Annotated in this window: 52 protein-coding genes and 5 pseudogenes (2 of these 57 only partly in view); 26 read left to right on the forward strand and 31 right to left on the reverse strand. The window is 30.2% G+C overall.

The genetic code is table 11. From position 1 onward, the window contains the following. Both PG912_RS07850 and PG912_RS07855 read left to right on the forward strand, forming a co-directional pair. On the forward strand, window positions 1–360 hold the 3' portion of the coding sequence (locus PG912_RS07850; RefSeq protein ID WP_275687091.1) for an ABC transporter permease. The gene continues 1,044 nt to the left of window position 1, outside the view; only the last 360 of its 1,404 coding nucleotides appear in the window; the start codon falls outside the window, past its left edge; its stop codon occupies window positions 358–360. A 3-nt stretch (window positions 361–363) separates the two neighbouring features. After that, window positions 364–1,791 carry a DUF3526 domain-containing protein gene (locus PG912_RS07855; protein ID WP_275687092.1) on the forward strand — a complete coding sequence of 476 codons (1,428 nt, stop codon included), beginning with the start codon at window positions 364–366 and terminating at the stop codon, window positions 1,789–1,791. Window positions 1,792–1,857: 66 nt separating this feature from the next. Here PG912_RS07855 and PG912_RS07860 read toward each other — a convergent pair whose 3' ends face one another. Continuing rightward, window positions 1,858–2,238: a Fur family transcriptional regulator gene (locus PG912_RS07860; protein WP_275687093.1), complete on the reverse strand. Its 381-nt coding sequence runs from the start codon at window positions 2,236–2,238 to the stop codon at window positions 1,858–1,860. A 377-nt stretch (window positions 2,239–2,615) separates the two neighbouring features. Between PG912_RS07860 and PG912_RS13680 the strand changes: the two are divergent. From PG912_RS13680 to PG912_RS07930, 13 genes and pseudogenes are all read left to right on the forward strand, one after another. Further along, window positions 2,616–3,019 (forward strand): annotated as a pseudogene (locus PG912_RS13680) (MerC domain-containing protein). Further along, window positions 3,012–3,665: a GTP cyclohydrolase I FolE gene (folE, locus tag PG912_RS07875; protein ID WP_275687096.1), complete on the forward strand. Its 654-nt coding sequence runs from the start codon at window positions 3,012–3,014 to the stop codon at window positions 3,663–3,665. Before PG912_RS13680 ends, folE begins: the two are co-directional and overlap by 8 nt. A gap of 291 nt (window positions 3,666–3,956) precedes the next feature. Continuing rightward, window positions 3,957–5,021 carry a 3-phosphoserine/phosphohydroxythreonine transaminase gene (serC, locus tag PG912_RS07880; protein ID WP_275687097.1) on the forward strand — a complete coding sequence of 355 codons (1,065 nt, stop codon included), beginning with the start codon at window positions 3,957–3,959 and terminating at the stop codon, window positions 5,019–5,021. A 90-nt stretch (window positions 5,022–5,111) separates the two neighbouring features. Next, a complete protein-coding gene (locus PG912_RS07885; RefSeq protein ID WP_275687098.1) occupies window positions 5,112–6,065 on the forward strand; it encodes an NAD(P)-dependent oxidoreductase in 954 nt (317 codons plus the stop codon). Between the two features lie 15 nt (window positions 6,066–6,080). Then, window positions 6,081–7,319: a DUF1015 domain-containing protein gene (locus tag PG912_RS07890; protein WP_275687099.1), complete on the forward strand. Its 1,239-nt coding sequence runs from the start codon at window positions 6,081–6,083 to the stop codon at window positions 7,317–7,319. Between the two features lie 4 nt (window positions 7,320–7,323). Next, window positions 7,324–7,989, forward strand: coding sequence for a YggS family pyridoxal phosphate-dependent enzyme (locus PG912_RS07895; RefSeq protein ID WP_275687100.1), 666 nt, complete (start codon window positions 7,324–7,326; stop codon window positions 7,987–7,989). 31 nt (window positions 7,990–8,020) lie between these two features. Continuing rightward, window positions 8,021–9,118, forward strand: coding sequence for an exonuclease domain-containing protein (locus tag PG912_RS07900; protein WP_275687101.1), 1,098 nt, complete (start codon window positions 8,021–8,023; stop codon window positions 9,116–9,118). A 29-nt stretch (window positions 9,119–9,147) separates the two neighbouring features. Further along, window positions 9,148–9,975, forward strand: a complete 828-nt coding sequence (locus PG912_RS07905; protein WP_275687102.1) for an ion transporter — start codon at window positions 9,148–9,150, stop codon at window positions 9,973–9,975. Further along, window positions 9,951–10,895: a tRNA (adenosine(37)-N6)-dimethylallyltransferase MiaA gene (gene miaA / locus PG912_RS07910; protein WP_275687103.1), complete on the forward strand. Its 945-nt coding sequence runs from the start codon at window positions 9,951–9,953 to the stop codon at window positions 10,893–10,895. Before PG912_RS07905 ends, miaA begins: the two co-directional genes overlap by 25 nt. Before the next feature lie 61 nt (window positions 10,896–10,956). After that, a complete protein-coding gene (locus PG912_RS07915; protein ID WP_275687104.1) occupies window positions 10,957–11,460 on the forward strand; it encodes an OmpH family outer membrane protein in 504 nt (167 codons plus the stop codon). 19 nt (window positions 11,461–11,479) lie between these two features. Beyond that, the gene (locus PG912_RS07920; protein WP_275687105.1) at window positions 11,480–11,650 is read left to right on the forward strand and encodes a hypothetical protein; all 171 of its coding nucleotides are present in this window, start codon (window positions 11,480–11,482) and stop codon (window positions 11,648–11,650) included. Next, window positions 11,643–12,464 carry a DUF1853 family protein gene (locus PG912_RS07925; protein WP_275687106.1) on the forward strand — a complete coding sequence of 274 codons (822 nt, stop codon included), beginning with the start codon at window positions 11,643–11,645 and terminating at the stop codon, window positions 12,462–12,464. The genes PG912_RS07920 and PG912_RS07925 overlap by 8 nt, the downstream gene beginning before the upstream one ends. A 22-nt stretch (window positions 12,465–12,486) precedes the next feature. Beyond that, on the forward strand, window positions 12,487–12,891 hold the full coding sequence (locus tag PG912_RS07930; RefSeq protein WP_275687107.1) for a hypothetical protein: 405 nt from the start codon (window positions 12,487–12,489) through the stop codon (window positions 12,889–12,891). Window position 12,892: 1 nt separating this feature from the next. Here the strand turns inward: PG912_RS07930 and PG912_RS07935 are convergent, their stop codons facing one another. Next, window positions 12,893–13,807, reverse strand: a complete 915-nt coding sequence (locus tag PG912_RS07935; RefSeq protein WP_275687108.1) for an EamA family transporter — start codon at window positions 13,805–13,807, stop codon at window positions 12,893–12,895. Window positions 13,808–14,414: 607 nt separating this feature from the next. After that, complete coding sequence (locus PG912_RS07940) at window positions 14,415–15,566, reverse strand: class I SAM-dependent methyltransferase (protein ID WP_275687109.1); 1,152 nt, start codon at window positions 15,564–15,566, stop codon at window positions 14,415–14,417. Window positions 15,567–15,824: 258 nt separating this feature from the next. Between PG912_RS07940 and PG912_RS07945 the strand changes: the two genes are divergently transcribed. Beyond that, window positions 15,825–18,311: a T9SS type A sorting domain-containing protein gene (locus tag PG912_RS07945; protein ID WP_275687110.1), complete on the forward strand. Its 2,487-nt coding sequence runs from the start codon at window positions 15,825–15,827 to the stop codon at window positions 18,309–18,311. 267 nt (window positions 18,312–18,578) lie between these two features. On the opposite strand, the gene hisIE is transcribed toward PG912_RS07945, so the two are convergent. The 14 genes and pseudogenes from hisIE to PG912_RS08015 all read right to left on the reverse strand — a co-directional run bounded on the left by hisIE (window position 18,579) and on the right by PG912_RS08015 (window position 34,440). Further along, window positions 18,579–19,163, reverse strand: coding sequence for a bifunctional phosphoribosyl-AMP cyclohydrolase/phosphoribosyl-ATP diphosphatase HisIE (hisIE, locus tag PG912_RS07950; protein ID WP_275687111.1), 585 nt, complete (start codon window positions 19,161–19,163; stop codon window positions 18,579–18,581). Then, a complete protein-coding gene (gene hisF / locus PG912_RS07955; RefSeq protein ID WP_275687112.1) occupies window positions 19,160–19,912 on the reverse strand; it encodes an imidazole glycerol phosphate synthase subunit HisF in 753 nt (250 codons plus the stop codon). Before hisF ends, hisIE begins: the two co-directional genes overlap by 4 nt. 79 nt (window positions 19,913–19,991) lie before the next feature. Then, complete coding sequence (hisA, locus tag PG912_RS07960) at window positions 19,992–20,711, reverse strand: 1-(5-phosphoribosyl)-5-[(5-phosphoribosylamino)methylideneamino]imidazole-4-carboxamide isomerase (protein ID WP_275687113.1); 720 nt, start codon at window positions 20,709–20,711, stop codon at window positions 19,992–19,994. 10 nt (window positions 20,712–20,721) lie between these two features. Beyond that, window positions 20,722–21,303: an imidazole glycerol phosphate synthase subunit HisH gene (gene hisH, locus PG912_RS07965; protein ID WP_275687114.1), complete on the reverse strand. Its 582-nt coding sequence runs from the start codon at window positions 21,301–21,303 to the stop codon at window positions 20,722–20,724. A 154-nt stretch (window positions 21,304–21,457) separates the two neighbouring features. Beyond that, window positions 21,458–22,591 (reverse strand): bifunctional histidinol-phosphatase/imidazoleglycerol-phosphate dehydratase HisB, encoded by a 1,134-nt coding sequence (gene hisB / locus PG912_RS07970; RefSeq protein ID WP_275687115.1) that lies wholly within the window; start codon window positions 22,589–22,591, stop codon window positions 21,458–21,460. 120 nt (window positions 22,592–22,711) lie between these two features. Next, the gene (gene hisC / locus PG912_RS07975) at window positions 22,712–23,740 is read right to left on the reverse strand and encodes a histidinol-phosphate transaminase (protein WP_275687116.1); all 1,029 of its coding nucleotides are present in this window, start codon (window positions 23,738–23,740) and stop codon (window positions 22,712–22,714) included. Then, entirely contained in the window at window positions 23,733–25,019 is a 1,287-nt protein-coding gene (gene hisD / locus PG912_RS07980) for a histidinol dehydrogenase (protein ID WP_275687117.1), read from the reverse strand. The genes hisC and hisD overlap by 8 nt, the downstream gene beginning before the upstream one ends. 12 nt (window positions 25,020–25,031) lie before the next feature. After that, window positions 25,032–25,889: an ATP phosphoribosyltransferase gene (gene hisG / locus PG912_RS07985; RefSeq protein WP_275687118.1), complete on the reverse strand. Its 858-nt coding sequence runs from the start codon at window positions 25,887–25,889 to the stop codon at window positions 25,032–25,034. A gap of 255 nt (window positions 25,890–26,144) precedes the next feature. After that, complete coding sequence (locus tag PG912_RS07990; RefSeq protein ID WP_275687119.1) at window positions 26,145–27,617, reverse strand: tetratricopeptide repeat protein; 1,473 nt, start codon at window positions 27,615–27,617, stop codon at window positions 26,145–26,147. Window positions 27,618–28,842: 1,225 nt separating this feature from the next. Further along, window positions 28,843–30,231, reverse strand: coding sequence for a pyridoxal phosphate-dependent decarboxylase family protein (locus PG912_RS07995; protein ID WP_275687120.1), 1,389 nt, complete (start codon window positions 30,229–30,231; stop codon window positions 28,843–28,845). A 62-nt stretch (window positions 30,232–30,293) separates the two neighbouring features. Then, entirely contained in the window at window positions 30,294–30,797 is a 504-nt protein-coding gene (locus PG912_RS08000; RefSeq protein WP_333780703.1) for a cysteine dioxygenase, read from the reverse strand. Between the two features lie 338 nt (window positions 30,798–31,135). After that, window positions 31,136–32,907 (reverse strand): annotated as a pseudogene (typA, locus tag PG912_RS08005) (translational GTPase TypA). A 67-nt stretch (window positions 32,908–32,974) separates the two neighbouring features. Beyond that, complete coding sequence (locus PG912_RS08010) at window positions 32,975–33,277, reverse strand: LETM1 domain-containing protein (protein ID WP_275687121.1); 303 nt, start codon at window positions 33,275–33,277, stop codon at window positions 32,975–32,977. Beyond that, window positions 33,277–34,440, reverse strand: a complete 1,164-nt coding sequence (locus PG912_RS08015) for a proline dehydrogenase family protein (RefSeq protein WP_275689028.1) — start codon at window positions 34,438–34,440, stop codon at window positions 33,277–33,279. Before PG912_RS08015 ends, PG912_RS08010 begins: the two co-directional genes overlap by 1 nt. A gap of 103 nt (window positions 34,441–34,543) precedes the next feature. On the opposite strand from PG912_RS08015, the gene aroB reads away from it, so the two are divergent. Further along, window positions 34,544–35,602 (forward strand): 3-dehydroquinate synthase, encoded by a 1,059-nt coding sequence (aroB, locus tag PG912_RS08020; RefSeq protein ID WP_275687122.1) that lies wholly within the window; start codon window positions 34,544–34,546, stop codon window positions 35,600–35,602. 33 nt (window positions 35,603–35,635) lie between these two features. Here aroB and bshA read toward each other — a convergent pair whose 3' ends face one another. From bshA to dnaB, 5 genes are all read right to left on the reverse strand, one after another. After that, window positions 35,636–36,760, reverse strand: coding sequence for an N-acetyl-alpha-D-glucosaminyl L-malate synthase BshA (gene bshA, locus PG912_RS08025; RefSeq protein WP_275687123.1), 1,125 nt, complete (start codon window positions 36,758–36,760; stop codon window positions 35,636–35,638). 128 nt (window positions 36,761–36,888) lie between these two features. Continuing rightward, a complete protein-coding gene (locus tag PG912_RS08030; protein ID WP_260584887.1) occupies window positions 36,889–37,734 on the reverse strand; it encodes a transketolase in 846 nt (281 codons plus the stop codon). A gap of 61 nt (window positions 37,735–37,795) precedes the next feature. Beyond that, complete coding sequence (locus PG912_RS08035; protein WP_275689029.1) at window positions 37,796–38,980, reverse strand: asparagine synthetase B; 1,185 nt, start codon at window positions 38,978–38,980, stop codon at window positions 37,796–37,798. A 126-nt stretch (window positions 38,981–39,106) separates the two neighbouring features. Continuing rightward, a complete protein-coding gene (locus PG912_RS08040) occupies window positions 39,107–40,000 on the reverse strand; it encodes a restriction endonuclease (protein ID WP_275687124.1) in 894 nt (297 codons plus the stop codon). A gap of 89 nt (window positions 40,001–40,089) precedes the next feature. Next, the gene (dnaB, locus tag PG912_RS08045; protein ID WP_275687125.1) at window positions 40,090–41,616 is read right to left on the reverse strand and encodes a replicative DNA helicase; all 1,527 of its coding nucleotides are present in this window, start codon (window positions 41,614–41,616) and stop codon (window positions 40,090–40,092) included. Between the two features lie 128 nt (window positions 41,617–41,744). On the opposite strand from dnaB, the gene PG912_RS08050 reads away from it, so the two are divergent. From PG912_RS08050 to PG912_RS08075, 6 genes are all read left to right on the forward strand, one after another. Then, the gene (locus tag PG912_RS08050; protein WP_275687126.1) at window positions 41,745–42,815 is read left to right on the forward strand and encodes a DUF3810 domain-containing protein; all 1,071 of its coding nucleotides are present in this window, start codon (window positions 41,745–41,747) and stop codon (window positions 42,813–42,815) included. Between the two features lie 6 nt (window positions 42,816–42,821). Next, window positions 42,822–43,376, forward strand: a complete 555-nt coding sequence (locus PG912_RS08055; protein WP_275687127.1) for a hypothetical protein — start codon at window positions 42,822–42,824, stop codon at window positions 43,374–43,376. Between the two features lie 29 nt (window positions 43,377–43,405). Further along, a complete protein-coding gene (gene pepT, locus PG912_RS08060) occupies window positions 43,406–44,644 on the forward strand; it encodes a peptidase T (RefSeq protein ID WP_275687128.1) in 1,239 nt (412 codons plus the stop codon). Window positions 44,645–44,973: 329 nt separating this feature from the next. Further along, window positions 44,974–45,549: a Crp/Fnr family transcriptional regulator gene (locus tag PG912_RS08065; protein WP_275687129.1), complete on the forward strand. Its 576-nt coding sequence runs from the start codon at window positions 44,974–44,976 to the stop codon at window positions 45,547–45,549. 67 nt (window positions 45,550–45,616) lie between these two features. Beyond that, window positions 45,617–46,729 (forward strand): SMP-30/gluconolactonase/LRE family protein, encoded by a 1,113-nt coding sequence (locus PG912_RS08070; protein ID WP_275687130.1) that lies wholly within the window; start codon window positions 45,617–45,619, stop codon window positions 46,727–46,729. 214 nt (window positions 46,730–46,943) lie between these two features. Next, window positions 46,944–47,483, forward strand: coding sequence for a hypothetical protein (locus tag PG912_RS08075; RefSeq protein ID WP_275687131.1), 540 nt, complete (start codon window positions 46,944–46,946; stop codon window positions 47,481–47,483). Between the two features lie 49 nt (window positions 47,484–47,532). On the opposite strand, the gene PG912_RS08080 is transcribed toward PG912_RS08075, so the two are convergent. Next, a complete protein-coding gene (locus PG912_RS08080) occupies window positions 47,533–48,711 on the reverse strand; it encodes a THUMP domain-containing class I SAM-dependent RNA methyltransferase (protein ID WP_260584895.1) in 1,179 nt (392 codons plus the stop codon). A gap of 112 nt (window positions 48,712–48,823) precedes the next feature. Between PG912_RS08080 and PG912_RS08085 the strand changes: the two genes are divergently transcribed. Together PG912_RS08085 and PG912_RS08090 are read left to right on the forward strand one after the other, a co-directional pair. Then, on the forward strand, window positions 48,824–49,549 hold the full coding sequence (locus PG912_RS08085) for a class I SAM-dependent methyltransferase (protein ID WP_260584896.1): 726 nt from the start codon (window positions 48,824–48,826) through the stop codon (window positions 49,547–49,549). Next, entirely contained in the window at window positions 49,546–50,223 is a 678-nt protein-coding gene (locus tag PG912_RS08090) for a ZIP family metal transporter (protein ID WP_260584897.1), read from the forward strand. Before PG912_RS08085 ends, PG912_RS08090 begins: the two co-directional genes overlap by 4 nt. A gap of 126 nt (window positions 50,224–50,349) precedes the next feature. On the opposite strand, the pseudogene PG912_RS08095 reads toward PG912_RS08090, so the two are convergent. The 3 genes and pseudogenes from PG912_RS08095 to PG912_RS08105 all read right to left on the reverse strand — a co-directional run bounded on the left by PG912_RS08095 (window position 50,350) and on the right by PG912_RS08105 (window position 52,902). Continuing rightward, window positions 50,350–50,718, reverse strand: a pseudogene (locus tag PG912_RS08095) (cupin domain-containing protein). Between the two features lie 49 nt (window positions 50,719–50,767). Continuing rightward, the gene (locus PG912_RS08100; RefSeq protein ID WP_260584899.1) at window positions 50,768–51,328 is read right to left on the reverse strand and encodes a hypothetical protein; all 561 of its coding nucleotides are present in this window, start codon (window positions 51,326–51,328) and stop codon (window positions 50,768–50,770) included. A gap of 50 nt (window positions 51,329–51,378) precedes the next feature. Beyond that, the gene (locus PG912_RS08105; protein WP_275687132.1) at window positions 51,379–52,902 is read right to left on the reverse strand and encodes a helicase HerA-like domain-containing protein; all 1,524 of its coding nucleotides are present in this window, start codon (window positions 52,900–52,902) and stop codon (window positions 51,379–51,381) included. A gap of 88 nt (window positions 52,903–52,990) precedes the next feature. Between PG912_RS08105 and PG912_RS08110 the strand changes: the two are divergent. After that, window positions 52,991–53,623, forward strand: a pseudogene (locus PG912_RS08110) (7-carboxy-7-deazaguanine synthase QueE). Between the two features lie 201 nt (window positions 53,624–53,824). Here the strand turns inward: PG912_RS08110 and PG912_RS08115 are convergent. From PG912_RS08115 to tgt, 5 genes and pseudogenes are all read right to left on the reverse strand, one after another. Continuing rightward, window positions 53,825–54,776 (reverse strand): annotated as a pseudogene (locus PG912_RS08115) (acetyl-CoA carboxylase carboxyltransferase subunit alpha). 90 nt (window positions 54,777–54,866) lie between these two features. Next, window positions 54,867–55,766: a DMT family transporter gene (locus PG912_RS08120; RefSeq protein ID WP_260584903.1), complete on the reverse strand. Its 900-nt coding sequence runs from the start codon at window positions 55,764–55,766 to the stop codon at window positions 54,867–54,869. Further along, entirely contained in the window at window positions 55,753–56,379 is a 627-nt protein-coding gene (locus PG912_RS08125) for an LptF/LptG family permease (RefSeq protein WP_275687133.1), read from the reverse strand. The genes PG912_RS08120 and PG912_RS08125 overlap by 14 nt, the downstream gene beginning before the upstream one ends. Continuing rightward, complete coding sequence (locus tag PG912_RS08130) at window positions 56,370–56,837, reverse strand: LptF/LptG family permease (protein WP_275687134.1); 468 nt, start codon at window positions 56,835–56,837, stop codon at window positions 56,370–56,372. Before PG912_RS08130 ends, PG912_RS08125 begins: the two co-directional genes overlap by 10 nt. A gap of 12 nt (window positions 56,838–56,849) precedes the next feature. Next, window positions 56,850–57,671, reverse strand: partial view of a tRNA guanosine(34) transglycosylase Tgt gene (gene tgt / locus PG912_RS08135; protein WP_275687135.1) — the 3' portion only. It continues 309 nt past the right edge of the window; only the last 822 of its 1,131 coding nucleotides appear in the window; its start codon lies beyond the right edge, outside the window — the gene reads right to left on this strand; the stop codon is at window positions 56,850–56,852.

Here is a 57,671-nt window from a genome sequence, read left to right on the forward strand (position 1 = left end):
CAAAATCAAGATAATACTTATAAAAAATTATCATTTTTATCGCCTTTTATTTCTGTTCGATTTTTATCTATGGATGTAGCAAATACTGGCAGTAATTTACATTGGAAATTTACCAAACAAGCCGAAAATTACCGCATAAAAAAACAAGAATTTTTAAATTATGATATTAAGGATAATACCAAATATGGCGAACGTGGTTATAAAATGAATGCAGAAAGATTTAAACAACTTCCTAAATTTAATTTTACTCCGCCTACTCTTTTTCAAATATTGAAAGAAAACACACAAAACATTATATTTCTAATGCTTTGGTTTTTACTTCCGTTTTTAGGTTTAATCATTTCATCAAAAAGAATATAAGTTATGTTTCAAAACAATTTATCATACGAAATCAAATTATTAGTTCGCAGTAACTGGTTACTACTTCTAGTAATATGTACAGTTTCTCTATTTGTCTTTGCTACTATCAATGGAAAAAACAACGTTAATAAAAGATTGAACGATATTGCTAAAATGCAAGAAAGTTTACATAAAAAAGACAGTGCAGTAATAGCAACGCTTCAAAAGATTGAAAAAGGTGAAAAGACCGATATTCCAAATTGGCGATTACCTTCTAAACCAATCAATATAGGGTATAGGAATCCGCGTTTAGCAATTATGCAACCCGAAAAATTATCGTTTTTAGCAACTGGACAAAGTGATATGTACACTCATTTTAAAAGTCCGACAGTTTATGGAAATAACTTCGCGTTAGATTATTCAGAGATGGTAAATCCTGTTCAGCTCTTATTCGGAAGTTTCGATTTATCATTTGTTATTATATACATATTACCTTTATTAATTATTGCTTTTACCTTTAATGTTTTATCAAAAGAAAAAGAATTTGGTACCATTAAATTGTTAGGAGCACAACCTATGTCAATAGCTAAATGGTTACTGCAAAAAATGACAATTCGTTTTATAATTTTCACATTAATTACACATCTTAGTTTATTAGTTATAATTGCTATTTTTTCTTCGGATGCATTTAACAACGCAAAAAACTTGGTAAGTATATTTTTATTGATTTCTGGCTATTCTTTATTTTGGTTTGTAATTGCTACTGTTGTTAATATTAAAATTAATGATTCTTCTAAAAATGCCTTTACTTTAATTGCTGCTTGGTTATTAATTGTTTTAATTTTACCCGCAACAATTAATCAAATAGGTAACTCATTATACCCTACTCCTTCTCGTTTAAAAATGGTAAATGAAATACGATTAATCAAAAAGGAAAACGAAGAAAAACAAAATGAAATAATGGATGCTTATTTACGTGACCATCCAGAATTAGCCCAAGAAAACGGTAAACAAAACTTCGGCTTTTGGCATAAGTATTTTGCTTCAGAAAAAATAATGGAAGAAAAAACAAAACCTTTATTAGAACAATACGATTTGCAGTTAAAAAAACAGCAAGAACTAATTACAATATTTAAATTATTGTCTCCTGCAATTATTATGCAACAATCATTAAATAATATAGCTGGAACATCAGAAAAGCATTATAATGATTACAAAAAACAAGTATTTGAATTTTCTGATGAGTGGAGAAACTATATAATTCCGATGTTATTTAAAAATCAGGAATTTAAAATTATAAACTATAATGAAATGCCAAAATTCACTTACCAAAATAGAATTGAAAATAATATTTTGGTAAGTATTGTTCAAGTAATACTAATAAGTTTATTATTGTTCTTTCTGTTTTTAGGAATAAGAATAAAAGATACATCATTTAAAAACTTATTTTAAAATGATATAATGTCAATTCAAGTGATTTTTAAAAATGAAAAATTTCTTGAATTGACATTACCTTTATTAAGCAAGACAGTTTTCGCATTTACCTTGCAATAAAACTTGTGAGCTAATAATTTGTTTATTGCTAATATTCGGAATCATTATATTTATCTCTAAACAATCAACTTTTCCGCAATCAACACATTGAAAATGTGGATGAACATCTGCATGTTTTGTTTTTGAACAACCATTACATTTAGCATACCATTTAATACCTGTTACTCCCAAAAAAGAATGTAAAACGCCATCTTCTTCTAACTTATCTAAAACACGATATATGGTTGTTTTATTAATTTTTTCACTCAAACGCTTTATTAAATCTACTGTAGAAATTGCGTCTGATTTTTCTTTAAATTCATTTAATAATAAATCTATCGACTTTGTTTTTCTAATAATTCCCATAAATTTTAGTTAAGTTCTAATTGCAAATCTCCAGAAATTAAATGAATGTGGCAACATTAATTCTAATAACTAACTACATAAAACACCCATAACTTTTAAAAGCCTAAAGCAACAGGAATTTTATTTTGGTTAATAATAGTAACACTACTTATTCTATATTAAAGAGCACAAACCACATTTTCATATTCCGATTTTACACTTTCTTTATCATCTTAAGAAAAAAAGATAAATATCAAAATTAAAAATAGTCTTTTAAAAACTGTATATGAATTGATAATTTTTCTATAGAAAATAAAAATACAAATTAATACAACTTTGTTGTAATAACGGTAATTTTATTTATTTTTGCAACTAAGTTACATTAACAACTATTACTAATGAAATTAATATTACAAAGACCAGATACATTTGGCGCAATTGCAAGTATACTATGTATTATACATTGTGTAGCAACACCTTTTTTGTTTGTGGTTCATAGCTGTGCTTTAAGTGGTTGTGAAAGTGCATCAATTTGGTGGAAAAACTTAGATTATTTTTTTTAACAATTTCGTTTATGGCAATATACCATTCAACTAAAACGACTTCTAAAAACTTTATGAAAATTGCTCTTTGGGTAAATTGGACGGTTTTATTAGCTGTAATAATAAACGAAAAAACACAATGGATTTCTTTACCCGAAACTATTACTTATGTGATTGCTTTTACATTGGCAGTATTACATATTTATAATCTAAATTTTTGTCAATGTAAAACAAATAAATGCTGTGTTAAAAATGGATAAAAAACAAATTGAAACTATAGGAAACAATCATATAGCAAGTAGTATAAAAACACCTATGATACCTTCAGCTTTTGATAAAACCGATGAAGAAAAAATCACGAATATTCAGCATCATTTCAAAAAAATAATGGAAGAACTTGGTTTAGATTTATCTGATGATAGTCTGTCGGGTACTCCATATCGTTTTGCTAAAATGTATGTTAAAGAATTGTTTTATGGTTTAAATCCTAAAAACAAACCAAAATTAACAGTTTTTGATAATAAATATGGTTATAAAAAAATGTTGATTGAGCAAAATATAACTATAGATTCAACTTGCGAACATCATTTCTTGCCAATTACTGGGCATGCACATATTGCATATATTCCTAAAAGTAAAGTTATTGGTCTTTCAAAAATAAACAGATTGGTTGATTATTTTGCACATCGTCCGCAAGTTCAAGAAAGATTGTCCTTACAAATATTAAAAGAATTACAAAATACTTTAGATACTCAAGATGTAATTATAATGTTAGTTGCCAAACATCTGTGTGTATCTTCAAGAGGAATAAAAGATAAAGAAAGCTTTACAACTACTATAGAATATGGAGGTTGTTTTGAAAAGGATGCAAAACGAAATGAATTTTTAAAATTAATTAACAACTAAATTTCTATAGAATACATCAAAAAAACAAATTTTAAAACTCTATAAAAATAAAAAATCAGAGTAGTAAAAATTCTTTCTTGTGATAACCAAATTCTTATTGATACTTTAAAAGACTTCTATTTTTAAAATATTTTTTGTTTTGCATTTATCTTTTTATGTTTTAATATTATCAATACAATATAGGTCGTTGCAATAGTTAATCACAACTTGATAATATATAGGATAACGCATTAAAATTATAGTTAAAAATTGCATCTTTGTAATGCAAAAATCTACTATAATTAACAATAAATGAAAAAGCATAATTTTAGCGCAGGACCTTGTATTTTACCTGAAGAAGTGCTTCAAAAAGCATCCGAAGCAGTTATCAATTTTAATGATGATAATTTATCGTTGTTAGAAATTTCGCATCGTAGTAAACCTTTTGTTGCTGTTATTGAAAACGCACGAAGTTTAGCTTTAGAATTATTAGGCTTAGAAAATAAAGGTTACAAAGCGCTCTTTTTGCAAGGCGGAGCAAGCAATCAGTTTTTAATGACTGCTTATAATTTACTAAACAAAAAAGCCGCGTATTTAAATACCGGAACTTGGAGTAGCAAAGCGATTAAAGAAGCAAAATTATTTGGCGAATTGGTTGAGGTAGCTTCATCCGAAGATAAAAACTTCTATTATATTCCTAAAGGATATGAAATCCCTGCGGATGTAGATTATTTTCATTGCACGAGTAACAATACAATTTACGGGTCGCAAATGAAAAGTTTTCCAGAAACTGATGTTCCATTAATTTGTGATATGAGTTCTGATATTTTTTCTCGTCAATTAGATTTTTCTAAGTTTGATTTAATCTATGCTGGCGCTCAAAAAAATATGGGTCCTGCCGGAACAACCTTAGTAATTGTAAAAGAAGATATTTTAGGGAAAGTAACACGTCAAATTCCATCAATGTTAAACTATCAAACATTTATTGATAAAGATAGCATGTTTAATACGCCTCCTGTTTTTGCGGTGTATACATCAATGTTAACTTTAGAATGGTTGAAAGATTTAGGCGGAATTGAGTTTATAGAAAAAGTAAACAACCAAAAATCAGCACTTTTATATAATGAAATAGATAGAAACCCTTTATTTAAAGGAGCTGTTGTTAAAGAAGATAGAAGCCATATGAACGCTACCTTTTCTTTAACAAATAATAATTTAAAAGAAACATTTAACGCCATGTGGAAAGAAGCCAATATTAATGGTTTAGACGGCCACAGAAGCGTTGGAGGTTACAGAGCAAGCATGTACAACGCATTGCCATTATATAGTGTACAAGCATTGGTAGATGTAATGCAAGAATTAGAACGAAAAGCATAATACAAACGTCATTCCGAACAAAGTGAAGGAATCTATTTATAAAGATTGCCACATCATTTTATTCCTCTCAATGACATTATAAAAGTAAGAATGAAAATATTAGCAAACGACGGAATCTCAGAAAGTGGAAAAGCTACTTTAGAAAATGCAGGATTTGAAGTAATAGTTACCAAAGTTGCCCAAGAGCAATTAGATAATTTTATAAATGATGAAGAAATTAATGTCATCATTATTAAAAACACTACAGAAATACATACTGAACTTATAGATAATTGTCCGACCTTAAAGTTAATTGCAAATGCAAGCACAAATAACGATAACATAGATGTTATTTATGCCGAAGAAGCTGGTTTACAAGTTGTAAATATTTCTGATGCTAGTGCCAATGCTGTTGCCGAATTAGTTTTTGCGCATTTATTAGGAATGACTCGTTATTTACACCAAGCCAACAGAGAAATGCCTTTAGAGGGCGATGTAAGTTTTAATGCTTTAAAATCTCAATTTTCTAACGGAACCGAATTACGTGGTAAAACCCTTGGTATTATTGGTATGAGTGCAGCCGGACAACAAGTAGCTAAATTAGCTTTAGGACTTGGAATGAAAGTAGTTGGTTTTGATGTTAACTTTAATAATACGATAACAATTCCGGTGGAGTTTTTTAACGGTGAAATTATTGATATTAAAGTTGATATGTTAAGTTCTGATGAGTTATTAAAAGAAGCACATTTTATCAGTTTACATTTATCAGCACAAGAAAACCACCTAATTGGAGTTAAAGAATTTGAAAAAATGAAAGACGGTGTTGGTTTTATTAATGTTGCTCAAGGTGGATTGGTAGATGAGGTTGCCTTAATTAACGCTATAGAAAGTGGTAAAGTAAAATATGCTGGTTTAGATACTTTCGAAAATCAACCAAATCCAGAGATTCAATTATTAATGAATCCAGAACTTTCTTTAACTCCTAATATTGCCTCTTACACTATAGAAGCACAGCATAAAATAGGTACAGAGTTGGCTGATAAAATTATTAATTCTTTACACTAAAAACTAAAATTATTAATGGCAATTGTAAAACCATTTAAAGCAGTACGAGCAACTCGAGATAAGGTTGCCATGGTATCTTCTAAATCATATGAAGTTTATCCTCCAGAAATGTTAAATGCTAAGTTAGCTTTTAATCCATTTACATTTTTACATGTAATAAACCCTGGATATAAATATCATAAACAAGATATTACTGGTGATCAACGCTTTAAATTGGTGCACAATCGTTATTTAGAATTTAAAGAAGATGGTATTTTTACAAAAGATAAGAATTCTGGTTTTTATATTTATCAAAAAATAACATCAACCAATTCTTTTTGCGGTATTATAGCTGCAACTTCTGTAGAAGATTACCACAACAATATCATTAAAAAACACGAAGGCACTTTAAGAGAAAGAGAATTATTATTCGAAAACTACTTAAAAAACACTGGATTTAATGCAGAACCTGTGCTTTTAACGTATCCCGATAATGATACGATTAATAGTATTATTGAAAAATATCGTAAAAACAGAGCTGAATACGAATTTTCTACAACAGATAAAGATTCACATTTATTATGGATTATAGATAATGAAAAAGATGTAGCACAAATTTCTAATGCTTTTTCACAAGTAAATACTTTATATATTGCCGATGGTCATCATCGTTCTACTTCTGCTTGCTTACTTGCAAAAAACTTGGCAAAAGAAAATCCGGAACATACTGGTAACGAAAAATATAATTTCTTCATGAGCTACTTGTTGCCAGAAAGCCAACTAAGTATTTATGAATTTAATCGATTTATAAAAGATTTAAACGGCCTAGCTGTTGATGAGTTTTTAATTGAATTGGATACCTTTTTTAGAATAGAAAACAGAGGTCAGGAATTATACAAGCCCAAAGAAAAGCATCAATTTAGTATGTACTTAAATGGAGAGTTTTACGCATTGCACTTACGAAAATCAGTCTATAAATTTACGGATGCTTTAAGTAAATTAGATGCTCAAATTTTATATCAAACCATTTTAAATCCGATATTAGGAATTAAAGATATCAGAAATGCATCAAAGATAATGTATTCCCAAGATAAATCAGATAGTTTAGAGTTGAAAACAAAAGTTGACAATGGCGATTTTAAAGTTTCTTTTGGAATGTTACCAACTACAATAAACGAGTTAAAACAAATTGTAGATGCGGATATGTTAATGCCTCCGAAAACAACTTATATAGAACCTAAACTAAGAAGTGCTTTAACTATTTATGAATTTTGATATGATGACAGGAATTAAAGAAAATCTTCAGAAAGTAAAAGCGACTATTCCCGAAAATGTAACCTTAGTTGCTGTTTCTAAAACCAAACCTATTGCAGACCTTAAGGAAGCATACAATGCTGGTCAGCGAATTTTTGGTGAAAACAAAATTCAGGAAATGGTTACAAAGTTTGATGCTTTACCAAAAGACATTAAATGGCATATGATAGGGCATTTACAACGAAACAAAGTAAAATACATGGCGCATTTTGTTGATTTAATTCACGGTGTAGATAGTTTTAAAACCTTGAAAGAAATTAACAAACAAGCTAAAAAACACGATCGTGTAATTAACTGCCTACTTCAAGCTCGTATTGCAAAAGAAGATACCAAGTTTGGCTTATCTTTTTTAGATATTGATGAAATTATTTCATCAGAAGAATTTTCAGAATTACAAAACATAAAAATTGTTGGTTTTATGGGAATGGCTACCTTTACTAACAATCAAAAACAGTTACAAGAAGAGTTTACTTCGTTAGCTGCTTTCTTTAAAAAAAATCAGGAAAAAGACCCTAAACTCACTACATTATCAATGGGAATGAGTGGTGATTATCCGTTAGCAATAGCAAACGGCAGTAATATGGTGCGAATTGGTAGCGCTATTTTTGGAGTTCGAAATTATATTGTTTAAATTTACATTAATCAGCTAAAAAGAAAAAGAATTGTACGCAATTTTAGATATTGAAACAACAGGAGGAAAATTTAATGAAGAAGGAATTACAGAAATTGCAATTCATAAATTTGATGGTCATCAAGTAGTTGATCAATTTATTAGCTTAGTAAATCCTGAAAAGGAAATTCAAGAATTTGTTGTTAAACTAACAGGTATTAACAATAAAATGCTTCGAAATGCACCTAAATTTCATGAAGTTGCAAAACGTATTATTGAAATTACAAAGGATTGTATTATCATTGCGCATAACGCTAGTTTCGATTACCGAATTTTACGAACCGAATACAATCGCTTAGGATACGATTACAAAAGAAATACACTTTGTACGGTAGCACTTAGTAAAAAATTAATTCCCGAATCTCCTTCTCACAGTTTAGGGAAATTATGCCGCTTTATAGGAATCCCTATGTCTGACAGGCATAGAGCAAATGGAGATGCTTTGGCAACGATACAATTATTTAAATTATTGCTAGAAAAAGATGTGGATAAAAACATTATTCAACAATCAATAAAATATATTGATAATAGGCAAGAAAAACAGCGTTTTTTAAAAATATTAGATAAAACACCAGAAAAACAAGGACTGTTTTATGTACATAGTGAACAAGGTAACATCATATTTATTGGTAGAGGTAAAAATTTAAAACAAGAAGTTAATAAGCTTTTATTAAAAGATACACCTAAAGCTAAAAAAATAATAAAAAGGATTCATGACATTACCTATGAAGAAACCGGAAATCCTCTTTTTACACGTCTAAAATATCATTTAGAGCTCACAAAGTTAAAGCCTAAATTTAATGTTATTCGCAAACGAAAAGTTGCTAATAAAGATTTTAATCATGATAATTTATTAATTATCGATAAAGGAAGAACACCTGAAGAGCATGCTGTTATTTTAATTGAAAACAATATCGTTTTAGGCTATACATATACAAATTTTGCTTTTCAAGAAAATCAATTAACTATTTTAAAATCGATGTTAACTCCTATTGAAAACACTGACCTAGCTAAAATAATTATTAAGAATTACTTGTTAAAAAATAAAGTAGGAAAAATAGTTCGATTACAAGTTGAAAATAATTTATAACATTTTTTAATCACCAAAAATCTTTCTTTTTGAAGAACGAACAAAAAAACTGGAAAGAAAAATTACATGAAGTAATTTACGAGGCAGATACACCAACCGGAAAAGTATTTGACATTGTATTATTGATTTCTATTTTAGCAAGTATACTATTAGTAATGCTAGAAAGTGTTGAAAGTATTGACGCTAATTATCATACTTCTTTAAATATTGCTGAATGGGTTATTACAATTCTATTTACTATCGAATATTTTGCGAGAATCATATCCATAAAAAAACCTTTTAAATACATTTTTAGTTTTTATGGTATTATAGATTTCTTATCAACAATTCCTAAATATCTATTATTATTTTTCGGAAGCTTTCATTCTTTAATCGCTTTTAGAGCCTTGCGTTTAATGCGTATTTTTAGAATCTTAAAATTAGCTCGTTTTATTGGTGAATCTAATAATTTTACAAGAGCCTTAAAAGCTAGTAGAATTAAAATTGCTGTTTTTATATCTTTCGTTGTTATACTTTGCGTAATATTAGGAACCATCATGTATCTTATAGAAGGAAACGCTAATAGTGGTTTTACAAGTATACCAAGAAGCGTATATTGGGCTATCGTAACGCTTACAACAGTTGGTTATGGTGATATTGCACCTGTTACTGCTTTTGGACAATTAATAGCTTCTTTTATTATGATTTTGGGTTATGGTATTATCGCCATTCCAACAGGAATTGTTTCGTCGGAGATGACAAAAACAAATAGCAATACCTTACATACCAACACACAAGCTTGTCCGAGTTGTACTGCCGAATTTCACAGAGATGAAGCAGAATTTTGTTATGAATGCGGACATCAATTAAATCCATAAAATTGAGTAATTCAACAACCAAAAACACATTAATTACCATTGTAGGCGCTACCGCAATAGGTAAAACAGCGCTAAGCATTAAGCTCGCAAAATATTTTAATTCTGATATTATATCTTGTGATTCTCGTCAATTTTTTAAAGAAATGACCATTGGAACTGCGGTGCCTGATTTTGATGAATTGGCAGCAGCTACACATCATTTTATTCAAAATAAAAGTATTTTCGAAGAGTATTCTGTTGGTCAGTTTGAGAAAGATACTTTAAATAAATTAGATGATTTATTTGCTAAAAATCCAATTCAAATAATGGTTGGTGGAAGCGGTTTATATGTTGATGCTGTTTTAAAAGGATTGGATTATTTTCCAGAAGTTGATCCATCAATAAGAATAAATCTTACCAAAGAATTAGAAGAAAACGGAATTGAACCTCTTCAAAATAAATTGAAAGCACTAGATATTGAAACTTATAATTCGATAGCTATTGATAATCCGCATCGTGTTATGCGTGCTTTAGAAATTTGTATCGGTACAGGCAAAACATATACTTCTTTTAAAAACAAACCAAAAGCTCCTCGTAATTTTAAATCCATAAAAATTGGATTGACTGCCGATAGAGAAATTATGTATGATCGAATTAATCGTCGTGTTAGTATTATGATGGATAATGGTTTATTAGACGAAGCTAAAAACCTATATCCTAATAAAAATCTTAATGCATTAAAAACTGTTGGGTATCGTGAACTTTTCGAATATTTAGATGGCAATTTTACCAAAGGGTTTGCTATTGAAGAAATTAAAAAGAACACACGTCGCTTTGCAAAACGACAAGGAACTTGGTTTAGAAAAGATAAAGAAATCGTTTGGTTTGATTATCAATCTGGACTAGAAACAATTGTAACAGCTATTAAAAATCAATTTTAACAGATTTTAAACCACTTAGCTCGTTCACTTTTTTATATTTGTCAAAAAAAATCAAAAAAACATGAAGTCAAAAATTATATTTTTAGCAGTAATTCTTTTATCAACGGTATCTTTTTCTCAAACTAAATTAGGCACCGTAAATAGCGAATTAATTATAGGTAAAATGCCTCAAATGAAAGCTGTATTAGAAAGAATTGATAATTATAGTAAAAAATTAGATTCTTCTTTTAGTATACAGGTTACAGATTACAAAAGCAAGGTTGATTCTTTTAAGGCTGAAGAAAAAATAATGACTGCTGATGATAAAAAATCTAGAATTACTGAACTTCAAAAAATGGAACAAGAAATGGGTAAATTTCGTAAAAACGGAACTACAATGATGCAGTTACGTCGTGATGAATTTATGCGTCCATTATATAAAAAACTAAGAGAAGTTATTAGCGAAGTTGCTAAAGCAAACGGCTATACTCAAATTTTAACTACTGATGGAAATGAATTTGGTTATGTTGATGAAAATTTTGATATCACTCAATTAGTTATGGATAAATTAGGTATCAAAGAATAATTAGCTAGCTTTAAATAATATGAATAAAAAAGAAATCACAGGGCTAGTATTAATATTTATTGGAATGATAATGCAATTGATACTAAAAAACGAAATCATTGATTTTATTTCAGGACTTTTAATTGGTATTGGAATAGGCTTTCTTTTTGCTAGCAAAATTAAAAACAATCCTATTTCTTTTAATGGATAAAAACTCGAAAGACTTACAATTACAATACGAAGGATTTTTACAAACACCTTTTCTATGGCATGGAAAAGGTGTTTTTGGTTTTCAGCAATTTGAGAAAAACACTAGTAAAACTACTATTTTTAACGCAGTAATTATTCAAAACTTACGTTTAGGGAAATTAGTAGAACGCTTTGTTTCTTATGAATTACAACAAGATCCATCAATTAAAATTATTGTAGAAAATATTCAAATTCAACAAGAAAAATTAACTTTAGGCGAGTTAGATTGTATTTTATATAAAAATGAAAAACCAATACATGTAGAAATTGTTTACAAATTTTATTTATACGACAATACTGTAGGAAATACCGAAATTGAACATTGGATAGGACCAAACAGAAAAGATTCTTTAGTACAAAAACTAACCAAGCTTAAAGAAAAACAGTTACCGCTTCTCTACTCTAAACAATGTGCTACTTATCTAAATGAACTAAATTTAATTACTGAAAAAATTGATCAACAACTCTATTTTAAAGCTCAACTATTTGTTCCGTTAAAAGAATATGGCAACAAGTTTCCTCTAATTAATAATGCCTGTATTATTGGGTTTTATGCGACGTTAAAAGAACTCGAACAATATAAAAAATGTAAATTTCACATTCCGAATAAACACGATTGGCTAGTAACACCACATACCAATATTAACTGGCTAAATTTTAATCTCTATACTGAAAAAGCTAACTTTTTTCTAGAAGAAAAAAGAGCACCTTTATGCTGGATAAAACATCCGAATGGTAAAATCATGAAGTTTTTTATTGTTTGGTGGGATTTTTGATATCAACTAGAAAAATAAAATTATGAGAATAATAAGAAGCGTATCATTTGCCCTTTCACTACTTTTTATTTTCGCATTTTCTTCATGTACTGAAGATGAAATTAAAAGCGCATCGTGTTTAGAATTCGATAAAATCTCACAAGGTTACAATATCTTAGAAACAGCTGTTTTTACAACTAAAATTATCGAATTCGAAATTTATAATACCTGTCCTTATAAAATAAAAGTTACCGATATAAAAATCCGAGGGAAAAACCCTAGTGAATTTACAATTCAGGGAATTGCAGAAGGCACCTATCTAACAGATGATAAACTAAAATTCAATATTCTTTTCTCCCCTAAAAGTTTAGGAAAAAAAGAAGCTGGCTTAACAATTTTTCATGAGTTTGGCTCTATTGTAATGCATTTATCAGGAACAGGAATTTAATTTACGATCCCTTTCTTGCAACCGTTTTTACCGATCTTTTTCTTGAAGTTATAAAATAAACACCGGTTAGTAAAATTACAGATGCTATTACCGATTGTTCTGTAAGTTGTTCATCTAACAAACTCCAGCCTAAAAACAAGGCTATTATCGGGTTTACATAAGCTGATGTTGCTACTTTTTCTGGCGACACCGATTTTAAAAGATAATTAAATGCTGTAAACGCAACAATACCTCCAAAAATAATCAAGAACAACATTGCTCCTTGTGTTTTAGAAGCCCAATTTAACGGCGAAACCCAAGTCTCTTTAAAAATTAAACTTGATGTTGCTAATATAAATCCTGCTATTAACATTTGATATCCCGTAGCAACCAAGTAATTTTTAGGTAAATCAGCTTTCGATACAAAAACACTTCCGTAACTCCAACTTAACACACAGGTTAAGATCATAAAAATACCTAAAACACCACCTTCAGAAGTTGTTATTTCTTTCTGACTTACCAATAAATACATTCCCGCTAAACCAAATAACACACCAATTATCGATTTCCTTTGCATTTTCTTACCATCTATTAAACGCAATAAAAAAAGTACAAACAACGGTTGTGTTGATGCTAATAATGCCGCAAAACCTGTATCAACATATTTTAACGCCCATACAAAAACTCCGTTTCCATATACTAAAAACAAAAAACCTGCTATTGCTGAATTTAAAAGTTGAGTTTTGGTAATTTTTATTGATATTCTTAACAATGTAGCAATGATCATAATCAACACACCAGCCACTAAAAATCGAATAGAAGCCAAAAATAAAGGAGATAATTCGGTTACCGCAATTTTATTAAATAAATAAGTAGATCCCCATATAATATATATCGAAAAAAATGCTGCAATAATTAATAATTTGGAGTTTTTCATATCATCAAAGTTTGAAAAGTAAAAATACTATAATCATAATTTATAAAAGTGGATTAAAATATGTTTTTTAGAAGCTATTTCCCGCTTTTCGCACTCGCTCTCTGCGAGGAGCTCAAACAAATGCTACAATCGGGGCTAACCTATTTATTAAGTTATAGCTAATTTCTATATTTCTAGTTATTTTATTAAAACCTGCAAAGTTTTTAAAAACAAAAAAATCACCAATAATGGTGATTTTTTTCATGAAATATATCAAAGCATATTCTATAAATATCAAATTGTTATTCTGAATTTATTTCAGAATCAAATTCTCTTAAGGCAAACTAAATTATGATGAGAACCTGAAATAAATTAAGGTTTGCATAAAATCTACATAAAAAAACATAGTCGTCATACTGAACTTGTTTCAGTATCACATCCTAAAAAGCAATACTAAATTGCCTCGAAAACCTGAAATAAATTTAGGTTGACGTAAAATCTACATAAAAAAAACATAGTCGTCATACTGAACTTGTTTCAGTATCACATCCTAAAAAGCAACACTAAATTGCCTCGAAAAACTGAAATAAATTCAGGTTGACGTAAACATTAATCAGTCAAAATACGCTTATATAAGTGTTTCTAAATAGTGATTTTCTATAGCGTAGGCTTCTTTTAAACCAGCTATTTTATTATCAATTTTAGAAATATCATTCTTTTTAGATGATTTACTTGCCACTAACATTACATTTTTACGTGTATGTTCGTTGCTTATAAATTCAAATACTTTCGTATTGTAATTACTTTTTTCTAAAATAAGCGCACGAATCGTATCGGTAACCATTTCGAATTGGCGCTCTTTAAAGATTCCGTATTTTAAAAGCGGACTCTCCTGCTCTTTTCCTTTTACTTGCTGGCGGATTTGTTTATGACAACATGGTGCACAAATAATTAATTCAGCTTTAGCTGATAAACCTTTGTAAATGGCATCGTCTGTTGCGGTATCACATGCATGTAAAGCAATTAAAATATCAATTTTATTATTATCATATTCCTGAATTGGCTGAGCTACAAACGATAATTTTTTAAACTCAGATTTTTCGGCAACATCGTTACAATAATCCACCAATTCTTTACGCAATTCAATACCAGTAACTGTGGCACTGTATTTTTTTTGATTTACTAAATAATCATATAAGGCAAATGTTAAATAACCTTTACCCGATCCCATATCAACAATATTAATATGTTTTGGTAATTTAGTAGATTTTAATAAACCTTCAATAATCTCTAAATATTTATTAATTTGACGGTATTTATCGGCCATTTTATGAATAACCTTACCTTCTTTATCTGTAATTCCTAAATGGTGTAAATAACTTCCAGCTTCCGCTAACCGTTCTTTAGGTTTATCGTGTGTTACAGGTAATTTATTTTTAAAACTTGCAGCATTTTCACGATAAGAAACCTTTTTCTTTTTTGAAATAAAAACCAACAAATCCTTGGCTAACGTAAATAAAGTTGCTGCTCTAAAATTATCCATCAATAAGATTTCTAATTCAGATAGTGCTTCAGTAATCGTATAATTTTTAACCTTATCGTTTGTTGTATAATGATACGTAAACTGAAACATTTCTGTTCCTTTTATTGCTACTAAACGAATATATATATTTGGTAAACCATCACTCTTTTTGATAGGCTTACTTAAAGTCATTTTTACAAAATCGGTATCTAAAACACTTTTACTTAGTGTATCTCTTAATTGTTGGAATTCATTCATACTGCAAAAATAAATAAGATTGTTTTTAAAAACACCATAATTAAAAATTAGTTTTTCTCCTCTTGATTCTCAACTTAAAAAACACGAGCTTCGCTAACGTTGAATCTAAATAATTAAAAAAGTTATATTCTTAAAAAAGTTAACCTTAAATAAATCGGTTGAATAATTAAAAAAAAGATAATTTTTCTTTTTCTAAAATGATTTTTTCTTATTTTTATACCTATTACTTCGTGTTTTAAATTCTAAAAGCTTGTATTTATGAAGAAACAATTACTAATTCTCGTATTAGCAACTATATTTTGTATCCAAATGGGATATTCACAGACAACTTACACTGTGACTTCTACTTCGAAAGATGGACCTGGTTCAATTAATGAAGCTATCGATCTCGCTAACATCAATCCTGGGGCAGACATCATTGAATTTACACCTGGATTACAAATAAACGCAACTCATCTTGGATATATACCGGGGGGTCTAGGCGATTATATGTTAAACATTACGGAATCCGTTACAATAGACGGAAAAGGGGGCGCCTTAATTGGTTCGCAAAGATGGATAAATGCTAGTGGTGATTGGAATTCTATAAACGATTGCCCAGGTAAGGTCCCGAGTGGAAGTACTCTTGCGTCGATGCCCAATTTTATGCAGGTTGGGATTATTAATTTAGATAACACAGGTATTACTGTAACCGTTAAAAATTTATCTATAGAACAATTTAATTCTATCGCTGAGGTAAGAGATAATGCCGTTTTAGAATTTGAAAACTTTAATGCCGATAAAATATGGTCAACTCTTAGTTGTAACCCCAGAAGTCTGTTAAATGCAGGTACTGGTTCCTCTATTTCTATAAAAAACTCACAATTTACGAATACCAAAAACTGGGGAACTCTAGGTTCTGCTTCTGAAATTAATAGTTTAAATGCAGGTGATTTAACTGTAGAAAATACACTGTTTTTTAATAATAATGGCGGAGACTCTTATGCCATCAGTTGGGATGGTCAAGCAAACTCAAAAGTAAATATTGTAAGTTCTAGATTTATGTCATCCGGTGGTATACAAGTATCAGGAAACGTAAGTGTTAGTAATATTGTGAACTCAATATGGGTAAATCAAGATAATCAAAATCCAAAGTTTGGTGACCGAATTATCAATGACGCTAGTGGAGACATGAATATTACGGCATCCTCATTGATGTGGAATAACAACAACTGTGATTTTTCTTGCCAGACTGAGCAGAATTCATCACCGCTCATTGTGCGTAAAGGAGCTGGTAAAATAAATTTCATCCAGTCAGCAATCGGCATCAATTTTCCAAGTGGTTCAGCTACGCTTGTGAATACACTAGGCAATACAGGTACTGGTGATGGATTTACTGCCGACGACAATACTTATATACAATCTACTACTAATCAAAATACGGCTGCACTAATAGCCATTACATCTCAACCTAGTCTATATACAACTGGAACTGCTTTCACTGGCGAAGTTATTGCTTCTACTTATTATTTCGATGTAGAAATGGTGACACCGGCCTTTCCAGGTGAGTTGATAGATCAAATCCTGTCGAACAAAGTCTTGTTGCATCCTATTACAAATGCCACTATAACTAAGGATGTGTTAGGTAATGACAGAGTTGATGCTAACGGTGACCGTAATATTGAAGCCATACAGGTCTCACTGGCTCCATTTTTAAGCCTTGTAGGAATTGGAGATGGAATTGTAAATTTGGGCTGGATCGAACCACTTCACCACAATGGTTTACCGATTCTTAGATATGAGATAGAGTATTATGATGGAGGATTTGCCCCTATCTCAATAATTATTGACCCACCTGTTCTTAGTAAAACAATAAGCAGTCTAGCAAATGGAACGGAACATAAGTTTTATGTGAGAGCCATATATGATAACGGCAATGTAGAAGCAGAGGATTCATTAAGTAATGAAATAGCAGCTAAACCTTATGGTTCTATGGTTGCTCCAACACTAACCGCTACACCGGGTAGTAAGGAGGTAGCCCTTTCTTGGAATGTATCAGATTTAGGTGGACGTACTTTTCAACAATACACAATTCTTTGGTATGAACAGGTTTCAGGAGATTTTGTAGGGGCGCATACCACTACTGATCGTAATGAGACCACTTATATAGTAAGCGGTCTTACAAACGGCACCATCTATGATTTTAAAATAACAACAAGAGCCTCAGAAGATACGAGTCCTGCTGGTACTGCAAGTGCCACACCCTTAAGTTTGGTAATACCAACTCCAATAGTCGTAACTACTTCGGGTGATAAACAAGTTAGAGTTTCATGGAATCCTATAGATTTAGGTGGTCGTACGTTTAATTCATACACATTACAATGGAAAGTAAGCGGATCTTCAAATTTCATTGGAGATAAAGTAATTTCTGATATCAATACAACAACTACAGTAATAACAGGTTTAACAAATAAGAATACTTATGAGTTTAATGTCGCAGTAACTGCAACGAATGGAGATCGTAGCGATTATGGGGTTTCCATAGCTACACTGGTTTTGTTTTATCCAAACCCAGTTAATGATGTCTTTTACATCAATTTATTAGATGAAAATATTAATGTTAAACTCTTTTCCATGAATGGAGCTCTTTTAAAAGAAGTAAAAAACAAGAAAACTATTGATATTTCTAACTTTAGTAGTGGAACATATATATTACAAATTCAAATTAAGGATAAAATATATTCTAATAAAATTTTGAAAAATTAATAAAATTTACTCTTTGATAAGGAAACTCTTTTAATAAAATCATATTATTTGGCCTACATCTTAAAAAGATAGTTAAAGACTTAAATTAGTCATAAAAATTATTACTGTAAATAAAATAAACTGGTAACAACAACAACATATATGAAAAACAGCGAGTTTTGTGCTTAAACTAAAGATATATAACAAAATAAAAATCAGTTATAATCCAAAAAATTAATGCTTCAAAATTCGCGATTTTTCATAGAGAAAACCATTAGTAACTAAATTTTAATTTCTTTCTTTTAAAACAGCCTCAATTTCACTTAACGTAAATCCTTTTGCTTTTAAAAGTATTACTATATGATAAAATAAATCGGCCGCTTCATTTTTAAATAAATCAGCATCATTATCTTTTGCTTCAATAACCAATTCCACTGCTTCCTCTCCTACTTTTTGAGCTACTTTATTAATACCTCTTTTATATAATTTGTTTGTATATGATTTTTCATCGTTAGTATCTATACGATCGTTAACAATTCGTTCTAATTCATACAAAAAACCTTTTGGAGTTTCTTCCGCAAAACAAGAAGTAGTTCCTTTATGACAAGTTGGACCTGCTGGCATTACTTTTATTAAAATAGTATCGTTATCACAATCTATCTTAATGTCTTTTACATCTAAAAAGTTACCAGACTCCTCACCTTTTGTCCATAACCTATTTTTACTTCTACTAAAAAAAGTTACTTTATTATCTTTCTTTGTTTTTAAGAAAGCTTCTTCGTTCATATACCCTAACATTAATACTTGTAATGTGGTATTATTCTGAATTATTACAGGAACTAACCCGTCTCCTTTTGTAAAATCTATATTCATCGTACTGGTATATTTTGTTCTTTTAAATATTCTTTAAGCTTTGGCACTGGTATTTCAGCGAAATGAAAAATACTGGCTGCCAAACCTGCACTCGCTTCTGTTTTTGTAAATACATCTTTAAAATGGACTTCCTTACCGGCTCCGCCTGATGCTATTACAGGTATATTTATGGCTTTACTAACATCATTTGTTATATCTAGCGCAAAACCTGCTTTTGTTCCGTCATTATTCATTGATGTTAATAAAATTTCACCTGCCCCTAATTTTTCAACTTCCTTAGCCCAAGCAACGGTTTCTAACTCAGTTTCATGAGTTCCTCCTTTTGTAAATACTTTCCAATTATTAGCTACATTTTTGGTATCAATAGCAACTACTACAAACTGACTTCCAAAACGATTTTTTAAATCGGTTATTAACTGCGGATTTTTAACTGCCGATGAATTGATACTTACTTTATCTGCACCTGCTTTTATCAAAGCCAAAGCATCATCAACAGTACTTATTCCTCCGCCAACTGTAAAAGGTATATTTATTTCTTGTGCAATTTTTTCTACTAACTCAACCAACGTTTTTCTGTTTTCGAGCGTTGCAGTAATATCTAAAAACACCAACTCATCAGCACCATCTTTTACATATTGCTTTGCCAATTCAATCGGATCACCTGCATCTTTAATATCAATAAAATTAACACCTTTTACGGTGCGCCCATTTTTGATATCTAAACAAGGTATTATTCTTTTTTTTAACATATTTAATAGTTATCATCATTTTAAAAATCAAAAGAAACCTTTAAAAGATCACTTCGTTATTCTTTCTTGTAATGATGTATTATTTTATTATAAAATTTTCTAACTGCTTTAACGAAATTCTATTTTCGTAAATCGCTTTACCTAAAATTGTACCTTCACAACCTATTTCTTTAAGTCGTATTAAATCATCAATATTAGCAACACCTCCACTTGCTATTAAGTTAACGCCACTTTTACTTAATATTTCTTGATACAACTCAACAGATGCTCCTTGTAGCATTCCGTCTTTAGCAACATCTGTACAAATAGTATTTTTAATTCCTAATTTCTCATATTTTATGATAAAATCAATCACCTCTACTTCTGATGTTTCTAACCATCCGTGTGTAGCAATTTTACGATTGATACAATCGGCACCTAAAATAATTTTATCGCTACCATATTCTGTTAACCATCCTGTAAAAATATCAGGATTTTTAACAGCGATACTTCCTCCTGTTATCTGACTTGCGCCATTATCGAAAGCAATACGTAAATCTTCATCTGATTTTAATCCACCACCGAAATCGATTTTTAAACTTGTTTTAGCAGCTATTTCTTGTAACACTTTATAATTTACAATGTGTTGCGATTTAGCACCATCTAAATCTACTAAATGTAAATATTCGATTCCGCTATCTTCAAATTCTCTCGCTACTTCAACAGGATTTTCGTTATATATTTTTTTGGTTGCATAATCGCCTTTTGTTAAGCGTACACATTTTCCGTCAATAATATCTATGGCAGGTATAATTCTCATTTTCTTAATTTTATAATTCTAAAAAGTTTTTTAATAATTTTTCACCGATGCTTGCTGATTTTTCTGGATGAAATTGCATGGCATAAAAATTATCTTTTTGCATAATCGAACTAAATGGTTTTATATAATCACAAGTTGCAATAGTATTTTCACAAACTTCGGCATAATAACCGTGCACATAATATACATCTTCATTAATAGCTAGATTCTCTACTATTTTTGATGATTTTATTTCTGAAAAGTTATTCCATCCCATGTGTGGCACTTTCATTAAAGGAGGGAACTGTTTTGTTACGGTATCAAAAATACCTAAACATGTTGTGTTACCTTCTTCTGATGATGTGCACATTAATTGTAAACCTAAGCAAATACCCAATACTGGCTGAGTAAGAGATACTAAAAGTTCGTCTAATTTACGTTCTTTTAAATAAGCCATTGCAGAACTTGCCTCTCCAACACCAGGAAATATTACTTTATCAGCTTGTAGTATTTCTGCTGGATTATCAGTTATTATACTTTCATAACCTAAACGGTTAAGTGTATTTTGAACCGATCGTATATTACCGGCATTGTATTTTATAATTGCAATCATATATTAATTTTTAATTATGAGGCTTCAATTATGATTTGTAGTTATTGTAATGATAACAATTTCTCGATACAAAATTAATTTCCGCTTCGCTACAACCAATTTTACTCGAAATGACAAAAAAATCACAATAGAACTACATAAAACTTATAATTATCTATAGCGTTCCTTTGGTTGATGGTAAAATCATTTTACTAGTATCTCTCTTTACAGCTACTTTTATCGCTTTTGCAAATGCTTTAAAAATTGCCTCTATTTTGTGATGCTCGTTTGTTCCTTCTGCTTTAATATTTAAGTTACATTTTGCTCCATCTGTAAATGATTTAAAAAAGTGGAAAAACATTTCTGTTGGCATTTTACCTACCATTTCTCTTTTAAAATCTGCTTCCCAAACTAACCAATTTCTACCTCCAAAATCAATAGCTACTTGCGCTAAACAATCATCCATTGGCAAACAAAACCCGTAACGCTCTATTCCTAATTTATTCCCTAATGCTTTATTAAAAACTTCTCCTAACGCAATAGCAGTATCTTCAATAGTGTGGTGCTCATCAACTTCTAAATCTCCTTTAATCTGAATATCTAAATCCATTTGCCCGTGACGTGCAATTTGATCTAACATATGATCGAAAAAATCAATTCCTGTACTAATATTACTTTTTCCTGTTCCGTCTAGGTTTAATTGAATATCAATTTTGGTTTCGTTTGTATTTCTAACAATACCATCGGTTCTTTCTTCTAATTTTAAAAACTCATAAATAGCATTCCAATCACTACTTTCTATAGCAATAAATTCGTCTAAATCACTTCTTTTTACCGTAATTTCATCGGTTCCTAAAAAAGTTTCATCATTGATGTAAATTCCTTTTGACCCTAAGTTTTTTGCCAATTCAATATCCGTTAAGCGATCTCCGATTACAAATGAGTTTGCTAAATCATATTCTTCAGAAAAAAACTTGGTTAATAAACCTGTATTTGGCTTTCTTGTTGGTTGATTATCTTTTGCAAAAGTGATATCAATAATTTCTTCAGTAAAAACAATTCCTTCGTCTTTTAAGGTTTTCATTACAAAATTGTGCACAGGCCAAAAAGTATTTTCAGGATATACTTCGATCCCTAAACCATCTTGATTGGTTACTAAAACCAACTCGAAATCTAATTCATTTGCAATTTTACTTAATCCTTGAAATACCTTCGGATAAAATTCTAATTTTTCGAATGAATCTGTTTGTTCATCTGCAGGTTCTTTAATTAAAGTTCCGTCTCTATCTATAAATAATACTTTTTTCATGTTCTTATTTTTAATTTCGTTCGTCAACCTGAATTCATTTCAGGTTCTCATTTCCATAGTCATTTACTTGATGAGATTCCGAAATGAATTCGGAATGACGTTCTGAATATTATAGCTATTTTATACGATTGATTTTAATGCTGTAATTAGTTGTGTGTTTTCTTCTTTACTACCAACTGTAATTCGTAAACAATTATTTACTAAACTGTTTCTGTTACGTGTAATTATTTTTTTAGCTACCAATGTATTATAAACTACATTTGCATCAGTAACTTCTATTAAAATAAAATTAGCTTCAGTTGGATATATATTTTTGATAAGCTTGATGTCTTTAAACTCATTCATTAACCGATCTTTTTCGTTAATGATTGTGTTTTTATTCGCTTCGAACAAAGAAATATTATCTAATGAAGCAATAATTGCTTCTTGATTTAACGTACTTACATTATAAGGTGGCTTTACTTTATTATACAAATCTATAACGTTAGAATTTGCATAGGCAACTCCTACTCTTGCTCCTGCCATTCCCCATGCTTTACTAAAGGTTTGACTTACAATTAAGTTCGGATAATTAGCCAATTGTGTTGCGTACGAATCTCTTGTACTAAAATCGATATAAGCTTCATCAATAATTACCATTCCGTTAAAATTATCAAGAATATACTGAATAGTTTCATCCTCAAAGCAATTTCCTGTTGGATTGTTTGGCGAACAAATAAATATAATTTTTACATCCTCCATATCTAAATATGGCTGTAACTGATTTAAACTTATTTGAAAATCATTTACCAAAGGTTGCTTAATTAGCTCAACATCATTAATACTTGCCGATACATCGTACATACCGTAAGTAGGTGAAAAAGTTAACGCTTTATCTTTACCTGGTTCACAGAAAATTCTGAATGCTAAATCGATTACTTCATCACTTCCGTTTCCTATAAAAATCTGATTATTCTCAACGTTTTTTATAGTTGATAATCGTTCTTTAATTTTTGTTTGCTTCGGATCTGGATACCTATTTAAAGTTCCAAACGGATTTTCATTAGCATCTAAATAAACTTCCGCAGTTCCTTTAAACTCATCTCTTGCTGATGAATATGCTTTTAACTTTTGAATGTTCTTGCGAACTATTTTTTCTAAACTAAACATTTTCAATCTCTTTTAATCTTAATGTAACAGCATTTTTATGCGCCTGTAACCCTTCAGCTGCTGCCATTATTTCAATCGTTTGACCAATATTTTGTATTCCTTCTTTAGATATTTTTTGAAACGTAATACTTTTCATAAAACTATCTAAATTAACACCTGAATAAGCTTTTGAAAATCCGTTTGTTGGCAAGGTATGATTCGTTCCTGAAGCATAATCGCCAGCACTTTCTGGAGTGTATTTTCCTATAAATACCGAACCTGCATTGGCTATTTTATCTATAAAAAAGTCATCATTTTTAGTTACTATAATTAAATGTTCAGGAGCATAATCATTTACAAAATTAATTGCTTCATACTCATCTTTAATTAAAACAACCTTTGTGTTTTTTAATGCTTTTTCAGTAATCTCTTTTCTAGATAAGTTAAGAAGTTGCGCGTCTATTTCTTTTGATACTTCGGCAATTAAATCTAATGAATCTGATACTAAAACAACCTGACTATCAGCTCCGTGTTCTGCCTGGCTTAATAAATCGGATGCTACAAATGCTGCATTAGCCGAGTCATCTGCCATTACTAATAATTCACTAGGACCAGCTGGCATATCAATTGCAATTCCGTATTGCGTTGCCAATTGTTTTGCTACCGTTACATATTGGTTTCCAGGATCGAAAACTTTAGATACTTTTGGTATCGTTTCTGTACCAAATGTAAAACTAGCAATAGCTTGTATACCACCAACTTTATATATTTTAGTTACACCACAAAGTGCTGCTGTATATAAAATTGCAGGATTAATTTCTCCTTTTTTATCCGGAGGAGAACATAAAATAATTTCTTTACAACCTGCAATATTAGCTGGTGTAGCTAACATTAAAACGGTAGAAAATAACGGAGCAGTTCCGCCAGGAATGTACAATCCTACTTTTTCAATAGGTTTTTTTTCTTGCCAGCATTGTACTCCTTTTGTTGTTTCTATTGCTATTCTTTCGGTTTTTTGAGCAGCATGAAAAACTTCAATATTTACTTTTGCTTGTTGAATAGCATTTTTTAATTCTTTAGAAACTAAGTTTTCGGCATTTTTAATCTCTTCTAAACTAACTTCTAATGTATCTAAATTTATACCGTCAAAAAGGGCTGTATACTTTTTTACTGCAATATCACCTGACTCTTTAACTTCTTTGAAAATATCATCTACAGTTTGTGCTATATCTTCAACAGATTTTGTGGGTCTTTTTAATAACGATTCCCAATTATCTTTATTTAATTCTACTGCTCTCATCTACCTTAATTTTTAAACAACCATTTTCTCTATAGGACACACTAAAATACCTTCTGCTCCATTAAGTTTTAGCTCATCTATGATATCCCAAAACTCATCTTTATCTAACACTGAGTGTACAGAGCTCCAACCTTCTTCTGCTAATGGTAAAACTGTTGGACTTCTCATTCCTGGTAAGATATTGATAATTTTTTCTAATTTATCATTAGGCGCATTTAACAAGACATATTTAGAACGCTTTCCTTTTAAAACTGATTGAATTCTGAATTGTAATTTATTTAAAATAGCTTTTCTTTCTTCAGAAATTAATGGTGAATTAGCCAAAACTGCTTCTGAAGTTAATAATACTTCAATTTCTTTTAAACCATTTTTAAATAAAGTAGATCCGCTTGAAACGATATCACAAATTCCGTCTGCCAATCCTATATTTGGTGCAATTTCTACAGAACCATTAATGATGTGCAATTGTGCGTCTATTTTATTTTTAGCTAAATATTTCTTTACCGTTTCTGGATATGAAGTTGCAATTCTTTGTCCGTTTAAATCCTTTAAAGAGTTTGCACCAGATTCTTTAGGAACTGCTATAGAAACCTTGCATTTAGAAAATCCTAAACGCTCTACAAATTCTAAATCATTTCCTTTTTCTATCAGTACATTTTCGCCAATAATAGCAATATCAACCACACCGTCTCTTAAATACTGAGGAATATCTCCGTTACGTAAATAAAAAACTTCTAAAGGAAAGTTACTTGCTGATGCTTTTAGTTGGTCTTTACCATTATCTATAGAAATACCACAGTCTTTTAAAAGTTGTAATGAATCTTGATTTAGTCTTCCTGATTTTTGAATTGCTATTCTTAATTTACTCATTTTGTTTGTTAATTTATTTGAGTAAATCTTAGCTTGGAGATAATTTCCTTTTTGGAAATAAAAAACCCGTTTGATTTACTCAAACGGGTTTAAAATATATTTTTGATTTTATTCAATACATCTTCAGTTCGCTTGAGTGCAAAATATGATGATGGTGATGATGTAATTGATTAAAATTCATTATTATTCTTATTGATGATGCAAATATGCTACTTATAATTTAAATAATAAAATTTATTTCAAAAAAAATAAAATTTACAAATTACTTAGTAAGTCGTGTAAATTATCCTCTTTTTCTAATCCCATTTTTTTCTTTATCCTATACCTTGTTGTTTCAACGCTTCTAGGAGATACATTTATTAGCTGAGATACATCCTTACTCTTTAAATTAGAAACAATATAAGTACAATGCTTTAAATCATTAACAGATAAACTCGGTGCTATTTTTTTTAATTTACTAAAAAACTCAGGTCTTATTTTTTCAAACTGGACTTTAAAATCATCCCATAATTCTTCTTCAGAAATTAAACTCAATAACTTTTTATTTACGGTTATTAAATAACTAGACGCCTCTGAATTCTGTTCTGTATAGCTTTCTATATCATCGCTTATTTTCTTAATAGTATCGTTATAGGTTGTTATTTTTAATACACGTGAAAACAATGTTTGTTCATTTAAGTTTAAAAGAGTTAGTATTTCATTTTTTTTATCCCTTAAATCTTCATTATTTATTTTTAACTCAGAAATTAACTGTTTTAAATCGGTATTTAAATTTTTAATTTGTTTATTTTTATTTTTGTTTTTTCTGCCTAGAAAAATAAAAAATATAGTTAATGCTATAAAAAAAACAGCGGTTATTCCACTTACAATAAGTTTCGTTTCTTGGTTATTAATTATAAGGTTTTGTTTGTCCTTTAATTCACTTTCTAACTCTAACTCCTTTACAAAAGAAGCCTTAATTCTTTTTTCGTCGTTAATAATTGTTTCTTCTAAATTTTTATTAACCTCCTTATATTTTTGTATAGCTAAGGTAAAATCACCTTTACTTTCGTAATACTTTGCATACGAAGCGTTAATTAAACTGTAAAGTTCACTATCTGTTTTAATTGTTAAACTTTCTGCTTTTTTTAAATTTATTAAAGCCTCTTCATTTTTTTTAAGCTCAAAATAATTGTCAGCAATAAAATAATACATCTTACCTACACCATCGATTCTTTTTCCGTCTTTTACTATGAACTTTAAAAAACTTTTTGCATAAGTTATAGATTCTTGCCACTTCAATTGTTTTCTTGCGTTTATAGTTAAGTTATAATACGCATCTATTAATTGCGATAAATTGTCAATTTCATTATAATTAGCTATTGCTTTTTTAAAATATTCTCCTGATTTAACATAATTTCCGTAAGCCTTTGAAATGATTATTCCTCTAGAATTATATATGGATCCTTTTAAAAACGTATCGTTTGTTTTTTCTGCTAATTCAAATGACTTAACAAATAAATCTTCCGCTTTTTTAAACCTATTTAATTCCAGATTATTAACACCTTTTAAGTATAAAATCTTACTATTAATAGAATCTTCCTTAATTGTAAATTTATTAAGTTTAATAATTGATAATAAACTATCTAAAAGTTGTGGCTTTTCATCATTTTGAAATGTATAAAAACCTTTAACAATTATTTCTTTATATTCTTTTTTTGAAACACTTTCTTTTTCTTGTCCGCTCATATTTATAGTAAACAACAAAAAAATTATGATTCTAAAACTCATTTTACTCTTAAAAAGAACTCTCATTATATACTTCATCAATACTACACAATGCCCCCGCACTGAAATTAAATGTCACTTTTCATTAAATAACATCTTAAATATACGTCAAATATACTACACAAAACAAAAAAACATCTTTTTTAAAAGATTGAAAAAAAGAAAGCTAAAATAAATTTATAAAATAATTAATGCCTTAAAACTAAAAAAGAACATCATACTACTTAACTAAAAAAAACAAAACCACTGGCAAAACACAAACAATTAAAAAACAATAAATTAACACTTTTAAAACATATTTACTATTCTATATCAATCCTAAACAAACATCTTTTTATTCAAACAAAAACCCAATGCTGTTTATTAATATATGTAAATAAAAATATACATCAAAATCACTACAAAAAATTTACACACTCTTTATTCGGATATATTTGTAGAGAAGTTATTAATTATCCCCTTAACTAATGACTTTCTTAATTAATCCCTCAATTAATTAAAGCCATCATTATTAATACCCCTTTTTAATTAATAATGTACATCTCAAAAACTATCAAAACACTATTCCCCTATATATGTTTTGATAGTTTTTTTCTTTCCCTAAAAAAATAAACAAACTTTTAAAATAACTAAAATCAGCTTTAAAGAGGATGATAATTTCTTCTTTGATATATTACTTTTATAGTAATAAATTTAAATTCAACAATAAAAATAACCACTTCAATTTTCTAAAACAGAAAACAACATTCATTTATAGACTTTTATACTACAATAAACAGTTTTTTTATTTTTTTTAATCAATGGCTATAAAATATACATCAAAATTACTACAATCAATTTACCCTCCTTTTATCCTCATATATTTGTAACGAAGTTATTAATTCCCCTAACGAATAACTTCCTTAATTAATCCCCTAATTAATTAAACTCCTTTTTATTGATTAATCCCTTTTAATTAATAATGCATAATTTTAAAACTACCAAAAGCAGTATTCCCCCTACATTTGCTATGGTAGTTTTTTATTTCTTTCCATAAACACACAACAACAATTTTTTAAAACAGTAAACCACCTCTAGAGGTGGTTTACTGTTTTAAATATCAGTATAAATTGAATTCTTTTTTAAAATGACTTATCTTCTTATAAAAGAAAAACAGTAGACTTTCTTTTACCAATTTTTAAAGAATCTATTCTACTCCTTTTGTTAAACTCGGTGTTCTTTCTACAAATTCTTCTAATACTTTAAAGAAATTAAAGATATCAGTTTCCTCATTATTTGCATTAATTGTTACCAATCTAATAAAAGTATCTTCTTCAAAAGATCCGAATCCTACAACAGTAATTTGATCTTCGTACAAAGCTGTACAAAGCGCTATTGGATCAATATTTTTATAATTGAAACATATAGAAATAGAATTATCAAAACTATAAACTGTATAATCGGAATTATTTTTAATATAATTTAAAGCAATTTTTGCTAAATCAAATTGTTGCTCTACAATTTTGCGCAATCCAAATGTTCCTACAGATTTCCATAATGTCCAAAATTTTAAGGCATCATTTCTTCTTCCGCATTGAAAAGAAGTTTTTCCTAAGTTAAAATCGTCACCATCTGTTTGATACAAATAATCAGCTTCATTACTAAACGAATCGTGCAGTTGTTTTTTATCATTTACTAAAATAATTGAACACGTCATTGGCGTTCCAATCATTTTATGGGCATTATAACTAAATGAGTTTGATCTCTCAACTCCTTTTACAAGGTGTTTATAGGTAGCACTAAAAATTACACTTCCACAATATGCACCATCTACATGAAGCCATATATTATACTTATCTGTGATGTCTGCAATTTTATCTATCGGATCAAAAGCTCCTAAAACGGTGGTTCCGGCAGTTGCATTTACATATGTTGGAATAAATCCATTATTAAGATCTTCAATAACTTGTGCTTCTAATAGTTCCGGAATCATTCTTCCCTTAGCATCCGTTTTAATATAACGGATATTTTTTCTTCCTATTCCTGTAAAACTTGCATTTTTAGCATTCGAATAATGAGATTCTTTAGAAGTATAAATAATCATTGGTTTCGACATTCCATCTAACCTGCACATAGGATCTTTGGCGTCTCTAGCCATAACCAAAGCCATGTAATTACTCATGGATCCACCTGTTGGAAATGTTCCGTTACTTTGAGACCCATACCCAACTAAGTCGCAAGATTGTCTAATAATTTCTTGTTCTATTCCTACTTGAGGTCCTGCAACTTTGTATGTGTACATGCTGTTATTTAACATCACAGCTAATAAATCACCTAAAACAGCTTTGCTTTGTCTTCCGCCAAAAAGTTGGTTAAAAAATAAGTTTGTTGCTGTTTTGGGAGTCGAAATAAGTACATCTCGGAGCAATATTTTAAACTTATCATCAATCATTGCTGACTCATTTAGCGAGAGATCAATAGACTCATATAATTTATTCGAATCTATTCTTTCTGCTACAGGATTTTTTTCTTCTTCATTAATTAACCCCTCCACGAGTTCATTAAATAAAGCTAAATCTTTACTTATATCAGACATTTTATGCTACTTTTTAAAAATTGATTATAATTATACAGTCGTACAATAAGTTAATATTCTATCTACAAACGTTTTTGTTTTCTCGTCAAATGCTCTGCACTTTCGAATAGGTTTTGCGTATAAATGAAGTGACATACTTCTTTTTTTGATAAATTCTCCAAACTATGAAAACCCATAAAATCTTTCATATAAGTTACAGTATTTTCTTTTGAAACAGATGATTTAACAAAAGTAAGTCCGCCTACTTCATCTTCTTTATAAATAGTTTCTCGAAACTCTCCTTCAATAACTTTCACCCAACATTCCTCACCACCATGATCATGAATTGGAGTTATTTGTCCTTGTTCCCAACAAAGTAAGATCAATTCAAACTTTTCGTTATTAACAATACAATTTCGAGTGTAACACTCTTCAGACCATGAAATATAGTCTTCAAAAGTTTTTATCGGTAATTTTACTGAATGTATTATGTGATTGAAGGTCGTCCTCTCTCCTTCTGAAAGTGCGGTAACTAATTCATCTAATGATTGAATTGTTTTTGTGGTATTTTCGTTAGAATTTAAAATAACATGCTGCTTTTTTGTTCATTTAATGTACAAATTCAAGGTCACTCCCTAAATCCAACTAAAAAACTTAATATAATAATTAAATATATACAAGTTACACAAATATAGCCGTTTTCATATATTTATTAGACTATTAGAATAAAAACATCTTTTTTTTAAAATATTTTTTAAGAGTTTGAATGATTATAAAATCGTAAATATTATAAACTTGTTTGTTTTAATTTAAAAATAACTGAAGAAATTAATGCACAATCCATACAATAGCAACATTAAATTAAAAACATAAAAAAAGCTCAAGTTTACAACTTGAGCTTTTTATTTTATATAGATTTTAAGAGTTATGCCTTAAAAACAATTTTACGCATACGTAAGCTTTCTGGAGTAACTTCTAAATACTCATCAGCTTTAATATATTCCATATTTTCTTCTAAAGAAAAATCAATTTTCGGAGCAATTTTCATAGCGTCATCTGTACCCGATTTACGCATGTTTGTTAATTGCTTTCCTTTAATTAAGTTCACAGCCATATCGTCTGACTTAGAGTTTTCTCCAATTACTTGACCGATATAAATTTCTTGATTAACATCAATAAAAAACTTACCTCTATCTTGTAAACGGTTTAAAGCATATGCTGTTGCTTTACCAGTTGCAGCAGAAACGATAGCTCCTTTTACTTCTTCAGTAAAGTCACCTTTATAAGGTCCATACTCACTAAATCTATGGTTAATAATTGCTTGACCAGCTGTTGCTGTTAAAATTTTATTACGTAAACCAATTAATCCACGAGATGGAATTGTAAATTCTAAGTGTTGTAAATCTCCTTTAGGCTCCATAATCATTAAATCTCCTTTACGTAAAGAAACTAAGTTTACAGCTTTAGAAGCAACATCTTCTGGTACATCGATAGACAATGTTTCCATTGGCTCATGTTTCTTACCATCAATCATTTTTATAATTACTTGTGGTCTTCCCACTTGTAATTCATATCCTTCACGACGCATTGTTTCAATCAATACAGATAAGTGTAATACTCCACGACCAAATACGTTAAACTTGTCTTCAGAATCTGTAGTTTCAACTTTTAAAGCTAAATTCTTTTCTAATTCTTTAAACAGACGATCACGAATGTGACGAGATGTTACAAATTTACCTTCTTTACCAAAGAAAGGAGAATTGTTAATTGTAAACAACATACTCATGGTAGGTTGGTCAATTTCTGTTCTTGGTAATGCTTCTGGGTTTTCTAAATCAGCAATAGTGTCACCAATTTCAAATCCGTCAATACCTGTAATAGCACAAATATCTCCACAAGGAACTTTATCTACTTGAACTTTACCCATTCCTTCGAATACGTGTAGTTCTTTAATTCTTACTTTTTTAGTTGTACCGTCAGCTTTACATAACATGTAATCTTTACCAGCTTCTAAATCACCTCTAAAAACACGTCCAATAGCAATTCTTCCTGTAAAAGAAGAAAAATCTAAAGAAGTAATTTGCATTTGTGGAGTTCCTTCGTTGTATTTAGTTTCTGGAATAGATTCTAATACAGCATCTAATAAAGGTACAATATTATCAGTTTCGTTTTTCCAGTCAGTACTCATCCAATTGTTCTTTGCAGAACCGTAAATGGTAGTAAAATCTAACTGCTCTTCAGTAGCTTCTAAAGCAAACATTAAATCAAAAACTTTTTCATGAACGATGTCAGGAGTACAGTTTTCTTTATCTACTTTGTTAACAACTACGATAGGTGTTAATCCTAATTCTAAAGCTTTACCTAATACAAAACGAGTTTGTGGCATTGGCCTTCAAATGCATCAACTAATAATAAAACACCATCAGCCATTTTTAATACACGTTCTACTTCACCTCCAAAATCGGCGTGACCTGGTGTATCAATTACATTGATTTTTGTGTTTTTATAGTTTACTGATACGTTTTTAGAAAGAATTGTAATTCCTCTTTCACGTTCTAAGTCGTTATTATCTAACAATAAATCAGTACGTTCTTTACGATCGTCTAAAACTTTTGCTTGATCTATAATTTTATCTACCAAGGTAGTCTTACCGTGATCAACGTGTGCTATAATAGCGATGTTTCTAATTGGTTGCATTCTTGCTCGTTTTTTAAAGCTGCAAAAGTAGTGTATTAAAAATGAATACTATATAAATCTCGATGAATTATTTTTCTTCGTCTAAAGTTTTATCGTCTTCTCTAAAGGCACTTGGTAGTATATCTGGTATTAATTTTATTAACAACGGCAATAATAATGCGCCTCCTGGCAGCATAAATACTGCAAATGCAGGAATTGCTTTACAAATATCTAAGGTTTGTTTTTTAACCTTAGATATTTCTTCATCAGATAACTTTGTGGTAATCGATTTCTTTATCAAAAAAACTAGCTCTTTGCTTTCTTGAAGCTCTTTTGCTAGGCGTTTTTTGTTTATTTGAATTGCTGCCTTTATTTCGTCAACAGTATTCATTATAGCTTACGACGTTTTCTTTCTGTTTTCAATAAATTAAGCTCTCTTGAGGTTTGTCCTTCTATTGAAGTGTTTTCTTCTGCTCTACGTATTAAATAAGGCATCACATCTCGTACAGAGCCAAACGGAACATATTTTGCTACATTATAACCTTCTGCCGCTAAATTGAAACTAATATGATCACTCATCCCATATAACTGACCAAACCACATACGCTTATCATCCGCTTTAATATTATATTCTTTGGCTAAATCCATTAACAAATAAGAGCTGTCTTCATTATGTGTTCCTGCAAAAATTGCCATATTTTTATGTTCCATCATAAAGCGAACAGCTTCGTTATAATTCGTATCGGTAGCATTTTTATCAACACAAATAGGAGATGCATATCCTTTGTTTTCTGCTCTCTCACGCTCTTTCTCCATATAAGCACCACGCACCACTTTCATCCCTATATAATAGCCTTTTTGATGTGCTTTTTGATATAAACCACGTAAATAACCCATACGATCATGGCGGTACATTTGTAAAGTATTAAAAACAATTGCCTTGTCTTTATTGTACGTTTCCATTAATTCTTCAATCAAATCGTCTGCAGCTTCTTGCATCCAACTTTCTTCTGCATCAATTAATAACGGAACATCCTTTTTTACAGCCGCTTTACACACAGTATGAAAACGCGCTACCACTCTTTCCCATTCTACTTTTTCTTTTGCAGTATGTCCTTCTTTTTCTGTTAACTTTTGATACAAAGCAAAACGTCCAAAACCTGTTGGTTTAAATACCGCATAGGGAATTGATTTTTTTTCTTCAGCAAAATCAATTGTTTTCAACGTCATTTCTAAAGCATCATCAAACTGTGCTTCATCTTCTTTTCCTTCTACCGAATAATCTAAAATACTATGCACATTTCCTTTCTCATGCATTTTTTCGATATTCGGCAAACAATCATCTTCAGTTACGCCACCACAAAAATGATCAAAAACAGTAGAACGGATTAAACCCTCTACTGGTAAATGTGCTTTTAAGGCAAAATTAGTTACCGCTGTACCAATACGTACCATTGGTTGGTTTTGTATCATTTTAAATAAAAAGTATGCGCGCTCTAACTCTGAATCTGATTTTAATTTAAAAGCCGTTGCTGTGTTGTTAAAAAGTGTCATTATAGAAGTCTTGTTATATTTCATTTCAATCACAAATATAAATGACCCTTATGATATATTTTAATTTTTTCTATTTATTTTCGCTTTAAAATTCATATTAATAATGACCTCTATTAAAGCAGCAACATACTCTATTCATTTTAATGAAAAAGCGTATACCGAATTAGCCAGCTTAATTCGCAATAACAACTACTCGTCTATTTTTATTTTGGTTGATGACAACACACTTACACACTGTTATCCTCGATTTATACCTTTATTAGAAACAGATAAAAAAATTGAAGTAATTCAGATTGATGCTGGTGAAATTCATAAAAATATTGAAACTTGTGTGGGAGTTTGGAACGTGATGACCGAACTAGGTGCTGATAGAAAAAGTTTACTAATTACTTTAGGTGGTGGTGTTATTACTGATTTAGGCGGATTTGTAGCTGCTTCTTTTAAACGCGGAATCGATTTCGTGAATATCCCTACAACATTGTTAAGTATGGTTGATGCTTCTGTTGGTGGTAAAACCGGAATAGATTTAGGGGTTTTAAAAAACCAGATTGGTTTATTTGCTAACCCTGAAATGGTGGTACTTGATGCTGAATATTTACATACGCTTCCGGCAAGAGAAATTCGCTCTGGTACTGCTGAAATTATTAAATACGGAATGACACATGACATCCGTTTATTTAATGAAATTAAAGATAATAACGAATTAAATATTGTGGATTTAATACATCGTTCTATAGAAATTAAAAATGAAGTTGTTTTAAAAGATCCTACAGAGCAAAACATCCGTAAGGTTTTAAATTGGGGGCATACTATTGGTCATGGAGTTGAATCTTACTTTTTAGAAAATGAACAAAAAGAAAATTTAACACACGGTGAAGCTATTGCCATCGGTATGGTTTGTGAAGCTTATATTTCTTCTAAATTATTGAATTTTCCTTCGGATAAACTTCAAGAAGTAAAAAATACTATTCTTACTATTTATGGTAAAACAGCTATTTTAGAAGAAGATTTTTCTTCAATTATGGAATTAATGAAACATGACAAGAAAAATATAGGCGGAGAAATCAATTTTATTTTATTAAACAATTTCGGCGATTTTAAAATCGATTGTAAAGTTTCGAATCAATTAATTATCGAAAGTTTAAAATATTATAATTCTTAAAAAAGAGCAAGTTAATGTTGCTCTTTTTATGAATTATTTTGAGCATTTTTTATAAATGGCTTCATAAACAGGCAATATTTTTTCTAAAGAAAATAGCTTGATATGCTCTTTTGCATTGGCTTTAAATTGATTTAAAACAACATCGTCTTTTAAAATTTTAATTGCATTTTTCGCCATATCATCAACATCACCAAGATTACTTAAATATCCCGTTTTACCATGAATATTTACTTCTGGTAATCCTCCACAATTTGTAGATATAACAGCTGTACTGGCTGCCATTGCCTCTAAAGCTGCTAAACCAAAACTTTCTGTTTCTGATGGTAGTAAAAAAAGATCAGAATAACATAATATTTTAGCAACTTCGTTACTATTACCTATAAAAAGCACTTTACTTTCTATATTTAATTCTCTTGCAAGATTCTCTGCTTTTAAACGTTCCGATCCGTCACCAACCATTAATAATTTTGAAGGGACTTCTTTTTGAATTTTATTAAAAATTCTAATTACATCATCGGTACGTTTTACAGGTCGGAAATTACTAACATGTGTTAAAATTTTTTCTTCGGGTGTAGCTAAAGCAATACGCTTACATTCATCTTGATGTGCTCTATCGTATTTTTCTCCATCAATAAAGTTATAAACTACTTTTATATCTTTTTCAATATTAAATAATCGCAACGTATCTTCTTTTAAACTGTTAGAAACCGCTGTTACTTCATCTGACTTATTAATACTAAACTCTACTGCTGTTTTATAGGTTGGATGACTACCTACCAAAGTAATATCTGTACCATGTAAAGTAGTTACCACTTTTACGTTGATATCTTTATCTTCTAGCATTTTTTTAGCCATATACGCTGCATAAGCATGCGGAATAGCATAGTGTACATGTAAAACTTCTAGTTGATGTTTTTCAACTACTTCTACCATTTTGCTAGACAATGCTAACTCATAAGGCTGATATTGAAATAATGGATATTCTTCCATTACAACTTCATGAAAATGTAATCGATGTGAAAAAAAATCTAATCGAACAGGTTGATTATAGGTTATAAAATGTACTTCGTGACCTTTATCTGCCAAAGCCATTCCTAACTCAGTTGCTACTACTCCACTCCCTCCAAATGTAGGATAACATACAATTCCTATTCTCATATTTACGCTTGATTATTACAGTAAGATTACTGACGTAAATTTACGGTATTACTTACGCTTTTTTGTGAATAAAAACATAAAAAAATCCCGCTTTACAGCGGGATTTAAATTTTATATGTAAAACTATTTTAATAGTCTCCTAATGTTTCTGGGTTTTGCGCTAATGAAGAAGCTAATTGCTCATCATTTGGTGCCTTACCATGCCAAGCATGTGTATGCATCATAAAATCGATACCGTTACCCATTTCAGTGTATAATAACACACAAACTGGTTTTCCTTTACCGGTACGAGATTTTGCATCTGCCATTCCGCTTAAAATAGCTTCCACATTATTTCCTTCTCTTATTTCTAATACATCCCAACCAAAAGCTTCAAACTTTGCTTTTAAGCTTCCCATTGCTAGTACTTGATCTGTAGTTCCGTCAATTTGTTTTTCGTTTACATCAATAGTTGAAATTATATTATCAACTTTTTTTCCTGATGCATACATTGCTGCTTCCCAGTTCTGACCTTCTTGTAATTCACCATCACCGTGTAATGTATATACAATTTTATCGTCTCCGTTTAACTTTTTTGCTTCAGCAGCACCAATAGCAACACTCATACCTTGTCCTAAAGATCCTGAAGCAATACGAATACCTGGTAGGTTTTCGTGTGTTGTTGGATGCCCTTGTAAACGAGAATCTAATTTTCTAAACGTTGCTAATTCTGATACTGGAAAAAAACCACTATGTGCTAAAACGCTATAGTAAACTGGCGATATATGTCCGTTTGATAAAAAGAATAAATCTTCGTTATTTCCGTCCATTTTAAAATCAGTAGAATAATCCATGATTTCTTGGTATAAACAGGTTATAAACTCTGCACATCCTAAAGATCCTCCTGGATGCCCTGAATTTACTGCGTGAACCATTCTTACGATATCTCTACGAACTTGTTGTGTAAAATCTTGAAGCTGTTGTGTTGTTGGCATTGTTGTTTTGTTTTGTTCCGACAAAAGTAACTGTTTAGAAAACAATTGCCAATTACTTTATTTAAGTTTTTTGCTTTTTCTTTTTTGCTGCTGGAAAGAGCACATTATTTAAAATTAAGCGATACCCTGGCGATGTTGGGTGTAAATCCAACTCAGTTTTCGGATCTCCTACTCTATGCTGATAATCTTCAGGATCATGACCTCCATAAAAAGTAAACATACCTTTTCCTTTAGTTCCGTGAATATATTTACCCTCTCCATTGGTTTTGTTTTCTCCTAAAATCATTACGGTAGATTTTACAGTACTACGATCAAAAGAAGTTGTTTGCCCCATAAATGCTTTTACCAATTGTGTGTGATTTTGAGTTAACATGGTTGGTACTTGATCCCATTTTGCTGAAAACTCTCCCAATGTAAAATAATCAACCTCTTTTTTAATTCTACGTTTACGAGTCATATCAATAGATGAAAACTCGTAAGTTGTTGGATTACGAATCAACTCGAAATCTTTAAAAGCAAAGGTTTTATTAAAATCTATTTTAGATTGATAATTAGGTTCTGAAGCATCACCGTCAAACATTCCCTCTGCAATATCTACTCCATCAGCAGCCAAAGCAATGTCAAAACTATCGGTTGCTGAACACATGGCAAACATAAATCCGCCACCAACTACGTAATCTCTAATCTTTTTTGCTACCGCTCTTTTTTCTTCTGATACTTTAGTATAGCCTAATTTTTTAGCCAATGCTTCGGCATCTTTTTTCTGTTGAATATACCAAGGTGCCGTTCTAAAGGCACCGTAAAAACGACCATATTGTCCCGTAAAATCTTCGTGATGTAAGTGCAGCCATTCATATAATAGTAATTTATCGTTTAATACTTCCTCATCATAAATTACATCAAACGGAATTTCAGCATAAGCGAGTACCATCGTTACAGCATCATCCCAAGGCATTTTACCTTTTGGTGAATACACCGCTATTTTTGGCGCTTTTTCTAAAGTTACTGCTTCTTGATTTTTTGAAGGTGATGAAATTTCTTCTAAAATTAATACTGATTTAGCATCTGAGATTATTCGATAAGAAACTCCGCGTATTTTGCATTCTTTTTCAATTGATTCGTTGTTTTCTATTAAAAAAGCACCGCCGTCATAATTTAACAACCATTTTGCTTTTAACCCGTTTTGCAACGCGTAATACACAATTCCGTATGCTTTTAAATGATTTTTCTGATTCTCATTACTCATCGGAACATAAATAAAAGATGCCCAAATTGAGTTTGACACTAATAAAAATAATATTAATATGTATAGGTGTTTTTTAATCATATTAAAAATTCTAAAATTAAGTTTAAAGTAATAATCAACGATATACTACTCGCTTTCAAAAAAATCTAAATCTATTTCCTTTACCTCATAAATTGATTTCAATTGTAAACCAACACTAAACTCGTGCATAAGGTTAACTAATTTATCTCCATTTATAAGAATTATTGTATGATGAGCATCATTTGCCTTCTTTTCTGCTCCTTTATCAAAGGTTGAAGTTGTTACAAATACTCCTTTCTTAGTATCTCCACTCATTGCTCCAATAAAATTTCTTATATCTTTTTCTCTAACTTTATTTTCTCCATATCTTTTGGCTTGAATATAAATCTTATCCAAGCCTAGCTTATCTTCATTAATTATACCATCTATGCTTCCATCACCTGTCTTAGCTGTTTCTATGAAATCACCATAACCCATTTTTTTTAGGAGAATTAAAATTACCTTTTCAAAATAAAAAGGATCCATCGATTTCAACTTATCTAAAAGTTCTTCCTTAACTTCTGTTTCAATTTGTAAAAACCCTTCATCAATTAGATCTTGCGGAGAAGCATTTTCTATTTTTTGAGGTGTTGTATCTTTCGTAGGGTGTTCTTCTGTATAAAAATCAAGAAAATTTGATGAATTTTCAACATCTTTAAGAGATAAAGATTTATTAACCGAATTTTTACCTTTATCCGTAATTTTCACCATACCTCGTTTAGGGAACTCAATGAAACCTCCTTTTTTTAAATATGATTTACCCCATGCTATTCTGTTTAAAATTAAAGTATCTCCGCTTTTCGTCTTCTTTTCTAACTGTTCATCTGTTAAATGAGAATAAAACTTTTCGATAATCTCTTTACTCATTTCACGATGATGAATAGTCTCTTCATTTAAAAGAGTTTTTAATATTGGCATAAATGTTTCGTGAAACTTAGGTATTTCTTTATTTTTTAGCATATTTTTTAATTGCAAACTTTTAAAAACTAAAATACACAATTACTAAGTAGCAATTGTGTATTTATTATATTTTATGAATTGTTTAAGTTTTAAAACGGTACATCATCATCACTTGGTCCGAAAGCATCTTCTGGCGATGCAAAATTACTAGAAGCTACATCAGTATTAAATCCAGATTCTGCACCTGAGTTCATACTCGATTGAAACTCACTACTAATACCTTCTTCTAAATCTGAGAATAAAGCTAAATGCCCAGTAAACTTTAAACGGATATTATCCATTCCACCGTTACGGTGTTTTGCTACAATAAACTCTCCTTGCCCTTCACATGGTGAATGATCATCATCATCCCATTCTGTCATACCGTAATATTCTGGTCTAAAAATAAACGATACAATATCGGCATCTTGTTCAATTGCTCCAGATTCACGTAAATCTGATAGTAACGGACGCTTAGAGCCTCCACGTGTTTCTACTGCACGCGATAATTGAGATAAAGCAATTACTGGTATACTTAATTCTTTTGCTAATGCTTTTAAGTTTCGCGAAATAGTTGATATTTCTTGTTCACGGTTTCCTCCTGCTCCACCAGCTGTCATTAACTGTAAATAATCAATTACAATTATTTTCACATCGTGTTGCGATACTAAACGTCGTGCTTTTGCACGTAAATCGAAAATTGAAAGCGCCGGAGTATCATCAATAAAAATAGGAGCATCTGAAAGTCTTTTAACCTTTACATTTAACTGTTCCCATTCATGTGGTTCTAGGTTTCCTTTACGTAATTTTTCTGATGTTAAACCTGTTTCAGAAGAAATCATACGTGTAATTAACTGTACCGATGACATCTCTAAAGAGAATACTGCAACGGCGTGGTTAAAATCAATCGCCATATTTTTAGCCATCGAAATTACGAAGGCCGTTTTTCCCATACCAGGACGTGCTGCAATAATAATTAAATCTGATGGTTGCCAACCTGAAGTTAAAGCATCTAATTTTGTAAATCCGGTAGCCAAACCACTCATTCCTTCTTTACCAGAAATTTCTTGTATTTTGGTAATAGATTGTTGTACTAATGAATCGGCTCTTTCGGCTCCTTTTTTAAGATTTCCTTGTGTTACTTCAAATAATTTACCCTCGGCATCATCTAATAAATCAAAAACATCAATAGTTTCGTTGTAAGCACTTTCTATTATTTCAGACGAAATTGTAATTAATTTTCGCTGAATATATTTTTCTAATATAATTCTTGCGTGAAACTCAATATGTGCCGAAGAGGCTACTTTTTGAGTTAAACCTATTAAGAAAAAATCACCTCCGGCTAAATCTAAAGTTCCGTTTTTCTTTAATTGATTTGATACTGAAAGTAAATCAATCGGTTCAGAATTTTGAAAAAGTGTATAAATAGCCGCGTAAATTTCTTGATGCCTTTTATCATAAAAAGAATCAGGATTAAGAATATCAATTATTTCATCGATTCCTTTTTTATCAATCATCATGGCACCTAAAACAGCTTCTTCCAATTCTAAAGCTTGTGGTGGTAATTTTCCTTTTTCAAGACTAATAATTTTAGCCTTGTCAGTTTTAGTTCCTCTAAGAGATTGAGTTCTTTCCATAACTGCAAATGTAATTTTTTAAGCTGATACTTCTAGGAGCTATCTTTAACTTTCTTTATGCACAAATTTTGTAAACAAAACTGTTATTAACTTGTTGATAACGTACTAACTTTCTTATTTTTGATGTTATGCAGTACAATAAAAAACAGCTTATAATAGCTTTAACTTTACCTTTTCAAATATTATTTGTGCATTTTTTTAGCCAAAAACCACAATGGGTAGAGCAATATTACAGCACAGGAATATATCCTTATATTTCTAATTTCTTTCGCTTTATTTTAGGATGGATTCCTTTTTCGTTTGGTGATTTTTTAGGTTTTATATTGATATTCTTGTTCGTTAAAGCTATTTATCAATTAATTAAAAACCGATTTAAAAACAGTATACCGTTGCTTCTGAAGTTTATAACGACTTTATCTATTATTTATTTTTGTTTTTATGCTTTTTGGGGATTCAATTATTTTCGCGAGCCTTTGGCTAAAAATTTAGGCTTGCAACAATCAACATACACAACCGAACAGTTGGTTGAAACTACGCAACAAATTGTTTTAGAATTAAATAAAATTCATTTACAAATTACCAAAAATGATACTATAAAAGTTACCGTTCCATATTCTCAAAAAGAAATTTACCAGTTAGCTACCAATGGTTATAAAAACTTAGCTTTTATTTATCCGCAGTTAGCGTATAAAAATCCGTCTATAAAAAGTTCTTTAGTGAGTTTGTTTCAATCTTATAACGGAACCGCAGGTTATATAAATCCGATTACAGGCGAGGCGCAAATAAATGATAGGATTCCTAAAACGGGATATCCGTCAACGACTTGTCACGAAATGGCACATCAAATTGGTTGGGCTGCAGAAAATGACGCAAATTTTGTTGGTTTCTTAGCGGCTATTAAAAACGACGATTTATACTTTAAATATTCAGGATACAGAATGGCGTATAATTACTGTATTCGTCAAATTTACAGACGAGATAAAGAGTTGGCTTCTGAAATTAAAAAAACGGTAAATATCGGAATTTATAAAGATTATAGAGATAGTTATTTACATTGGAAACAATTTGAAAATCCTATTGAGCCGTATTTAAAAAAAGGCTACAATTCATATTTAAAAGCAAACAATCAATCAAAAGGAATAAAATCTTACAGTTATGTAGTAGATTTGTTAATCGCTTATTTTAAACATCAGAAATAGAAAAAAATGAAAAATATAGTAACTGTTTTAGTGTTAATTTTAATGATTTCTTGTAATTCATTTCCCGATTTAAAAGAAGAGTTTCCCTGTAAAGAAACTAGTTTTTATGATAATCTTAAAAAAAGTGAAGATGTTAGAAATATGTTTAGTGTACAACTGCCAAAACATTGGAAGGTAAACTTATATTATGATGACACGAAAACATCTATCTACGCTGCCGACACAACCACCAGTGTTACAAAAACAACACTTATGGATGTTACTTTGGTGCATAAAACTGTTTTTTTAGACAATACTTTTAAGCAAAAAATTACGGATGACAATAAAAAAATGGACTTATCAGAAATTAAAACCAACGATGTAAACATTCTTAATAAGCCTTCTTATTACAGTTATGCTAAAGGTAAAAAAGGCAATTATTCGTATCATATATTAAATACCTTTACTAAAATAAACGATGACAACTTCTTACATGTTAAAACCGAAGTTTATGGAGATTCTTTAGTAGATGAACGAATTTGTAAAGCCCTAAATTTAATTAACAAAACACAACTGAATTAGTTACTTTTGAAATGCTAAAAACTACAACAATGAACAAACAACATATCATCAATCGATTTATAAAATATGTAACTATTGATACTGAAAGCGATCCTAACAATCCTGCTTTTCCGAGTACCGAAAAACAATGGGATTTAGCAAAGGTTCTTGAAAAAGAATTGAAAGAAATAGGAATGGAAGAGGTAGATTTAGATGAAAACTGTTACCTAATGGCTACGCTGCCTAGTAATTTAGATTACGAAGTACCAACAATTGGTTTTGTTGCGCATATAGATACAAGTCCTGATTTTACTGGAGCGAATGTAAAACCACAAATCCACGAAAATTACGACGGAAAAGACATTATTTTAAACAAAGAGCAAAACATTGTATTGTCTCCTGATTATTTTGATGACTTATTACAATACAAAGGTCAAACTATCATTACTACTGACGGAACAACGCTGTTAGGTGCCGACGATAAAGCTGGTGTTACCGAAATTGTTTCTGCGATGGAATATTTAATTCAGCATCCAGAAATTAAACACGGTAAAATTAGAGTATGTTTTCCGCCGGATGAAGAAGTTGGTAAAGGTGCGCATATGTTTGATGTTGAAAAATTTGGAGCTAAATGGGCGTACACCATGGACGGAAGTCAGATTGGTGAGCTAGAATATGAAAATTTTAATGCAGCTGGTGCTAAAATTACTGTAAATGGTAAAATAGTTCACCCAGGATATGCTAAAGGAAAAATGATTAATTCGATGACTATTGCTAGCGAATTAATCAACGCAATGCCAGCCGATGAAGTTCCTGAAAAAACTACTGGTTATGAAGGTTTTTTCCACTTACATCATATGGAAGGAAAGGTTGAGCAAACCACATTACAATATATTATTAGAGATCATGATATGGAGTTGTTTAAAAATCGTAAACAAGCCATGTTAGATTTAGTTTCGGTAATGAATACGAAACTAGGTAAAGACTTAATTGAAATTGAAATTAAAGATCAATACTACAATATGAAAGAAAAAGTAACTCCGGTTATGCATATTGTTGATATCGCTGAAGAAGTTATGAATGAAATGGGAATTAAACCATTAATTAAACCAATTCGTGGTGGTACAGATGGTTCTCAATTATCTTACAAAGGCTTACCGTGTCCTAATATTTTTGCTGGAGGGCATAATTTTCACGGACGTTACGAATATGTACCTGTTGAAAGTATTTTAAAAGCTACCGAAGTAATTGTTGGTATTGCAGAAAAAGTATCGGTAAAGTTTAAATAAGTTTATAATTGCCTAATCCTAAAAAATCTTTTTAGGGTTAGGCTTTCTTACATCTAACTTTATTATCTTCTTACCCCCTACTAATCTATCTCTTTTAAAAGGAATGATGAAACCGAAATCAGGCATTTAAATTCTAAAAGCACTCAATAGTTAAAATATGTTACGACTTAGTTGTTTACTATAGAAAACCTAAATGATAACACAATTTCTTAGGCTATTTTTATAAAGCTATTAATCCTTATAGAAAAATTTTATTTATACTTTATTATTCAATTATCAAGTATTAAAGAAATATAAAAAAGAGCTACCCACTTTAAAGACAACTAAAAATGAACGAATTAAGGAGCATATTAAAAGAAATCATTGGGTTAACAGAAAATGAATGGGAGCAGTTTTCTAATCAATTAAAAAGGCAGGAATATAAAGCGAAAACCTTATTAATTAAAGAAGGTAAAACTGCAAAAAAATTGTACTTTATTGAATATGGATTACTTAGAACATATAAGAACTTAGAGGAAAAAGAAATTACTACTTACTTTTCTTGTGACCATCAATTTATAACTGTTTTTAATAGTTTTATACATCAAATACCTTCTTCAGAAAACTTAGAAGTAATTGAAAATAGTATTGTTTATGAAATATCTTCTCGTAACTTGGATCAACTATATAAAGAATCACCGAAATTTGAAAAATTTGGTAGAATTTTAGCTGAAAAAAATCACCTTTGTGCTATAGAAAGAAGCTTAACAATGCAAACTAAATCAGCTAAAAAAAAGTATTTAGATTTCTTAAAAAATTACAATAAAAAAATTATAAGTAGAGTTCCTCAACACCAAATTGCTAGTTTTCTTGGTATAGCACCAGAATCGTTAAGTAGAGTTCGGAAAGAAATTTCCATTTCATAACAAATGTCAAGATGTAAATATTAAAACAGTTCTTTCTTTGTGTTTCATAAACCTATAAATAAGCACAATGAAAATTTCAAATAAAATAAAATTATCTATTATCTTAGTATCTGTAATGCTTGTAGCATTCATTATTAGTATTTTATATAACGCTCGATCAATTTCTCCAATAGCTTGGACACCTCCTTTAATACCAAAACTAGAAGGAGTTATGGCTGAAAACGAATTACTAAGTAAAACCCAACGCATAAACTTAAACGGTTGGTTTTACCCTGAAGATGTTGCTATAGATAATCAAGGAAATCTATACTGTGGCGTACACATTTCTAAAACAGATTTCACCGATGGACGTGTTTTAAAAATTGCTCCTTCGGGGAAAGTTTCTGTTTTCTCCAATTCTGAATCTTGGGTTACAGGATTACATTTTGATAGCAATCAACATCTTATTGCTTGCGATTTAGAAAGAGGCTTAATAAGTATTGATCTAAATGGTAAAATAAAAACATTGGCAAGTGAAGATGAAAACGGGAACAAATTCTTAATACCTAATGATGTAGATATTGCTAAAGATGGCATGATTTATTTTACAAATACATCCTCAAAAATGACCTTTAGTAATAAAAATGTTTGGAAGTTATTAATGGAAGCTAAACCAGACGGAGGTCTTTACAGTTATAATCCCAAAACCAAACAAGTAAAAACTCTTATAGACGGTACTTACTTTGGAAACGGGGTTGCTGTTTCACAGAATGATGATTTCGTTTTAATGGTTGATTTAGCAAAATATAGAATAATTAGATATTGGCTTAAAGGTGATAAAAAAGGAACTAAAGATATTTTTATAGATAATTTACCCGGTTTCCCAAATGGAGTTTCTAGAAGGTTAGATGGTAGTTTTTGGCTTGGTTTTTCTACAAAAAGAGATAAATCATTAGATGAAATACACCCAAAACCTCTCCTTAAAAAAATTATATATGGACTTCCTTCTTTTTTACAACCTAAAGCTGTACCATACGGAATGATAATGCACTTAAGTAGTAAAGGAGAAATCATAAAAACATATTACGATACAACAGGAGAGTTTGTAACAGAAGCCACTTCTGTTGAAGAACACGATGGCTATCTTTATTTTGGTGGAGATGTATCTGGTTATATTTCAAAATATAAACTAGAAGAATAATGTTTTTTTCCTTTCGCTCAATTTAATTAGCATTATGCGAAGCTCAAAACACCATTACTTAGTAATTTGAGCTTTTTTCATTAAATTTACATTTAAAAATCTAACAAAATCAGCATGATAAATGTATTTTAGAAAAATGAAACTTCAAAATATTTTTTTATTCATATTAATTACATCAATTAATATCAACGGTGTTTTTTGTCAAAATAGCAATATGGAGCACAAAATTGAAAATACAAAAAACTTAGGAAGAGAAGTACTCATTAAAAAAGCAAAAAGCATTCTTAAGGAAAAATATCCTTCCTTAAAAATAAACTTAAATGAGTTTGAAGTAACAGCTTGGTCTAATAAAAAAAAAGTTTTAGTTCACTTTAAAAGGTTTATTAAATTTACTCCTCTAGGCTACAAAAAAGGTCATTTTAATTATAATTTCTCTGTAAATGTAATAACAAAAAGCACGCTCCCTTTCGATGTTTTCGGAACAACACAGTTTTATACACCAACAAAAGAAGACACTAAAAAAATAGCATTTGTAAAAAAATCTTTTAACGTATTTAAACCTGGATTTGAAAACGAAGTGTTTGAAAAAAATAATATGTATATTTTATCTATTAGTAACGATACTTATTTTGTAATACATCATATTGATAAAATAACAGGAGAAGAAATACCAAAAAGTACCATACAAGGAAATTGGGAACCTGACCCTTTCGAAACAGCAGATAAAAATCCTTTAATAGAAATAATAAAGTAATACTTTTTTTTACAAAAAATCCGCTGAAAGTTTTCAGCGGATTTTTTTATTATGCTTCGATATCAGATTCGAAATCGTTTTTCATTTTTTTACTTCCTTCGTAGAGTTCATACTTTACAAAACGACAATCTAAATCGGCATTTTTAAGCGGTATTCTCTTTGACGTTCTTAACCCAACATGTTTTAACGCTAACATATCCGAAGTAATTAACCAAGCTGTAGAATCGTGATAATTATGCTTTAAAGTATCTCCTATTTTGGTATAAAACTCTTCTACATCAATATTTAAACGTTCACCATACGGCGGGTTAAATAAAATGGTTGTTTTACCAAATACTTCTTTCTTAGAGTTAAAAAAGTTTACGTGGTGTATACCTATAAACTCGTCTAAATTGGCGTTTACAATGTTTTGTTTTGCTTTTGTAACTGCAGACGGAGCTTTATCAAATCCCATTATTTTAAAATGAGAGCTTGTAATTTTCTTTAACAACGCATCCTGAATTACAAAAAACAAATCCTCATCGTAATCTTTCCAGTTTTCAAAAGCAAAATGCTTACGATTAATGTTTGCTGGTATATTATTAGCAACCATGGCTGCTTCAATTAAAATCGTACCTGAACCACACATTGGGTCGATAAAATTTTCTTCTCCTTTATAACCAGATAACAATACCAATCCTGCCGCTAACACTTCGTTAATTGGTGCAATATTGGTAGCGCTTCTATACCCTCTTTTGTGTAGTGAATCTCCTGATGAATCTAAAGAAATTGTTAACCATTCATTATGAATATGAATATGAATTTTAACATCTGGATGTTTTAAATCTACATTCGGACGCTTTTTGTACTTGCTCATAAAATAATCAGCAATTGCATCCTTCGATTTTAAACTAATATAGTGTGAATTTGTCGTAAAATTCTTCGAATTTACTACTGCTCCAATAGCAAAAGTCCCGTCAACATCAATATATTTATCCCATTTTACACGCTGAATTGCTTCGTATAAATCTTCTTCATCAAAAATTTTACTCTTTTTAATCGGTTTTAAAATACGAATAGCCGTACGCAAAGCAATATTTGCTTTATACATAAAACCTGTATCTCCTTTAAAAGTAACATTACGTATTCCTTCCTTAACATCCTGACCACCAAGCTTTCTTAGTTCATCTGCTAAAACTCCTTCTAAACCTGCCATCGTAACGGCAGTCATTTTAAAATCTTTCTCCATGTAATTGTAAAATTTCATTGCAAAAGTACAGCTTATTTTGGGTTGATATGAATCTTTTCTTGTTTCAATCTAAAAAACGTAAGATTTATGTATTTTTGCAGACCTTATACTTATGAAAACAACAGACTGGTTTACTTCTTGGTTCGATACTTCCTATTATCATACATTATATAAGCATAGAAATGATGCAGATGCTCAATTTTTTATGCGTAACGTAACATCGTTTTTAAAATTACCTAAATCGAGTCATATTGCCGATTTACCTTGTGGTAAAGGACGACATTCGGTATACTTAAATTCTTTAGGTTACAAAATAACTGGTGGCGATTTAAGCAGAAACAGTATTGAATATGCTAAAAAATTTGAAAATGAATCGCTGAATTTTGAAGTTTGGGACATGCGTGACCCTATAGAGCATAAATACGATGCTATTTTTAACTTATTTACAAGTTTTGGTTACTTTGAGGATGACAATGAAGATATCGCTATTTTAAAAAGCATTAAAAACGGCTTAAAAGAAAATGGTGTCTTTGTTTTAGATTTTTTAAATGTCGAGAAAGTTAAAAACTCTTTAGTTTTAAAAGAAGTTAAAACAATTGATGGTATTGAATTTCACATTAAAAGAGAAATTAAAAACGGTTTTATCTTAAAACACATTTCTTTTATTGCTGATGACCAACAACATTCATATACCGAGCAGGTAAAATTTTTAACCTTAGATAAAATGGAAAGCTATTTTAAAAAAGCTGGTTTAAACTTAAAACATGTTTTTGGTGATTATAGTTTAAATACTTTTGATAAAAATACTTCTGATAGATTAATACTAATTGGAGAATGAGTTACATATTATTAATAATTGCTGTTTTACTAGGCTCTTTACTTGTTTTATTTTTAAAACCTAACAATCAATTAGTTCGCCTTTTATTGGCCTTTAGTGGCGCTTATTTACTATCGGTTACGATATTGCACTTACTTCCCGAAGTTTATATACATACAGGTAATGCCAAGAAAATAGGAATCTTAATTTTAATCGGAATTATTATACAATCGGTTTTAGAATCTTTTTCTAAGGGTGCAGAACACGGTCATATTCATGTACATTCTGATTCGTCAAAGTTTCCTTGGTTACTATTTGTGAGTTTATGTATTCACGCTTTTTCTGAAGGATTGCCAATACATCATGCTGACGATAATTTACTTTGGGCAATTATTGTACATAAAATTCCTATTGCTATTGTTTTAACAACTTTCTTTCTACAGACAAACTATAGTAAAAAAACAATCGTTTTATTTTTAAGTTTATTTGCTTTAATGAGTCCATTGGGAGTTTTAGTTTCTGATAAAGTGCCTTTTTTCAATGAATATCATACCGAAATAACGGCTTTAATTATTGGGGTTTTTCTACACATATCTACCATCATACTTTTTGAAAGTTCAGAAAATCACAAATTCAATTTTAAAAAATTTACCGCAATCCTTTTGGGAATTGTATTAACAATACTTACGCTTTAATATTTTTTTAAATAGCGTATATAAAAAAACATCAAATTGAAACAAATTCAATTTGATGTTTTTTCGATTTATAAAGTACTCTTATTATGAAATAAATTCAACGTAACAAATCTCCTTAAAATTATGCTATTCCTCTTCTCTATTCACTAAATCAATAGAAAAAGCAGGCATGCAAACAGCTAAATACTCACAAGGTTCATTAAACGGGTTTGAATATTGAACTCGCACTCCTTTTGTTATTTTAATTGATTCTCCTGCTTCTAAAACAACAATATCTCCATCAATATTAAATTATTTTTTACCTTTTATAATATACGTATATTCTTCAAATGCTGGTGTTTGAAAAGGTTCACTCCAATTAACTGGCGCAACCATGTGTGGAATACTTACTTTTGGGTTTTTATCCGTAGCATTACCAAAATGCTCTTCTATTAATTTTCCATCTGTAGTTGGTACTACAAATGGTTTTCTTTGAATTGTATATTTTTTACTCATAATATAGAAATAAAAAAGTCGAAACAATTGTTTCGACTTTTCATATGTTTTAGTTAAACCAAATAGTTAGTGATTTTATTTTCGCTAAATCAGGAATCTGTTCTTTCGTTATTTTTTGAGTACTAAATTCTTTTAATCCCAAATCTTCTTTATCTAAAGAAATCGTTGCATTTAAATCGTCTATAAACAAGGTAGCTGATAAAAATGACGACTCAACTTTACTAATCGTATTATTCGCATTAACTTCCTGAAAAGAAGAACTGATATTTAAACCTGTTTTTGTTTTAAAGCGATCATCAAAAATCTCAACACTTTTTATTGTTGATGTTGAATCTAACTGTTCTTTAGGTACAATCGTTAACAAATGCTTACCTCCTTTTTCGTAAACTAAATATTTATCATCCTCCTGAAAAAAGTTATTTCCTTTAGCACCTTCGCTTAGTATTTTTACTATAGAATCATTTTCAAAAATTCCATCAACCTCTTGCATGGTCGTTTTTATTGTTAATTTTCCGATTTTACCTTTAGAAACATCAAATTTACTGTTTCCGCATTGTATAAATACTATTGAAATTAAAGCGATTATTAAGGGTTTAATTATGTTTTTCATTTATTTATTTGGTTTGTTATTATTAAAAACGTGTTTATATACTATTTGTTTTATTTTAATACTTTTTTTAATATTCCGAAAACACTACGAATAAAAGTTGCACTGGTTAATACTTTTATAATCGGATTTTGTCGTGTACTTCTACTTCGTGTTGACGAAGACCTTCTGCTTGTTTTCGCTGCTTCTTCTTTGCGAGCTGCTGCCGTTTTTTCTTTATTGATTTGTTCAATTTTATCATTTAAAAGCTCGTATGCGCTTTCTCTATCAACAATATCGTTATATTTAGGTATCAATCTCGAATTGTCTAATACCTGTTTAATTTCTTTCGCTGTAAGCACATCCATTCTACTCATAGGTGCACGTAACATCGTTCTTGCTAACGGAGTTGGAATTCCTTTTTCATTTAAAACCGATACCAAGGCTTCTCCTATTCCTAACTGCGTTAATACTTCTTTAGTATCGTAATACTCAGAATCTGGATAATTTTCGGCAGCTAATTTAATTGCTTTTCTGTCTTTTGCCGTAAATGCTCGTAAGGCATGCTGAATTTTCATTCCTAATTGTGCTAAAACATCTTCTGGCACATCCTTCGGATTTTGCGTTACAAAATACAACCCTATTCCTTTCGAACGAATTAATTTTACAATACTTTCAATTTGATTTAACAATGCTTTCGATGCTTCTTCAAAAACTAAATGTGCTTCATCAATAAAAATAACTAACTCAGGTTGATCGCTATCTCCTTGCTCTGGAAATGTTTCATACACTTCTGCTAATAATTGCATCATAAAAGTTGAAAACAACTTTGGTTTATCTTGAATATCTGTTAATCTTAAAACAGATATTAAACCACGTCCGTTTTCATCAACACGCGTTAAATCATCTACTTCAAATGATTTTTCGCCAAAAAATAAATCACCGCCTTGTTGATCAATTTCTACAATTTTTCTAAGAATTGCTCCTGTACTTGCTGTAGAAATTCTTCCGTATTCTTCTTGAATTTCTTCTTTTCCTTCATTGGTTACAAATTGAAGGATTTTCTTAAAATCTTTTAAATCTAATAAAGGTAATTTATTATCATCACAATATTTAAAAATAATTGCTACAATTCCCGATTGGGTTTCTGTTAAATCTAAAATACGCGCTAATAAAACAGATTCAAATTCAGATACTGTTGCACGTAAACGTATACCTTCTTGCTCTGATATTGATAAAATTTCTATCGGATATTTAGTAGCATTAAAAGGGATACCTATTTTTTCGTGACGCTCATCTATTTTAGCATGTCCTGGGCTTGGTTGTGCTAATCCGCTTAAATCACCCTTTACATCCATTAACAACACCGGAATTCCTTTATCAGACATGTTTTCTGCCAATACTTGCAAAGTTTTAGTTTTACCTGTACCTGTTGCTCCGGCAATTAATCCGTGGCGGTTTAAGGTTTTTAATGGAATATTTACCAGCGCATTTGTTACTGTTTCTTCCCCCAACATACCAGCACCTAATGTGATAAAATCTCCTTTACTTTTATAGCCTTCAGTAATGTATTTGAAAAACGCTTCGGTTTTGCTCATATTGTTCCGATTCTTTTTTATTGATAAAACACGTAAAAGTAACAAAAATCATCCATAAAATTTTAATGTTGACTATCTTTGCACTCTTATGTTGAAAAAAGAAGTACAAGAGTTTATAAATAAAGGAGAAATGCTTCCATTAATGGAAGAATTTTATACGATTCAAGGTGAAGGAGCGCACACAGGTACTGCTGCTTATTTTATTAGAATTGGAGGTTGCGATGTTGGTTGCCATTGGTGTGACGTAAAAGAAAGTTGGGATGCGAATTTACATCCACCAACAAAAACAGACGTAATTATTGCCAATGCAAAAAAATGAGCCAAAACAGTAGTAATTACTGGTGGTGAGCCATTAATGTGGAGTTTAGATTATATTACCAAAGAACTTCAGGATAAAGGGATGAAAACGCATATAGAAACTTCTGGTGCCTATGCTTTTTCTGGTGTTTGGGATTGGTTTTGCTTATCTCCTAAAAAAACAAAATTACCTACAAAAGAATGTTATAAAGAAGCTGATGAATTGAAAATGATTATTCATAATAAGAATGATTTTCAGTTTGCAGAAGAACAAGCTGAAAAAGTAGGCAAAAAATGTCAGCTCTTTTTACAACCTGAATGGAGTAAAAAAGAAGAAATGACACCATTAATTGTAGATTATGTGATGAAAAATCCGAAATGGCGTGTTTCTTTACAAACTCATAAATTTTTAAATATACCTTAATAAAAAAGCAACCAAATTTGGTTGCTTTTTTGTTGGAATAATTATTTTAACAACCTGTTTTTAATCTCTATTCGAATTTACTTAAAAATCTCATCGAATATAAATCTTCTTTTACTATCATTACAAATACATATGAGTGATTAATTCAAACAAAAAACTCGCCCAAAAGGCGAGTTTTAATACAATATATTCTTTGTATGATTATTCTTTATAAACACCCATATTTGCATATTTATCCATACGCTGGACAATTAAATCGGTATTATTTAAATCTTTAATTTCGTTAAAAGCAGTTAAAATTTGTTCTTGTACTGCTTTAAAAGCGCCTTCTCTATCAGAATGTGCTCCTCCTATTGGCTCTTCAATAATTCCGTCAATTAATTTTAATCGCTTCATATCATCACCAGTAAGTTTTAAAGCTTCGGCTGCTTGCTCTTTATACTCCCAACTACGCCATAAAATAGACGAACATGATTCAGGAGAAATTACCGTATACCAGGTATTTTCCATCATGTATACCTTGTCTCCTACTCCAATACCAATTGCTCCTCCTGATGCGCCTTCACCAATAACAATCGTTATAATAGGTGTTTTAAGACGAGTCATTTCAAGAATATTACGTGCAATTGCTTCACCTTGCCCACGTTCTTCAGCTTCTAAACCAGGATACGCTCCTGGAGTATCTACTAATGTTACTACCGGAATACCAAACTTTTCTGCCATTTTCATTAAACGCAAAGCTTTACGATATCCTTCTGGATTTGCCATCCCGAAATTACGGTACTGACGTGTTTTTGTATTATATCCTTTTTGCTGACCGATAAACATAAACGATTGATCACCAATTTTACCTAAACCACCAATCATAGCTTTATCGTCTTTTACATTACGATCACCATGTAGTTCCATAAAAGTATCTCCACAAATAGCTTTTATATAATCTAATGTATATGGGCGATTTGGGTGACGTGACAATTGTACACGTTGCCAAGGAGTTAAGTTTTTGTATATATCTTTTTTAGCTTTTTCTATTTTTTTCAATCTTACTACAGGTTGCGGTAACATCAACATCACTTTCTTTCCCTATATCAAAACACTTTGCCAATTGATCTTCTAATTCTTTTATTGGCAATTCAAAATCTAAATATTCCATTATATATCGTTTGATTTTATAATTCGTTGTTTGTAAAGGCAAACATACTAAAAAATTGTAAAGTTTAGCTTTTAACCTTTTTTAAAAATACTATTTTTTACTGAATTTCTTTTTTATCAACGTCGTATTTTTTAAAATACCGTTTAATAAAACTACAAATAAAACGATAAACGCTCCATAATAAAACTCAGTACTCATTTGTTCTTTTTCTCCAAATATGATCAACGCTAAAATAATCGCATAAACAGGTTCTAAATTAATAGTTAGCATTACGGTATATGGCGTTAAGTATTTCATTACTTGTACCGATGCAATAAAAGCATAAGCTGTACAAAAACTACTTAATATGATTAAATACAACCAATCATTTGCTGATATTTGAAAGAATTCAATTGAAATTTGTTGTGTAAATAACAGGTATAAAGTAACACCTAAAGCCCCAAACATTAACTGATAAAAAGAGATAATATTTGCATCGTATTTTTTTATAAATAATCCGTTTAAAACAGCAAACAATGCTGATAAAAAAGCAGATATCAATGCATATACAATACCCATTGTATATTGGCTTTGAAAATTAAAAATAATATAGAGTCCTGCGATTACTAAGATCCCTAATAAAATTTCAATTGCTTTAATCTTTCTTTTAAAAAATACGGGTTCTATAAGTGAAGCAAAAAAAGCTCCTGTACTCATTGTTACTAAAGCCACAGAAACATTTGATACTTTTATTGCTTTAAAAAAAGTAATCCAATGTATAGCAATAATTACACCTGAAAACGCAAATTTTAACAATCCTTTTTTATCAACTTTAAAAGACTTTCTGCGGATAAAAAAATAGATGGCAATAAACACTACTGCTAGCGACATTCGAAACCAAACTAACGGAATAGCATCAATAGAAATTAGTGCGCCAAGTATTGCTGTGAATCCCCAAATAAAAACAATAAAATGTAAGTGGAGGTAGTTTTTTAATTTATTTCCTTCCATTGATGTATAAGTAAATCGCATATAACCCAAAAACAATATTGGGTACCCAAATATTTAATAAAGCATTAGCACCTGCAACGCCACCTAATACTTCTGCTACTTTTAAAAAAAAGACATAGACAAACATTATTGAGATACCTAATGCCAAATTTAAACCAGTTCCTCCTCTTCTTTTCTTATATGCTAATGCTACTGCTATTAAAGTTAAAACATAACAGGCTATTGGTAAACTAGTACGTTTATATAATTCTACCAAATAAACGTTTAAATTTTTAACACCTCTTTTTTTAGAGATTTCAATGAATTTGATTAATTCAGGTGACCTCATTTCTTGCGCCGAAACATTTTTAAAATTGAAATCTTTTGGTGTAAAGGCAAAAGTAGTATCTATACTATTTCCTGAAAAAATACTGTCTCTGTCTTTAAAAACTTTTCTTATTTTCCAATTATATAATTTGAAGGTACTGTCTTTTTCTTTCCAATTGATATTATCTGCAGTTAGTTGTTGTTTTAACTGAATTCCATCATAGATTTCTGTCGTAAAATAATTTCCACTATTTCTTTTTAAATCAAAACGTTGCAGATAAACATATGTACTATCATTTAATTGCAAACTAAATTCTCGAACAGAATTATCTGAATATTTTTTTTGCTCAAATACTTTTTTTCAAACACTTTTTTTACTTTACTACTAGAAGGCACAAAGAAGTGATTCATAGATAAAGCAATCATGCATACAATCGTTGCTCCTATAAAGTAAGGAAACAAAAACCGAGTAAATGATACCTGAGAGCCATTTATTGCTACAATTTCTGTGTTGTTTGCTAATTTTGAAGTAAATAAAATTACAGCAATAAATAATGCCAAAGGCATAAAAGTATTTGCGTAATATATAATGAAATTTATGTAATAATCATTAGCAACCTCAATGAAAGTTAAACTCTCATGGTGTAAAAATTTATCTATTTTTTCAGCAATATCAATAGCTACCGCAATGGGTATTAGTATTAATAAAGTAAACAAAAATGTTACTAAATAACGCTTTAATATGTACCAATCAAGTATTTTCAAAAACGAATTATTTTATAAACGATTGTCCATTTGTTTCACCATTTTATCTTTCCACTCTGTAAAGTCTCCTGCTAAAATGTGTTTTCTTGCTTCTCTTGTTAGCCATAAATAGAAACCTAAATTATGAATAGATGCAATTTGTTTACCAAGCATTTCTTTTGCTGCAAAAAGGTGACGTAAGTAAGCTTTAGAATACATAGTATCTACCCAAGTAATCCCCATTTCATCGATAGGAGAAAAATCTTGTTCCCACTTTTTGTTCTTAATATTTATAGATCCGTGTGCTGTAAACAACATACCGTTACGTGCATTACGTGTTGGCATTACACAATCGAACATATCGATACCTAAAGCGATGTTTTCTAAAATATTTATAGGTGTTCCTACGCCCATTAAATAACGAGGTTTATCTTCAGGTAAAATAGCCGTAACTATTTCTGTCATTGCGTACAACTCTTCTGCTGGTTCGCCTACTGAAAGTCCACCAATGGCATTTCCTTGTGCTCCTACAGAGGCTATATATTCTGCAGATTGCTTTCTTAAATCTTTATACGTACTTCCTTGAACAATAGGAAAAAACGTTTGTTCGTGCCCGTACTTAAATGGTAATTTTTCTAAATGATTTACACATCTTTTCAACCATCTATGCGTCATATGCATAGAGCGTTTTGCGTAATTATAATCACAAGGATACGGTGTACACTCATCAAATGCCATAATAATATCAGCACCAATAGTACGCTGTGTTTCCATCACATTTTCTGGTGTAAAGAAATGTGTAGATCCATCAATATGACTTTTAAACTTAACGCCTTCCTCGTTAATTTTTCTTCT

The sequence above is a fragment of the Tenacibaculum retecalamus genome (genome assembly GCF_027941755.1).
Classification (GTDB): Bacteria; Bacteroidota; Bacteroidia; order Flavobacteriales; family Flavobacteriaceae; genus Polaribacter; species Polaribacter haliotis_B.

Excerpts from the sequence above, each read along its gene's own strand:
- PG912_RS07855 (WP_275687092.1), top strand. The coding sequence starts at position 364 with ATGTTTCAAAACAATTTATCATACGAAATCAAATTATTAGTTCGCAGT.
- PG912_RS07860 (WP_275687093.1), bottom strand. The coding sequence starts at position 2,238 with ATGGGAATTATTAGAAAAACAAAGTCGATAGATTTATTATTAAATGAA.
- folE (WP_275687096.1), top strand. The coding sequence starts at position 3,012 with ATGGATAAAAAACAAATTGAAACTATAGGAAACAATCATATAGCAAGT.
- serC (WP_275687097.1), top strand. The coding sequence starts at position 3,957 with ATGAAAAAGCATAATTTTAGCGCAGGACCTTGTATTTTACCTGAAGAA.
- PG912_RS07885 (WP_275687098.1), top strand. The coding sequence starts at position 5,112 with ATGAAAATATTAGCAAACGACGGAATCTCAGAAAGTGGAAAAGCTACT.
- PG912_RS07890 (WP_275687099.1), top strand. The coding sequence starts at position 6,081 with ATGGCAATTGTAAAACCATTTAAAGCAGTACGAGCAACTCGAGATAAG.
- PG912_RS07895 (WP_275687100.1), top strand. The coding sequence starts at position 7,324 with ATGACAGGAATTAAAGAAAATCTTCAGAAAGTAAAAGCGACTATTCCC.
- miaA (WP_275687103.1), top strand. The coding sequence starts at position 9,951 with ATGCGGACATCAATTAAATCCATAAAATTGAGTAATTCAACAACCAAA.
- PG912_RS07915 (WP_275687104.1), top strand. The coding sequence starts at position 10,957 with ATGAAGTCAAAAATTATATTTTTAGCAGTAATTCTTTTATCAACGGTA.
- PG912_RS07920 (WP_275687105.1), top strand. The coding sequence starts at position 11,480 with ATGAATAAAAAAGAAATCACAGGGCTAGTATTAATATTTATTGGAATG.
- PG912_RS07925 (WP_275687106.1), top strand. The coding sequence starts at position 11,643 with ATGGATAAAAACTCGAAAGACTTACAATTACAATACGAAGGATTTTTA.
- PG912_RS07930 (WP_275687107.1), top strand. The coding sequence starts at position 12,487 with ATGAGAATAATAAGAAGCGTATCATTTGCCCTTTCACTACTTTTTATT.
- PG912_RS07935 (WP_275687108.1), bottom strand. The coding sequence starts at position 13,807 with ATGAAAAACTCCAAATTATTAATTATTGCAGCATTTTTTTCGATATAT.
- PG912_RS07940 (WP_275687109.1), bottom strand. The coding sequence starts at position 15,566 with ATGAATGAATTCCAACAATTAAGAGATACACTAAGTAAAAGTGTTTTA.
- PG912_RS07945 (WP_275687110.1), top strand. The coding sequence starts at position 15,825 with ATGAAGAAACAATTACTAATTCTCGTATTAGCAACTATATTTTGTATC.
- hisIE (WP_275687111.1), bottom strand. The coding sequence starts at position 19,163 with ATGAATATAGATTTTACAAAAGGAGACGGGTTAGTTCCTGTAATAATT.
- hisF (WP_275687112.1), bottom strand. The coding sequence starts at position 19,912 with ATGTTAAAAAAAAGAATAATACCTTGTTTAGATATCAAAAATGGGCGC.
- hisA (WP_275687113.1), bottom strand. The coding sequence starts at position 20,711 with ATGAGAATTATACCTGCCATAGATATTATTGACGGAAAATGTGTACGC.
- hisH (WP_275687114.1), bottom strand. The coding sequence starts at position 21,303 with ATGATTGCAATTATAAAATACAATGCCGGTAATATACGATCGGTTCAA.
- hisB (WP_275687115.1), bottom strand. The coding sequence starts at position 22,591 with ATGAAAAAAGTATTATTTATAGATAGAGACGGAACTTTAATTAAAGAA.
- hisC (WP_275687116.1), bottom strand. The coding sequence starts at position 23,740 with ATGTTTAGTTTAGAAAAAATAGTTCGCAAGAACATTCAAAAGTTAAAA.
- hisD (WP_275687117.1), bottom strand. The coding sequence starts at position 25,019 with ATGAGAGCAGTAGAATTAAATAAAGATAATTGGGAATCGTTATTAAAA.
- hisG (WP_275687118.1), bottom strand. The coding sequence starts at position 25,889 with ATGAGTAAATTAAGAATAGCAATTCAAAAATCAGGAAGACTAAATCAA.
- PG912_RS07990 (WP_275687119.1), bottom strand. The coding sequence starts at position 27,617 with ATGAGCGGACAAGAAAAAGAAAGTGTTTCAAAAAAAGAATATAAAGAA.
- PG912_RS07995 (WP_275687120.1), bottom strand. The coding sequence starts at position 30,231 with ATGTCTGATATAAGTAAAGATTTAGCTTTATTTAATGAACTCGTGGAG.
- PG912_RS08010 (WP_275687121.1), bottom strand. The coding sequence starts at position 33,277 with ATGAATACTGTTGACGAAATAAAGGCAGCAATTCAAATAAACAAAAAA.
- PG912_RS08015 (WP_275689028.1), bottom strand. The coding sequence starts at position 34,440 with ATGACACTTTTTAACAACACAGCAACGGCTTTTAAATTAAAATCAGAT.
- aroB (WP_275687122.1), top strand. The coding sequence starts at position 34,544 with ATGACCTCTATTAAAGCAGCAACATACTCTATTCATTTTAATGAAAAA.
- bshA (WP_275687123.1), bottom strand. The coding sequence starts at position 36,760 with ATGAGAATAGGAATTGTATGTTATCCTACATTTGGAGGGAGTGGAGTA.
- PG912_RS08030 (WP_260584887.1), bottom strand. The coding sequence starts at position 37,734 with ATGCCAACAACACAACAGCTTCAAGATTTTACACAACAAGTTCGTAGA.
- PG912_RS08035 (WP_275689029.1), bottom strand. The coding sequence starts at position 38,980 with ATGAGTAATGAGAATCAGAAAAATCATTTAAAAGCATACGGAATTGTG.
- PG912_RS08040 (WP_275687124.1), bottom strand. The coding sequence starts at position 40,000 with ATGCTAAAAAATAAAGAAATACCTAAGTTTCACGAAACATTTATGCCA.
- dnaB (WP_275687125.1), bottom strand. The coding sequence starts at position 41,616 with ATGGAAAGAACTCAATCTCTTAGAGGAACTAAAACTGACAAGGCTAAA.
- PG912_RS08050 (WP_275687126.1), top strand. The coding sequence starts at position 41,745 with ATGCAGTACAATAAAAAACAGCTTATAATAGCTTTAACTTTACCTTTT.
- PG912_RS08055 (WP_275687127.1), top strand. The coding sequence starts at position 42,822 with ATGAAAAATATAGTAACTGTTTTAGTGTTAATTTTAATGATTTCTTGT.
- pepT (WP_275687128.1), top strand. The coding sequence starts at position 43,406 with ATGAACAAACAACATATCATCAATCGATTTATAAAATATGTAACTATT.
- PG912_RS08065 (WP_275687129.1), top strand. The coding sequence starts at position 44,974 with ATGAACGAATTAAGGAGCATATTAAAAGAAATCATTGGGTTAACAGAA.
- PG912_RS08070 (WP_275687130.1), top strand. The coding sequence starts at position 45,617 with ATGAAAATTTCAAATAAAATAAAATTATCTATTATCTTAGTATCTGTA.
- PG912_RS08075 (WP_275687131.1), top strand. The coding sequence starts at position 46,944 with ATGGAGCACAAAATTGAAAATACAAAAAACTTAGGAAGAGAAGTACTC.
- PG912_RS08080 (WP_260584895.1), bottom strand. The coding sequence starts at position 48,711 with ATGGAGAAAGATTTTAAAATGACTGCCGTTACGATGGCAGGTTTAGAA.
- PG912_RS08085 (WP_260584896.1), top strand. The coding sequence starts at position 48,824 with ATGAAAACAACAGACTGGTTTACTTCTTGGTTCGATACTTCCTATTAT.
- PG912_RS08090 (WP_260584897.1), top strand. The coding sequence starts at position 49,546 with ATGAGTTACATATTATTAATAATTGCTGTTTTACTAGGCTCTTTACTT.
- PG912_RS08100 (WP_260584899.1), bottom strand. The coding sequence starts at position 51,328 with ATGAAAAACATAATTAAACCCTTAATAATCGCTTTAATTTCAATAGTA.
- PG912_RS08105 (WP_275687132.1), bottom strand. The coding sequence starts at position 52,902 with ATGAGCAAAACCGAAGCGTTTTTCAAATACATTACTGAAGGCTATAAA.
- PG912_RS08120 (WP_260584903.1), bottom strand. The coding sequence starts at position 55,766 with ATGGAAGGAAATAAATTAAAAAACTACCTCCACTTACATTTTATTGTT.